Genomic DNA, 54,177 nt, shown 5'->3' with positions numbered 1-54,177 from the left:
TGTTTCTTGCCGGAGGTAGAGCACTGGATAGGCGATGGGCCCTACCGGGTTACTGACCTTAGCCAAACTCCGAATGCCGGTAAGTGAGAGCACGGCAGTGAGACTGTGGGGGATAAGCTCCATGGTCGAGAGGGAAACAGCCCAGAGCATCGACTAAGGCCCCTAAGCGTACGCTAAGTGGGAAAGGATGTGGAGTCGCAGAGACAACCAGGAGGTTGGCTTAGAAGCAGCCACCCTTGAAAGAGTGCGTAATAGCTCACTGGTCAAGTGATTCCGCGCCGACAATGTAGCGGGGCTCAAGCGTACCGCCGAAGTCGTGTCATTGCAGCAAAAGCCCCAACGGGTGCTGTGATGGGTAGGGGAGCGTCGTGTGCCGGGTGAAGCAGCCGCGGAAGCGAGTTGTGGACGGTTCACGAGTGAGAATGCAGGCATGAGTAGCGATACACACGTGAGAAACGTGTGCGCCGATTGACTAAGGGTTCCTGGGTCAAGCTGATCTGCCCAGGGTAAGTCGGGACCTAAGGCGAGGCCGACAGGCGTAGTCGATGGACAACCGGTTGATATTCCGGTACCCGCTTTGAAACGCCCAATATCGAGCCCATTAATGCTAAGGCCGTGAAGCCGTTCCGGACCCTTCGGGGAAAGGAAAGTGGTGGAGCCGTCGACCCAAGGTGGTAGTAGGTAAGCGATGGGGTGACGCAGGAAGGTAGTCCAGCCCGGGCGGTGGTTGTCCCGGGGTAAGGGTGTAGGGCGTCACGTAGGCAAATCCGCGTGACACATAGCCTGAGACCTGATGCCGAGCCGATTGTGGTGAAGTGGATGATCCTATGCTGTCGAGAAAAGCCTCTAGCGAGTTTCATGGCGGCCCGTACCCTAAACCGACTCAGGTGGTCAGGTAGAGAATACCGAGGCGTTCGGGTGAACTATGGTTAAGGAACTCGGCAAAATGCCCCCGTAACTTCGGGAGAAGGGGGGCCACGCCTGGTGATGAGTCTTGCACTCTGAGCTGGGGGTGGCCGCAGAGACCAGCGAGAAGCGACTGTTTACTAAAAACACAGGTCCGTGCGAAGCCGTAAGGCGATGTATACGGACTGACGCCTGCCCGGTGCTGGAACGTTAAGGGGACCGGTTAGCTTGGTTTCGACCAGGCGAAGCTGAGAACTTAAGCGCCAGTAAACGGCGGTGGTAACTATAACCATCCTAAGGTAGCGAAATTCCTTGTCGGGTAAGTTCCGACCTGCACGAATGGCGTAACGACTTCTCGACTGTCTCAACCATAGGCCCGGTGAAATTGCACTACGAGTAAAGATGCTCGTTTCGCGCAGCAGGACGGAAAGACCCCGGGACCTTTACTACAGTTTGATATTGGTGTTCGGTTCGGCTTGTGTAGGATAGGTGGGAGACCGTGAAGCAGCCACGCCAGTGGTTGTGGAGTCGCCGTTGAAATACCACTCTGGTCGTGCTGGATGTCTAACCTCGGTCCGTGATCCGGATCAGGGACAGTGTCTGATGGGTAGTTTAACTGGGGCGGTTGCCTCCCAAAGGGTAACGGAGGCGCCCAAAGGTTCCCTCAGCCTGGTTGGCAATCAGGTGTTGAGTGTAAGTGCACAAGGGAGCTTGACTGTGAGACCGACGGGTCGAGCAGGGACGAAAGTCGGGACTAGTGATCCGGCGGTGGCTTGTGGAAGCGCCGTCGCTCAACGGATAAAAGGTACCCCGGGGATAACAGGCTGATCTTCCCCAAGAGTCCATATCGACGGGATGGTTTGGCACCTCGATGTCGGCTCGTCGCATCCTGGGGCTGGAGTCGGTCCCAAGGGTTGGGCTGTTCGCCCATTAAAGCGGTACGCGAGCTGGGTTTAGAACGTCGTGAGACAGTTCGGTCCCTATCCGCTGTGCGCGTAGGAATATTGAGAAGGGCTGTCCCTAGTACGAGAGGACCGGGACGGACGAACCTCTGGTGTGCCAGTTGTCCTGCCAAGGGCATGGCTGGTTGGCTACGTTCGGGAGGGATAACCGCTGAAAGCATCTAAGCGGGAAGCCTGCTTCGAGATGAGTATTCCCACCTCCTTGAGAGGGTAAGGCTCCCAGTAGACGACTGGGTTGATAGGCCGGATGTGGAAGCCCCGTGAGGGGTGGAGCTGACCGGTACTAATAGGCCGAGGGCTTGTCCTCAGTTGCTCGCGTCCACTGTGTTAGTTCTGAAGCAACGAACAGTTGCTGGTTTCTAGAGCTAGAACACAACTACAGAGTGTGCTTGTTCGCTCGAAACCGATAGGGTTTCGGTGGTCATAGCGTTAGGGAAACGCCCGGTTACATTCCGAACCCGGAAGCTAAGCCTTTCAGCGCCGATGGTACTGCAGGGGGGACCCTGTGGGAGAGTAGGACGCCGCCGAACAATTCTTCAGGACCCCTGGTCCCAGCGTTCACGCTGGGACCAGGGGTCCTTTTGTTTTTGCTTGACTTTCCGATGCGCGGCTGAGTGCCGGCTGCGCGAGAATGACTGCAGTACCCGAAGACAGGAGTCACACCGATGTCCACCAACTCTCCCGACGACCGTCCGGAGCGCGAGCCGCGTCGCAGGGACGGTGCCGGTGGCGACCGGGGCGGCTTCCGCGGGCCGCGCCGTGACGACAACCGTGGCGGTGGTGGCTTCCGTCGCGACGACCGCGGTGGTGACAACCGTGGCGGTGGTGGCTTCCGTCGCGACGACCGCGGTGGTGACAACCGTGGCGGTGGCGGCTTCCGTCGCGACGACCGCGGTGGTGACAACCGTGGCGGTGGCGGCTTCCGCCGTGACGACCGCGGTGGCGACAGCCGTGGCGGTGACAACCGCGGTGGTGGGTTCCGTCGCGATGACCGCGGTGGCGACAACCGTGGCGGTGGGTTCCGTCGTGATGAGCGGCGTGATGAGCGTCCGTCGTCGTTCCGTCGGGACGACCGTCCCTCCTACGGGCAGCGCGACGACCGCCGTGACGACAATCGTGGCGGCGGCTTCCGCCGCGATGACCGTGGCGGTGACAACCGCGGTGGCGGCTTCCGCCGTGACGACCGCGGTGGCGACAACCGTGGCGGTGGGTTCCGTCGTGATGAGCGGCGTGATGAGCGTCCGTCGTCGTTCCGTCGGGACGACCGTCCTTCCTACGGGCAGCGTGACGACCGTGGCGGCTTCCGTCGCGACGACCGTCCCTCGTACCCCTCGCGTGACGACAGCCGTGGTGGCAGTGGGTTCCGTCGTGACGATCGGCGTGACGAGCGTCCGTCGTCGTTCCGTCGGGACGACCGTCCCTCCTACGGGCAGCGCGACGACCGCCGTGACGACAATCGTGGCGGCGGGTTCCGTCGCGATGACCGTGGCGGTGACAACCGTGGTGGTGGCTTCCGTCGCGATGACCGCGGTGGCGACAACCGTGGCGGTGGCTTCCGTCGTGACGAGCGGCGTGATGAGCGTCCGTCGTCGTTCCGTCGGGACGACCGTCCCTCCTACGGGCAGCGCGACGACCGCCGTGACGACAATCGTGGCGGCGGGTTCCGTCGCGATGACCGTGGCGGTGACAACCGTGGTGGTGGCTTCCGTCGCGATGACCGCGGTGGCGACAACCGTGGCGGTGGCTTCCGTCGTGACGATCGGCGTGATGAGCGTCCGTCGTCGTTCCGTCGGGACGACCGTCCTTCCTACGGGCAGCGCGACGACCGTGGCGGCTTCCGTCGCGACGACCGGCGTGACGAGCGGCGCGATGAGCGTCCCTCGTCGTTCCGTCGGGACGACAGCCGTGGTGGCGGTGGGTTCCGTCGTGACGACCGCGGTGGCGACAGCCGTGGCGGGTTCCGTGGCCGTGACGACCGGGGCGGCGACCGCGGTGGGTTCCGTGGCCGTGACGACCGGGGCGGCGACCGCGGTGGGTACCGTGGCCGTGACGACCGGGGCGGCTTCGGGCGTCGTGACGACCGGGACCGGGGCGACCGTGCGCCGATCAAGCGTCTGCCGATCCCGCCGGAGGTCACCGGTGAGGAGATCGACCCGGACGTGCGCCAGGAGCTCATGAGCCTTCCCAAGGGGCTCGCCGAGGACGTCTCGCGCAACCTCGTCATGGTCGCCCAGCTGATCGACGAGGACCCGGAGAAGGCCTACGGCTACTCCCGGGTCGCCCTGCGGCTCGCGTCCCGTGTCGCGGCCGTCCGCGAGGCCGCCGGCTTCGCCGCGTACGCGACGCAGAAGTACTCCGAGGCCCTTGCCGAGTTCCGCGCGGCTCGCCGGATGAGCGGCGGCGTCGAGCTGTGGCCCGTCATGGCCGACTGCGAGCGCGGCCTCGGCCGGCCCGAGCGGGCCCTCGCCATGGCCGGTGAGCCCGAGGTGCAGAAGCTGGACAAGGCCGGGCAGGTCGAGATGCGGCTCGTCGCCGCCGGCGCCCGCCGGGACCTGGGGCAGCTCGACGCGGCCATCGTGACGCTGCAGAGCCCCGAGCTCGCCTCCAGCGCCGTGCACCCGTGGACCGCGCGCCTGCGGTACGCGTACGCCGACGCGCTGCTCGCCGCCGGCCGTGAGCGCGAGGCGCGCGAGTGGTTCGCCAAGGCCCTGGAGGCCGACAAGGACGGCGCCACGGACGCCTCCGACCGGCTCGCCGAGATGGACGGAGTCGAGTTCGTCGACGCCTTCGACGAGTCCGAGGACGAGTCCGACGAGGAGTCGGACGAGTCGGGCGTCGTCGATGTCGAGCTCGACGTCGACGAGGATGACGAGGATGACGAGGACGAGGACCGGGACGGCGACAAGGGCTGATCCGGGCCTGTAGCGCCTGTAGTGAGAAGGGCGGCACCCGTCGGGTGCCGCCCTTCTTCGTTTCCGTCCGTGAGTTCAGTCCAGCGCCAGGCTCCTCAGGACCAGGCCTGTCGCCGGCTTCGGGCCGAACGAGGTCGACTTGCGGGGCATCGTGACGCCCTGGCGGGCGAGGTCGCGGACGACCTCCTCCCGTACCGGGTGCATGAGGACCGCCGTACCGCCGCGGCGTTCCGCCTGGGCGACCGCCGCCTCCGTGTCGTGGATGTAGGCGATGTCCTCGGGGGCGTCCGGGATGTGCCAGAGGTGTTCCAGGAGGGTGGAGTGCAGGACCGTGGCGTCCAGGGTCCGCCAGGCCTGGGGGCGGTCCGTGCGGATCGTGCGGTCGAGGAGGGCGGGGTCCGGGTGGTCCAGGAGGTGGAAGGTGCCGTCACCCGCGAGGAGGAAGGCGTTGCCTTCGGCCGCGGCGTCCGCGAGGGCCTCCAGGGCCACGGGCAGCGGCCGGTCGATCCTGCGGACCCGGAAGGCGTCGCCGAGGGCCGTGAGGGCGTCGGCGACCGGCAGGCGGTTGAGGAGACGGTGGATGGCGCGGACCCGCAGGGGGTAGCGGGCGGTGTCGATGAGGAGGACCAGGCCGTAGTTCCAGGGGCCGGGCGCCGCGTGCTCCTCGCGGAGGCGCAGGTAGGTCGCCCAGCGGTGGTGGCCGTCGGCGATGAGGGCCTGGTGCCGGGCCAGTTCGCCGGCGATCGTGGCGAGTTCAGCGGGGTCCGTGACCGACCAGAGGCGGTGCTGGAAGCCGTCCTCCGTGGTGGTGGAGAGGAGGGGCTCGCGCCGGACCGTGCGCTCGATGACCGCGTCGGCGCCGCCCTCCTCCTCTCCGACGTAGGTGAGGAGCAGGGGCTCCAGGTTGGCGGCCGTGGTCCGCATCAGGGCGGCGCGGTCCTCGACGACGTGCGGCATGACGTCCTCGTGGGGGAGGACGATGCCCTCGGCCGGGGCGGATAGCTCCAGGGCGCCGATGATGCCGCGCTGGAGGATGCCGTCGCCCTCCTGCTCGTACACGTAGAGCGCGGGCTCCGGGTCCGGGGCGAGGACGCCGTCCGCGAGCCAGCGGTCGAGGGTGACGGCGGCCTTGCGGTGGCGGGTGCCGGCGGTGATCGCCTGGGGCAGGATCAGCCGGACGATGTTGTGCGGGTCCGCGGACTCCAGATGGAGCAGTCCGTCAGGTCGTACGACGACGTCGTAGGGAGGGGACGTCACGGCGGCGAGGCTGCCGACCCGCTCGGGGACGTAACGGAGTCCGCGGAACGGGGTCAGGCGCAGGCCTGTGGCGTCGTCGCGGACGTCATCGGCCGCGTGACCTGAGGTGTTCATCTCGTCATCGTATGTGGCCTGTGGGCATGAGCGATGATCGGGGGAGCGGGGGAATTCCACCCAGTGAGCTGAGGAGTGTGCGGTGACGGTGCGGAACGGCCAGAGGAAGTACCCCGGGGGCAGCGCGGTCGCGTTGAGCGAGGCCTACGACACGGCGCTCCTGGACCTGGACGGTGTCGTGTACTTCGCGGGCGGGGCGGCGATCCCGTACGCGGTGGAAGCGCTGGGTGCGGCGCGGGCCGGCGGGATGCACCTGGCGTACGTCACCAACAACGCGCTGCGGACGCCCGGTGAGGTGGCGGAGCACCTGACGGAGCTCGGTCTGTCGGCGGAGGCCGGGGACGTGGTCACCTCGGCGCAGGCGGTGGCCCGGCTGATCGCCGACGACGTGCCGGCCGGGTCCCGGGTCCTCGTCGTCGGCGGCGAGGGGCTGCGGGTGGCGCTGCGCGAGCGGGGTCTCGTGCCGGTGGACTCGGCGGACGACGACCCGGCGGCGGTCGTGCAGGGGTACGGCGGGCCGGGGATGCCGTGGGCGCGGTTCGCGGAGGCCGCCTACGCGGTCGGGCGCGGGGTGCCCTGGTACGCCTCGAACACGGACCTGACGATTCCCGGGACGCGGGGGATCGGACCGGGGAACGGGGCGGCGGTGGAGGTCGTGCGGATCGCCACCGGGCACCGGGTGGAGCCGAAGGTCGCGGGGAAGCCGCTGCCGCCGATGCACCGGGAGACGGTGCTGCGGACGGGGGCGGAGCGGCCGCTGGTGGTCGGGGACCGGCTCGACACGGACATCGAGGGCGCGTTCAACGGCGGGGTCGACTCGCTGCTCGTGCTGACCGGGGTGACGGACGTGGCGCAGCTGCTCGCGGCCGTGCCCGAGCACCGGCCCACGTATGTGGCGGCCGATCTGCGGGGGCTGCTCACGGGTCAGCCGGAGGTCGCCGCGGACGGGGACGGGGGCTTCGTGTGCGGGGGATGGCGGGCCTCCGTGAGCGGCGGTGAGCTCGTCCTCGACGGGACGCCGGGTGAAGGGGCGGACGTGATGGACGCGGTACGGGCGCTGTGCGGGGCCTCGTGGTCCGCGGCGGACGCGGCGCCGGGCGCCGGTGTGCCCGGTGCGGGGAAGGTGCTGGCGCTGCTCGGGGTGTGAGACGTCGGCGCCCGGGCAGGGAGTGAAGTTGGGTAGGCTAACCTAACTTCGCGTGGGTCGTGGTCGTCACCGCCGGGCACGACCACGGACGAGAACCGGGAGTGCGGGTATGGACGGTCGGCAGCGGCAGCGCCTGAGTGCGGAATCGGTCACCCTGGCGTACGAGCAGCGGGTCATCGCCCGCGAGCTGTCCGTCGCGATCCCCGACAACTCGTTCACCGTCATCGTCGGGCCCAACGCCTGCGGCAAGTCCACCCTCCTGCGCGCCCTCTCCCGGATGCTGAAGCCCAGCGAGGGCCGCGTCCTGCTCGACGGGCAGTCGATCCACACGATGCCCGCCAAGAAGGTCGCCAAGACCCTCGGGCTGCTGCCGCAGACCTCCGTGGCCCCCGACGGCATCACCGTCGCCGACCTCGTCGCGCGCGGCCGCTACCCGCACCAGGGGCTGCTGCGCCAGTGGTCCTCGGAGGACGAGCGGATCGTCCGGGAGTCGATGGAGTCGACCGGTGTCGCCGAGCTCGCCGAGCGGTACGTGGACGAGCTCTCGGGCGGTCAGCGCCAGCGCGTCTGGATCGCCATGGCGCTCGCCCAGCAGACCCCGCTGCTGCTGCTCGACGAGCCCACCACGTACCTCGACATCCAGCACCAGATCGACGTCCTCGACCTGTGCGCCGAGCTGCACGAGACGCAGGGGCGGACGCTCGTCGCCGTCCTCCACGACCTCAATCACGCGGCCCGGTACGCCACCCACCTCATCGCCGTCCGAGACGGCGAGGTCGTCGCCGAGGGCCCGCCGTCCGAGGTCGTGACCGCCGAGCTGGTCGAGCGGGTCTTCGGGCTGCGCTGCCAGGTCATCGACGACCCGGAGACGGGGACGCCGCTGGTCGTGCCGGCCGGGCGGAAGGCGCGCGGCCGGGCGACCGTGCCGGCGCAGGCCGAGGAGCCGGCTGCTCAGGAACCCGCGCTGCAGAAGTGACCCATGGCGGGGGAGTGCCTGGCGTGGACGTGGCCCGTGGCGGGGGAGTGCCTGGCGTGGAGGTGGCCCCTGGCGGGGGAGCGCCCGGCGTGGAGGTGACCTGAGGCGGGAGAGCGGCCGGCGCGGACGTGGTCCGAGGGTGCCCCGGTCACAGGAGTGATCGCAGCCGCAGCAGGTCGCGGAAGCCGGCCTCCAGTCTGACCCGGCCGGAGGCCCAGGCCTTCGCGAAGTTCAGCCCGCCGTCCACCATCGCCACCAGGTCGTCACCGGTCATCGCGAGCCGGATCTGCGCCTTGGTCCGCGGCGGGCCCTCCACCGTCCCGTCGACCAGGATCCGGCCGTCCGCGAGGCGGCCCGTGAACGTCGTGTCGAGGTCGGTGATGTGGCAGCTCAGGCTGCGGTCGAGCGCGGCCGCACCGCGCAGGCCGTCGTCCGCCCGCGCGAGATTGTCCGAAAGTCTGTCCAGTGCGCCGCGGCACTCCGTGATCGTCGCCATCGTCGTCGACGGTACCCCAGGGCTTCGAGGTAGCGTCGGGGCATGAGTGATGAGATGCCGGAGCCCGTCGAGAAGACGGACGAGGCGTACGAGCCCGCCGGGCCCGCGCCGCTCGGTGTCGCCCTGGAGCCCACCGGCCATCCCGCCGTCGACGCCCACCTGGCGCGTCTCGCCGAGGTGGACCACCTCCCGGCGGACGGACACCTGGAGGTGTACGAGGATGTACACCGTGGACTGCGCGCCGAGCTGACCTCGCTCGACACGCACCCCGCCCCCCGTCCGTACGACAACAGGAGCTGAACCGAACGTGGCAGGACCGGCACGCCGCCGTCTCGACGCCGAGCTGGTACGGCGCAAGCTCGCGCGCTCGCGCGAGCACGCCAGCCAGCTGATCGCCGCGGGCCGGGTGACCGTCGGCAAGACCGTCGCCACCAAGCCCGCCACCCAGGTCGAGACCGCCGCGGCCATCGTCGTCGCCCAGGACGACTCCGACCCCGACTACGTCTCGCGCGGCGGCCACAAGCTCGCCGGGGCCTTCGCCGCCTTCGTGCCGCAGGGGCTGCAGGTCGAGGGCCGGCGCGCCCTGGACGCCGGAGCCTCCACCGGTGGCTTCACCGACGTCCTGCTGCGCGCGGGCGCCGCCCACGTCGTCGCCGTCGACGTCGGCTACGGACAGCTCGCCTGGTCGCTGCAGAGCGACGAGCGCGTCACCGTGAAGGACCGCACGAACGTACGCGAGTTGACGATCGACGCGATCGACGGGATCCCGGTCGACCTCGTCGTCGGCGACCTGTCCTTCATCCCGCTCGGGCTCGTCCTGCCCGCCCTCGCGGCCTGCACGGCGCCCGGCGCCGACCTCGTCCTCATGGTCAAGCCGCAGTTCGAGGTGGGCAAGGAGCGGCTCGGCACCGGCGGAGTCGTACGTTCCGCCGAACTCCGCGCGGACGCCGTGAAGAACGTGGCCCGGCAGGCCGGAGAGCTCGGCCTCGGCGTCCTCGGCGTCACCGCCAGCCCGCTGCCCGGCCCCTCGGGCAACGTCGAGTACTTTCTGTGGCTGCGGGCAGGCGCGCCCGCGCTGGATCCGGCGGACGTCGACCGCGCCGTGGCGGAGGGACCTCGTTGAACTCAACTGCAGCAGCACCATCGGGAACAACACGCACCGTCTTCCTGCTCGCGCACACCGGCCGTCCGGCCGCCGTGCGCAGCGCCGAACTGGTCGTCCTGGGGCTGCTGCGGAGCGGCATCGGCGTCCGCGTCCTGGAGGCCGAAGCCGCGGACCTGCCGCTGCCGCCGTCCGTCGAGAAGGTGCCGGAGGCCTGCTCCGACGCGCTCGACGGCTGTGAACTCCTCGTCGTCCTCGGTGGCGACGGCACCCTGCTGCGCGGCGCCGAGTTCTCCCGCGCCTCCGGCGTGCCCATGCTCGGCGTCAACCTGGGGCGCGTCGGCTTCCTCGCGGAGGCCGAGCGCGACGACCTCGACAAGGTCGTCGACCGGGTCGTCACCAAGGCGTACGAGGTCGAGGAGCGGATGACCCTCGACGTCGTCGTGTACGAGAACGGCGACGTCCTGCACCGCGACTGGGCGCTCAACGAGGCCGCCGTGCAGAAGGTCTCCCCGGAACGGATGCTGGAGGTCGTCCTCGCGATCGACGGGCGCCCGGTGACCGGCTTCGGCTGCGACGGGGTGATCTGCGCGACCCCCACCGGGTCCACCGCGTACGCCTTCTCGGCGGGCGGGCCCGTCGTCTGGCCCGAGGTCGAGGCGCTCCTCATGGTCCCGATCGGGGCCCACGCCCTCTTCGCCAAGCCCCTCGTCACCACCCCCCAGTCGGTGCTCGCCGTCGAGGTCGAGCCGCACACCCCGCACGGGGTGCTGTGGTGCGACGGGCGGCGGACCGTGGAACTCCCGGCGGGCGCGCGCGTCGAGGTCCGGCGCGGCGCCGTGCCCGTGCGGCTCGCCCGGCTGCACCACGCCTCCTTCACCGACCGGCTCGTCGCCAAGTTCGCCCTGCCCGTGTCGGGGTGGCGCGGCGCACCGCGCTGATCCCCCGGCCCGCTCCGTAACGAGTGGTGCTCCCGGGGGTTACGCACGGGGGCGATGTCGCATCCGACCCGGGAAACCTCGTATGGTCTGGGGCGTGCTGGAGGAGATGCGGATACGGTCGCTCGGGGTCATCGACGACGCGGTGGTCGAGCTGTCGCCCGGATTCACCGCGGTGACCGGTGAGACCGGTGCGGGCAAGACGATGGTCGTGACCAGCCTGGGGCTGCTGCTCGGCGGACGTGCCGACCCCGCCCTGGTGCGGATCGGCGCGGCCTCGGCCGTCGTCGAGGGGCGGATCAGCGTGCCCCCGGGCTCGTCCGTCGCCGTACGCGCCGAGGAGGCCGGTGCCGAGCTCGACGAGGGCGTGCTCCTCGTCAGCCGTACGGTCTCCGCCGAGGGACGCTCGCGCGCCCACCTCGGCGGGCGCTCCGTGCCCGTCGGGCTGCTCGCCGAACTCGCCGACGACCTCGTCGCCGTCCACGGCCAGACCGACCAGCAGGGCCTCCTCAAGCCCGCCCGGCAGCGCGGCGCGCTCGACCGGTACGCGGGCGAGGCCGTCTCCGTGCCGCTCGCCGCCTACGGCGAGGCGTACCGGCGGCTGCGGGCCGTCACCGCCGAGCTGGACGAGATCACCACGCGGGCGCGTGAGCGGGCCCAGGAGGCCGATCTGCTGCGCTTCGGGCTCGGCGAGATCGAGGCCGTCGAACCGCGCCCGGGCGAGGACGTCGAACTCGCCGCCGAGGCCGAGCGGCTCGGCCACGCCGAGGCCCTCGCCTCCGCCGCCGCGCTCGCGCACGCCGCGCTCGCGGGCAACCCCGAGGACCCCGAGGCCGTCGACGCGACCACCCTGGTCGCGGGCGCGGGCCGGGCCCTGGAGGCCGTACGGTCGCACGATCCGGCGCTCGCCGGGCTCGCCGACCGGATGGGCGAGATCTCCATCCTCCTTTCGGACGTGGCGCAGGAACTGGCCGGATACGCCGACGACCTCGACGCCGACCCGCTGCGGCTCGCCGCCGTCGAGGAGCGGCGTGCCCTGCTCACCCAGCTCACCCGGAAGTACGGCGAGGACATCGACGCCGTCCTCGCCTGGGCCGAGGAGAGCGCCGGGCGGCTCGGCGAGCTCGAGGGCGACGACGATCGCATCGAGGAACTCACCGCCGAACGGGACCGGCTGCGCGACGAGCTGTCGGTGCTCGCCCAGGCGCTCACCGACGCGCGCACGGAGACCGCCGCCCGGTTCGCCGACGCGGTCACCGCCGAACTCGCCTCGCTCGCCATGCCGCACGCGCGCGTGTCCTTCGCCATCTCCCAGACCGAGGACGAGGAGGGCGTCGAGGTCGGCGGCCGGCGCGTCGCCTACGGGCCGTCCGGCGCCGACGAGGTCGAGCTGCTGCTCGCCCCGCACCCCGGCGCCCCGCCCCGGCCCATCGCCAAGGGCGCGTCCGGCGGCGAGCTGTCCCGCGTGATGCTCGCCGTGGAGGTCGTCTTCGCCGGGGTCGACCCCGTGCCGACGTACCTCTTCGACGAGGTCGACGCGGGCGTCGGCGGCAAGGCGGCCGTCGAGATCGGCCGCCGGCTCGCCAAGCTCGCCAAGTCCGCGCAGGTCGTCGTCGTCACCCACCTCCCGCAGGTCGCGGCCTTCGCCGACCGGCAGCTGCTCGTCGAGAAGACCAACGACGGCTCCGTCACCCGCTCCGGCGTCACCGTCCTGGAGGGCGAGGAGCGCGTCCGGGAGCTGTCCCGGATGCTCGCCGGCCAGGAGGACTCCGAGACCGCCAGGGCCCACGCGGAGGAGCTGCTGGCCACGGCCCGGGCGGACGCGTGACCCGGGCCCCGGGGCGGATCGGTACGTTCGCCGTCGCCTTCGGTGCGACCCGGCTCGCGTACGGGCGGCTCCGGCGGCGGCCGCCGGGGAACCCCGGCAGTTGGGAGCGGACCAACCACGCGGGCCGTCGGGTCCTCCTCCAGGCCGGTCAGGCCGCTGCGTTCGGTTCGGCCGTCGCCGCCCTGCCCGCCGCACCGCCCGCCGCTCTGGCCGTCGCCGCGGCGGCCGCGTGCGGGCGGTACGACGACCTGCGCGGTGACCACCGGCGCGGGTTCCGGGCGCATCTGGGGGCGCTCCGTGGTGGCGAGGTGACCAGTGGGGCCGTGAAGCTCTTCGGGATCGGTGCCGCCTCGCTCGCCGCCGGGGCCCTCCTCAAGGAGAAGCCCCTCGACAAGGTCCTCGCCGGTGTCGTCATCGCCGGCACCGCGCACCTCGTGAACCTCGTGGACGTACGGCCGGGGCGCGCGGGCCTCCTCGTGCTCGGGCTCGGCGCGCCGGGGCTGCTGCGGGGGGCGCTCGCGGGCGCGCCGATGGGAGCGGCGGCGGCCGTCCTCGGCGACGACCTCGGAGAGGTCGCCATGCTCGGCGACGCCGGCGCGCACGCGCTCGGTGCCGCCGTCGGCAGCGCCATCGCCGCCTCCAACGGGCGGCTCGGGCTCGCGGCGCACGCGGCCGGGCTGGTGGCCGCCGCGGTGTGGGGGGAGCGGGCGGCTTCCGCCTGAGGGGCCGACTTCTCGTGCGCTCACCCGTGTGGGTGAACCCGTGGTGTGGGTCGCCGTGCCGTACGCCTTCCGCGCAGGGGAACGACGCCATTTCGGTGCCGGAACGTGCGTACGGTCGGGGGCACGGACTGGCATCCTTGGGCGCGTGACACAGCTCCGTACGGTCCAAGTGCTGGGCGGCGGCGGCGCGGGCAGCAGCGCGCACGTCCGATCACTTGCCTCGGGGCTGGTGGCGAGGGGCGTGCGGGTGACCGTGTGCGCCCCGGCCGAACTCGACCGCGCATACGACTACCTGGGCGCAGGCGCACACTTCGTGCCCCTGCCGCGCCTCGGCGACCCCGCGACCGTCACCGCGCTCCGCAACGCCTGCATCGGCGCCGACGTGGTCCACGCGCACGGCCTCCAGGCCTCCGTGCGGGCCGCGCTCGCGCTGGCCGGGGGCACGCGGACCCCGCTCGTGACCACCTGGCACAGCCGGAACCACGTCGACGGGGCGCGGGGCGGAGTGCTGCGGCTCCTGGAGCGGAAGACCGCGCGGGCCGCGACCGTCGTCCTCGGCACCTCCTCCGAACTCGTCGACCGGGCCCGGCGGCGCGGGGCCCGGGACGCCCGCCTCGCCCCCGTCACCGTGCCCCCCGCGCGCGGGCCCGTCTGCCTCCACGACGGCAAGGCCCGCGCCGAACTCGGCGCCGTCGACCGGCCGCTGCTCATGGCCGTCGGGGCGCTCGAACGCGGGCGGGGGTACCGGACGCTGCTCGACGCGGCGCGGTTGTGGCGGGGGCTCGATCCGGAACCGCTGCTCGTCATCGCCGGGGAAGGACGCGAACGGGCCTTCCTGCAACGGCGGATCGTCGAGGAACGGCTCTCCGTGCGGCTCATCGGGCGGCGGGACGACGTCGCCGAGCTGCTCGCGGCCGCGGATGTCGCCGTGCTGCCGTCGCGGTGGGAGGCCCGCTCCCTGCTCGCGCAGGAGGCGCTGCGGCTCGGGGTGCCGCTCGTCGCGACGGCCGTCGGCGGCGTACCGGAACTCGTCGGGGACGCGGCGGAGTTGGTGCCGTACGGGGACGCGGAGGCCCTGGCGGGGGCGGTGCGGGGACTCCTTGAGGACGCGGACCGGAGGATGGACCTGGCGGCGGCGGGGCGGGTGCAGGCGGGGTCGTGGCCCACGGAGGACGAGACGGTGGCGCACGTGCTGTCGGTGTACGACGAGCTGTCGGGACGGTAGCCGTCGCCTGGGCCTGCGCCGCGCGCCCGTGTGGACCCGCGCCCGTGTGGGCCTGCGCCCCGCCCGTTGTGGGCAGTCGTTCCGCTGGGGCGGAACGGGTGGGCACAACGGACCCGCGCCCTGCCGGCGCCCGAGGCTCCCGCGCCTGGACCCGCACCGGAAGCGCGCCGCGGCGGTGGTGCGGGTCCAGGCGCGGAACGCGGAGGCGCCGCTGAAGGGCGCCGTCCCGTGTGCCCACCCGTCCCGCCCCAGCGGGACGATTGCCCACACGGCGGGCAGCGGGGCACCGCCCGGCCGGGCGCGGGCACCACGCGGGCGCGGGACGAAGGCCCAGCCGGGCGCGGGCCCCGCACGAGGCGGGACGCGGGGCCACACGGCGGGCAGCGGGGCGCCGCACGGTCGGGTGTGGGTCCCCGGGCGGGGCCTACGGTGTGTGGCGGCGGGCTCTCAGGGCCAGGGAGAGGGCCAGGACCGTTTGGGGGTCGTCCAGGTCCGTGCCCAGGAGTTCGGAGATGCGGGCCAGGCGGTTGTAGAGGGTCTGGCGGTTGAGGTGGAGTTCGCGGGCGGTCTCCGCCTTGCGGCCCGCGTGCGCGAGGTAGGTCTCGAGGGTGGGGAGGAGCGGGGGGCGGGACGTGCCGTCGTGGTCCCGCAGCGGGCCGATCGCGCGGTCGACGAAGGCGGCGAGGTCCGGGTGGTCCCGGAGCCGCCACAGGAGCAGGTCGATGTCCAGGCGGCGGGCGTCGTACCAGGGGAGGTCCGAGAGGCCCTGCGCCGCCGTCGCCGTCTCAGCCGCGTGCCGCAGGCCCGCCGAGGCCGCCGCCCAGCCGCCCGCGACGCCGACCACGACCACTGGTGGGTGCACCCCCGCGCGTTCCAGGCCTGCCCGTTCCACGCCGGCCCGAAGTGCTGCCGCCACCCGGTCCGCGACCGCTGTGCGTTCCGATTCCGAGCGCAGGCCCAACAACAACGGCACCCGGCCTTCTACCGGGCGGACGCCCAGGAGCGCAGGGACGCCCACCGCGGACAGTTCCTCCAGGACCGCTCGCGCCAGGAGCGCCCAGTTGCCCGAGGGGGACAGTTCTGATGCCAGGCGCATCACCACCGGGAGCAGCGGGCCGTCGCCCGGCTTGAAGCCCAGGACCCTCGCCTGTGCCGGGGCGTCCTCCGCCGAGATCCGGCCCTCCGCCAGGTCCGTCAGGAAGTCGCCCCGGCCGCGTGCGGCCAGCTCCTCCTCCTGGCGGGCCTGCATGAGGACGACGGCCAGGAGTCCGGCCGCCCGCTCGGCCGCCATGCGGTGCACGGGGGAGAGGGGGCCCGAGACCGCCAGGAGGACCAGGCGGGCCCGCACCGAACCCGTACCGGGGCCGCCGCCCGGCACGTCGACCAGGACCGTGCCGGTGGGCGGGCCGGACTCGCGGGCCGCCCGCTGGCCGCGCAGCCCGTCCCACACCTGGAGCGGGTCGGCGGGCGCGGACTCGGTGCCCGCCGCGTAGAGCAGCTGTCCGTCGGCGGTCTCCAGGAAGACCGGGTTGGCGGCGAAGTCGGAGAGGATGCGGAGCACCTGGGGGACCCCGCCGCCGCCGAGCAGCGCCTCCGTGCACTGCCGGTGGACCTCCTCGGCCTGCCGCTGGAGCGCGTAGTGGCCGTTGACGATCTCGGTGTGGATCTCCTCCGTGACGGCGACGAAGGGGACCTCGCGGTGGAGCTGGACGAGCGGCAGGCCGGCCGCCCGCGCGGTCTCCACTATCGTCGCCGGGAGGCGGGCGAAGCGCGGGCCCAGTTCGACGACGAGCGCCGCGATGCCCCGGTCGGCGAGCCGCCGCACGAAGGCCCGCTGTTCGGCCGGGAGGGTGCCCAGGCCGAGGCCCGTGGTGAGGAGTAGTTCGCCGCCCTTGAGCAGCGAGGCGATGTTCGGCACCTCGCCCGCGTGCACCCAGCGCACCGTGCGGTGCAGCCGGTCCGCGCCGGCCACGACCTCCGGGAGCCCGCCGCGCAGTCCGGGGAGTTCGAGCGCCCGCTGCACGGTGATCCCGCCCTGATTGTCCATGGGGCCGGACGCTACCCGCGTCCGTGTTTCGGCGACATCACCGCACGGTCACGGGACCGGACAGTTCGTACACCAGGGCGACAACTCGTCGCCCTGTGGCGGGAATTGTGCGACCGGATGTCGATTGTGGCCTACGTCACTCGCGAGGATCCTCTCGGCCCATGGCAGAGAACCCCACCCCAGAGGTCCACCGGCTCAAGGCGAACTCGGTCGGACTCGTCGGCGTCGTCTTCATGGCCGTCGCCACCGCCGCCCCGATCACGGCGATGACCGGAAACCTCCCCATCGCCGTGGGCTTCGGCAACGGCACCGGCGCGCCCGCCGGATATCTCTTCGCGACGCTCGTCCTGACCGTCTTCTCGGTCGGCTACGTCGCCATGGCCAAGCGGATCACGGCCGCCGGCGCCTTCTACGGCTACATCTCGCACGGCCTGGGCCGGATCGCAGGCATGGCCTCCGGCATGCTCGCCGTCCTCGCGTACATCGTCTTCGAGGCCTCGATCGTCGGCGTCTTCGCCTACTTCGCCAAGACGACCGTCGCCGACCAGCTCGGCGTGGACGTGCCGTGGATCCTGTACGCGGCCGTCATGCTGGCCGTCACCGCCGTCCTGTCGTACTTCGACATCAACCTGACCGCCAAGGCCCTCGGGGTGATGCTGGTCGCGGAGATCGCCGTCCTCTTCGCGGTCGCCACCGCCGTCCTCATCGCCGGCGGCGGTCCCGACGGCATCCCGGTCGAGCCGATCAACCCGAAGAACGCCTTCACCGGCACCTCCGCCGGGCTCGGCCTCTTCTTCGCCTTCTGGTCGTGGGTCGGCTTCGAGTCGACCGCGATGTACGGCGAGGAGTCCCGCGACCCCAAGCGGGTCATCCCGCGCGCCACCCTGATCTCCGTCATCGGCGTCGGCCTCTTCTACATCTACGTCTCGTGGATGACGATCGCCGGGAACGGGCTCGCCGGTTCCGTGAAGCTGTCCTCGTCCGCGAGCCCCCTCGACCTGTTCTTCGCGCCCGCCCAGACCTTCATCGGCGCCTGGGCCGTCGACGCCTTCCAGTGGCTGCTGCTCACCGGCTCCTTCGCCTGCGGCATGGCCTTCCACCAGTGCGCCTCGCGCTATCTGTACGCCATCGGCCGGGAGGGCTTCCTGCACCCGGCGCTCGGCCGGACGCACGCGAAGCACGGCTCGCCGTACATCGCCTCGTACGTGCAGAGCGTGATCGCCGTCGGCCTCGTCGCCGCCTTCTGGCTCACCGGCCAGGACCCGTACATCCACCTCTACACGCTGCTCGCGATCCTCGGCACGATGGCGATCCTCATCGTCCAGACGCTGTGTTCGTTCGCCGTCATCGGCTACTTCCGCAAGAACCACCCCGAGGACCGGCACTGGTTCAAGACCCTCACGGCCCCGCTCCTCGGCGGCATCGGCATGATCGCCGTCGTCGTGCTGCTGGTCATGAACATGGAGACCGCGGCAGGGCTCGCCGCCGACTCCCTCTTCTTCAAGGCGATCCCCTGGATCGTCGGCGCCGTCTTCTTCGGCGGCCTCGGCCTCGGCTTCTACCTCAAGGCCAAGCGACCCGAGCGCTACGAGATCATCGGCCGGATCGTCCTGGAGGACGCCGCCGAGCGCGCCGACGACACCCGCACGGAACCCGCCCCCGTACCCCAGAGCTGACCCCACCCACCTCCAGGAGCGCCCCATGGCACGCACCAACCCGATGCACCTCCTGAAGAACCTCGCCGCCGAGCACGCCGACGCCCGACGGCTGGGCATCCCCGTCGACGAGCTGCGCGGCATGAGGGCCGACGCCCTCGGACGCCGGTCCCTGCTCAAGTACGCCACCGCCGCCGGCATCGCCGTCGGTGTCGGCTCGGCCGTGCCCGCCGCGGCCGCCACCCCCACTCCGCCGGTCAGGAGCACCGCCCGGATCGCCGTCGTCGGCGCCGGGATCTCCGGCCTCACCGCCGCCCTCACCCTCCAGGACGCCGGACTGAGCCCGGTGCTCTACGAGGCGAACCCGTCCAGGGTCGGCGGCCGCATGTACACCCAGCGGGACCACTGGGCGTACGGCCAGACCTCCGAGATCGGCGGCGAGCTGATCGACACCAGCCACAAGAAGATCCTGGAGCTCTGTCGCCGCTTCGGCCTGGCCACCGAGGACTTCCTCGGCGGCGGACCCAACGGCGCCGAGGAGGTCCTCTGGTTCAACGGCGCCTACTACCCGCGCGCCCAGGCCGACGAGGACTTCAACGCCGTCTACCAGGCCCTCCACCGCGACCTGCTCGACGCGGGCGAGGTGAAGTGGAACCAGACCACCCCCACCGGCACCGCCCTCGACAACATGTCGCTGTACGAGTGGATCGAGAGCCGGGTCCCCGGCGGGCACTCCTCACGGCTCGGCAAGTTCATCGACGTCGCCTACAACGTCGAGTACGGCGCCGACACCACCGAACAGTCCTCGCTCGCCCTCGTCCTGCTCATGGGCTACCAGACCAATCCCGGCAACTTCAACATCTGGGGCCTGTCCAACGAGCGCTACCACGTCGTCGGCGGCAACGACTGGCTCCCCAACGCCATCGCCGGGGCGCTCGCCCCCGGCACCCTGAAGGCGGGCTGGTCGCTGAACGCCGTACGGGCCAACAGCGACGGCACCCAGACGCTCACCTTCACCGAGGCCGGCGCCACCCGGACCGTCACCGCCGACCACACGATCCTGTGCGTCCCGCTGCCGATCCTCCAGCAACTCGACACCTCCCAGGCCGGGTTCGACCCGCTCATGCGCAACCTGCTGCGGGACGCCCGCATGGGCTACTGCACCAAGCTCAACATGCAGTTCGGCACCCGGCCCTGGCGCGGCACCGGCGCCTGGCCCGGGGTCTCCGCCGGCGACTGCTTCACCGACACCGAGGTCCAGCAGACCTGGGACACCACCAAGGTCCAGGGCGGCACCGGCGGCATCCTCCTCCAGTACGGCGGCGGCAGCCTGGCCCGGAACCTCAACCCCGCCGGGCCGTTCTCCACCGAGTCCGACCCGTACGTACGGAACCTGGTCACCCGCTACCTGGCCGGCATCGACGCCTTCTTCCCCGGCACCTCCCGGGCGTACACCGGCCGCGCCCAGCTCTCCGCCTGGCACAAGAACCCGTACTCCCTGGGCGCGTACTCCTGCTGGCCCGTCGGCTACCTCCACCGGTACGCCGGGTACGAGGGCACCGCCCAGGGCAACGTCCACATCGGCGGCGAGCACTGCTCGTACGACTTCCAGGGCTTCATGGAAGGCGGGGCCACCGAGGGCGAGCGCGCCGCCCAGGAGGTGATCGCCGCGCTGAGGTGAGCCGGTCGAGGTGAGCCGGTCGAGCTGAGTCGGTTCAGCCGGCCGGGACGATGTTCTGGTTGTACCGGAACACGTTGTCGGGGTCGTACTGGGCCTTCACGGCGGCGAGCCGGCGGTAGTTCCTCTCCCCGAAGGAGGAGACGATCCGCTGCTCGCCCTCGGCGCCGACGAAGTTCAGGTACGTCGCGTCGAGCGCCCACGGCCGCACGTCGGCCCGCACGTCGTGCACCCACTGCCTCGCCTGCTCGTCGTACGCGGGGTCCTCCCAGGTCGCGAACGGGTGCACCGCCCACGGCGCGGTGCGCCACGGCTGCGGGTACTGGGAGGGCCCCGCGGCCACGGCCCCGCCCATCAGGAACAGCACGTGCTGGGTGGCGGTCCCCGCCGGGATCCCCGTGCCCCGGTCGCAGAAGACGTCCACGGCCTCGTCGGAGAACTCCCGCAGGTACTCGGCCGACCAGTAGTTCCGCAGCCCCGGCGGGTCGTCCATCATCGACTGCAGGTCCGCGTACGGGATGTCCGTGACGATCTCCACCACCGGCTTCAGCGCGAACAGCGGCGCCGCGAACTCACGCAGCTCACCGACCGGCCCGGCGTACGTGAACAGCGCCCCGCACAACAGCTTTCCGACCAGCTCCTCGGGTATGAACGGCTCCGGGGGCGCGGGCAGATAGATAGCGCCGCCACCCATCTCGTCCGGCGCGTTCAGACCGAGGTCGCGGAAGGTGCGCACCACCTCGGGCCCGTTGTCGGGCAGGAAGAACAACATCGCCATGCTCATCCGGGGCAGCGGGTGCAGACGCATCGTCAGCGAGGTCGCCACCCCGAAGTTGCCGCCGCCGCCGTGCAGCGCCCAGAACAGCTCCGGGTTCTCCTCCGCGTCCGTGTGGACGTGCTTGCCCTCGGCGGTGATCAGGTCCGCGGCCAGCAGATTGTCGCTGGCGAGACCGAACTTCCGCTCCAGCCAGCCCGATCCGCCGCCCAGCGTGAAGCCGCCGACGCCGGTGGTGGACACCCGCCCGCCGGTGGTCGCCACGTGGAACGGCTGGCAGGCGTGGTCCAGGTGGCTCATGAGGGCCCCGCCCTCGATCCGGACCGTCATGTCCTCCGGGTCCACGACGACGCCGTGCATCCGGCGGAGGTCGACGATCAGCGCGCCGTCGATCATGGAGGTCCCGGCGACGCTGTGGCCGCCGCCGCGCACCGCGATCGGCAGACCGGCCTCGCGGCCGAACAGGATCGCGTTGGACACGTCGGCCTGGGTGGCGCACTGGGCGATCACCGACGGACGCCGGTCGATCATGCCGTTGTGCAGGGCACGCGCCTCGTCGTAGTCCGGACCGCCGGGGATGATCACCTCACCGGCCAGGTCGTCGACGAGCCCGGCGAGGGCGCTTTCGGAGATGTGGGGAGCCATGGGAGCCCCCCTTTCGAGAGGGGCGACAGGACCCTTTCATCGTAGGTCCGGGCCCCCACGGGCGCCCCTCAGCCGCCGTACGCCCGGCTGCCGCCGTACGCCCCGCTAGCCGCCGTACGCCCCGCTCGCCGTCAGCCGCAGCGCCGTGTCGATCAGCGGGACGTGACTGAAGGCCTGCGGGAAGTTCCCCACCTGCCGCTGGAGCCTCGGGTCCCACTCCTCGGCGAGCAGCCCGAGGTCGTTGCGGAGCGCGAGCAGCCGCTCGAAGAGCGTGCGCGCCTCGTCGACCCGGCCGATCATCGCCAGGTCGTCCGCCAGCCAGAAGGAACAGGCGAGGAACGCGCCCTCGTCGCCCTCCAGGCCGTCGACGCCGGCCTCGTCCCCGGCCGTCGGGTAGCGCAGCACGAAACCGTCCTCCGTGGACAGCTCGCGCTGGATCGCCTCGATCGTGCCGATGACCCGCTTGTCGTCCGGCGGCAGGAAGCCCATCTGCGGGATCAGCAGCAGCGAGGCGTCCAGCTCCTGGGAGCCGTACGACTGCGTGAACGTGTTCCGCTCCTTGTCGTAGCCCTTCTCGCAGACGTCCCGGTGGATCTCGTCGCGCAGATCGCGCCAGCGCTCCAGCGGGCCGTCGGCGTCCCCGGACTCGATCAGCTTGATCGTGCGGTCCACGGCCACCCAGGCCATCACCTTGGAGTGCACGAAGTGGCGGCGCGGACCGCGGACCTCCCAGATGCCCTCGTCGGGCTGGTCCCAGTGCTTCTCCAGGTAGTTGATCAGCTTGATCTGGAGCAGGGAGGCATAGTCGTTGCGGGACAGGCCCGTCATGTGCCCGAGGTGGAGGGCCTCCGTGACCTCGCCGTACACGTCCAGCTGGAGCTGGCCCGCCGCGCCGTTGCCGACCCGGACCGGGCCCGAGTTCTCGTACCCCGGCAGCCAGTCCAGCTCCTGCTCGCCGAGCTCCCGCTCGCCGGCGATGCCGTACATGATCTGCAGGTTCTCCGGGTCGCCCGCGACCGCGCGGAGCAGCCACTCGCGCCAGGCGCGGGCCTCCTCCCGGTAGCCGGTGCGCAGCAGCGAGGAGAGGGTGATCGCCGCGTCCCGCAGCCAGGTGTAGCGGTAGTCCCAGTTCCGTACGCCGCCGATCTCCTCCGGCAGCGAGGTCGTCGGCGCGGCGACGATCCCGCCGGTCGGCGCGTACGTCAGCGCCTTCAGGGTGATCAGCGAGCGGATCACCGCCTCCCGGTAGGGGCCGTGGTACGTGCAGTGCTCGACCCACTCGCTCCAGAAGTCGGCGGTCGCCTCGAGGGCGCCCTCCGGGTCCGGCAGCGCCGGCGGCTCCTTGTGGGAGGGCTGCCAGGAGAGCGTGAACGTGATCCGCTCCCCGGGCGTGACCATGAACTCGGAGTACGTCGTCAGGTCCTTGCCGTGGGTCTCCGCGTCCGCGTCCAGCCACACCGAGTCGGGTCCGGCGACCGCGACCGTGCGCTCCCCGACCTTGTGCACCCAGGGCACGATCCGGCCGTAGCTGAACCGCATCCGCAGCGAGGAACGCATCCGCACCCGGCCCGAGATGCCCTCGACGATCCGGATCAGCTGCGGCGCGCCGTCGCGCGGCGGCATGAAGTCGGTCACCCGGACCGTGCCGCGCGGGGTGTCCCACTCGGACTCCAGGATCAGCGAGTCGCCCCGGTAGCGGCGCCGGTCGGCAGGGGCGGGCTCGGCGTCCGCCGGACCCGCCGGGCCCACCCGCCAGAATCCGTGCTCCTCGGTGCCGAGCAGCCCGGCGAAGACCGCGTGCGAGTCGAAGCGGGGGAGACACAGCCAGTCGACGCTGCCGTCCCGGCAGACCAGGGCGGCGGTCTGCATGTCTCCGATGAGTGCGTAATCCTCGATGCGCCCGGCCACGTGCTTCACTCCAGTCGAACGGCCACGTCCGCCCCTAGGGGCGCTTGCTACTGATGTGCGCGATGTCTGCGATGTCTGTGCGGTCTCAGCAAAGCCAGTGTGCGGGACGCGCAGACCTGCGCGACGGGGATGCCCGCCTTGCGCGGCGCGATGCCGGCCCGCGCGACGCGATGCCGGCCTGCTCGGCGGGGACGCCGGGCTGCCCGGCGGGCGATGCAGGTCCTGCCCGGCGGGCGATGTCCGAGCAGGATACGTGCCGCCCCGGCGACCGTAGTGATCACACGAGCGGCGCGCTGCTCCACACGGGTGAGCTGCGCCTTCCCCCGCCCCCGACGGCCACGTCGCCGTCCGTGAACACCCGACTGCCGCGTGTGGCCGGAAGCGGTCTCCCGATGTCGCTGATACCCTGGTACCCCGTGGACCGGTGGGAAACGGCGACAGCCGAGGACCCCGAAACCGCAGCGACGGCACCCCCCGATTCTTCCGGAGGGGACGCCGGTACGCACCTCCAGAACGCGACCACGGGAGCCCCCTCTTGGCGATGCCGCCCAACACCACGACGACCAAGCACATCTTCGTCACCGGGGGTGTCGCCTCCTCGCTCGGCAAGGGGCTCACCGCCTCCAGCCTGGGTGCGCTCCTCAAGGCCCGCGGCCTGCGGGTCACGATGCAGAAGCTCGACCCGTACCTGAACGTCGACCCGGGCACGATGAACCCCTTCCAGCACGGCGAGGTGTTCGTCACCAACGACGGCGCCGAGACCGACCTGGACATCGGCCACTACGAGCGCTTCCTCGACGTCGACCTCGACGGCTCGGCCAACGTCACCACCGGCCAGGTCTACTCGCAGGTCATCGCCAAGGAGCGGCGCGGCGAGTACCTCGGCGACACCGTGCAGGTCATCCCGCACATCACCAACGAGATCAAGGGCCGCATCCGCCGCATGGCGACGGACGACGTCGACGTCGTCATCACCGAGGTCGGCGGCACGGTCGGCGACATCGAGTCGCTGCCCTTCCTGGAGACCGTCCGTCAGGTCCGCCACGAGGTCGGCCGCGACAACGTCTTCGTCGTGCACATCTCGCTGCTGCCCTACATCGGCCCCTCCGGCGAGCTGAAGACCAAGCCGACCCAGCACTCCGTCGCCGCCCTGCGCAACATCGGCATCCAGCCCGACGCGATCGTGCTGCGCGCCGACCGCGAGGTCCCGACCGCCATCAAGCGCAAGATCTCGCTGATGTGCGACGTCGACGAGGCCGCGGTCGTCGCCGCCATCGACGCCCCGTCGATCTACGACATCCCGAAGGTCCTGCACACCGAGGGCCTGGACGCCTACGTCGTCCGCAAGCTCGACCTGCCCTTCCGCGACGTGGACTGGACCGTCTGGGAGGACCTCCTGGACCGCGTCCACAACCCGGAGCACGAGGTCACCGTCGCGCTCGTCGGCAAGTACATCGACCTGCCCGACGCCTACCTGTCGGTCACCGAGGCCATGCGCGCCGGCGGCTTCGCCAACAAGGCGCGGGTCAAGGTCAAGTGGGTCACCTCCGACGACTGCAAGACCCCGGCCGGCGCCGCCAAGCAGCTCGGCGACGTCGACGGCATCCTCATCCCCGGCGGCTTCGGCGACCGCGGCGTCTCCGGCAAGGTCGGCGCCATCCAGTACGCCCGCGAGAACAAGGTGCCGCTGCTCGGCATCTGCCTCGGCCTGCAGTGCATCGTGATCGAGGCCGCGCGGAACCTGGCCGACATCCCCGAGGCCAACTCCACCGAGTTCGACCCCGCCACCGCGCACCCCGTCGTCTCCACGATGGAGGAGCAGCTGGCGTACGTCGAGGGCGCCGGCGACCTGGGCGGAACGATGCGCCTGGGCCTCTACCCGGCGAAGCTCGCCGAGGGCTCGGTCGTCCGCGAGACCTACGCCGGCGAGCCGTACGTCGAGGAGCGCCACCGTCACCGCTACGAGGTGAACAACGCGTACCGTGCGGAGCTGGAGAAGAAGGCCGGTCTGGTCTTCTCCGGCACGTCCCCGGACAACAAGCTCGTCGAGTTCGTCGAGTACCCGAAGGACGTCCACCCCTACCTGGTCGCCACCCAGGCGCACCCGGAGCTCAAGTCCCGCCCGACCCGCCCCCACCCGCTCTTCGCCGGCCTGGTGAAGGCGGCCGTGGAGCGCAAGACGGGCAAGTAGTCCTCTGGCGTTAACGTTGCCGGGGTACGGGTTCCCTTCCGGGACCCGTGCCCCGGTTTTCGTATGAGAGGACTACTGCCGATGCAGGTGCAGGACACCCCGGAGGAGTGGCAGGTCGTCGCCACCACCACCCCCTTCACGGGCGCCAAGACGAGTGTCCGCACGGACGACGTGGTCATGCCCGACGGCTCGGTCCACCGCCGCGACTACCAGGTCCACCCCGGCTCCGTGGCCGTCCTCGCCCTGGACGAGCAGGACCGCGTGGTCGTCCTCCGGCAGTACCGGCACCCGGTACGGCAGAAGCTCTGGGAGATCCCGGCCGGACTCCTCGACGTCCCCGGCGAGAACCCGCTGCACGCCGCCCAGCGCGAGCTGTACGAGGAGGCGCACGTCAAGGCGGAGGACTGGCGGGTCCTGGCCGACGTCTACACGACGCCCGGCGGCTGCGACGAGGCCGTACGGATCTTCCTGGCGCGGGACCTCGCCGAGGCGGAGGGCGAGCGCTTCGAGGTCTCCGAGGAGGAGGCCGACATGGAGCTGGCGCGGGTGCCGGTGGGGGACCTCGTGCGCGGGGTCCTCGCGGGTGAGCTGCACAACAACTGCCTGGTGGTGGGGGTGCTGTCGCTGATGGCGGCGCGGGCGGGTGACGGCCTGGACGCCCTCCGCCCGGCCTCGTCCCCCTGGCCGGCCAGACCCTTCGAGGGGTAACCCCTCGCCCCACCCCGCACCCGCGGGGCCCGCACCGTCCTGAGCCTCCGCCCCGGCCCGTGCGGGGCCCGCACCTGCTGCCGTGTGGGGCCGCGCCCGGGCGGGCGTCGCCCACCCGCCGTGTGGGCAATCGTCCCGCCGGGGCGGGACGGGTGGGCACACGGGACGGCGCGCCTGGCCGCGCCTCCGCCCCCTGTGCCTGGACCCGCACCGCCAGCGCGCCGCACCGCACGTGCGGGTTCGGGCGCGGAAGCCTCTGGCGCCGGCAGGGCGCGGGTCCGTTGTGCCCACCCGTTCCGCCCCAGCGGAACGATTGCCCACAACGGGGCGGGTGCCGTCCGCGACGGGGTGGGTGCCGTCCGGGCGGGTGGGTACCGCCCCGAGGGAGCGGTGCCCGTGGCTACGGTGGGTAGTCGGGGACCCTCATCGCGTCGTGCAGGCGCGCGCTCTTCGTCGTGAGGCGGATCAGCCCGCGGGCCGGGCCCGCCGGCAGGGCGGAGATCAGGCGGGCGCCCTGGGCCAGGCCCCACACGCCGAGGCGCGACGTGGGGATCAGGGTCTTCGCCGCGCTCAGCGCAACCGCACGGCTGCCGCGTACGTACGTGGACATCGCACGCTCGTACGCGGGGAAGGCGAGCGTGTGGTCGCCCCCCGCCCGCGCCAGCTCTCCGGCGAGGACGTACGCGCCGACGACCGCCAGGCTCGTACTGCCTCCGACGGCCGGACCGGGGCAGTAGCCCGCGTCGCCGACGAGCGTCACCCTCCCCCGCGACCAGGTGTCCATGCGGAGCTGGGTGATCGAGTCGAAGTAGAACGCCGGGGTGCGGTCGAGCTCGTCCAGCCAGCGGTCCACCCGGTCGTGCATGCCGGCGAACGCTCCGCGCAGCAGCTCCTTCTGCCGGGGGACGTCGTGGTGGTGGCAGTCGAGTTCGCGTTCGCTCCGGAACAGGAACAGCACCCGCGCGTCGCCGACGTGCCGCGCGCCGTACATGCCGGCGGTGCGGCCGACGCCGACGTGGAGGAGGAGCTCCCCGTCGAGGTCGGAGTCGTTCGGCAGGGTCAGCACCGCGAGGTAGGCCCCGATGTAGGAGTTGGAGCGGGACTCCTCGTCGAAGGCGAGGCGGCGGACGTTGGAGTGCAGCCCGTCCGCGCCGACGACGAGGTCGAAGCGGCGCGGCGCGGCGTTCTCGAACCGCACCTCGCCGTCGGGCGAGATCGCGGTGATGGAGTCGCCGAAGACGTACTCGACGTCGTCGCGTGCGGCGTCGTAGTAGATCGAGCTCAGGTCGTCGCGCATGATCTCGACGTGCCGGTCGGAGGCGGCGCCGAAGATCTTGGAGAGGTCCGCCCGGACGGGACGCCGTGAGCCCTCCCGGTGGACGGTCATCCGGTTCGTGCCGGTGGCCCGCTCCTCGATGCGCGGGAGCACGCCCATCCTCTCCGAGATGTCGGTCGCGGGCCGGAACAGGTCGACCGCGTGGCCGCCGGTCCTGCGCAGGGCCGGCGCGCGCTCGACCACGGTGACGGAGAAGCCGTGCCGGGTGAGCCAGTGGGCCAGGACGGGACCGGCGACGCCGGCGCCGGAGACGAGGATCCGCATGGCACCCCTCCTGGTCATTCGTGCATCGCGGCGAAGGCCAGCAGGGGAGCGGCGGTCCGCGGCGGATCCTCGAGCAGGGGCGAGTGCCCGAGTCCGGGCAGCAGCTCGACCTGCGCGCCCGGAACGGCGCGGTATTCGGCGGCGGACGAGGACCGCCACCTGCGGTCGTCCTCGCCGAAGACCACCAGGAGCGGCTTGCCGAGGACCGAGAGGCGGGACGGCAGTGCCCGCTGCTCCAGGTAGGAGCGGGTGGCCAGCATCGTCGCGGTGAGCGTGTGGTGAGTCATCGCGCGTACGTCGTCCAGGAGCTCTTCCGGGATCCGGTAGCCCGCGCGGCTGAAGGCCGTGCTCGCGAACAGCCGGAGCTGCTCGTCCGTCGGCGGCCACTGTGAGGGGTCGATCGCGGCGGATTCCGGTGGTGCGATGAAGGCGCTCAGGCCGGGGCCGGTGTTGACGAGCGCGAGTGCGGTCACCAGGTCGGGCCGTTCTTCGGCGAGGGCGGTGACGACCGTGCCGCCGCTGGAGTGGCCGACGACCACGGCGCGCTCGACACCGAGCCGGTCCAGTGCCGCGCCCGCCCGGCGCGCCTGGTCCGGGATCGCATAGCTGCGGTCGGCCGGTTTCGCCGACCGGCCGTGCCCGAGGAGGTCGATCCGGATGACGCGGTGGGCTCCGGTCAGCAGCGGGACCATCGGGTTCCACGAGCGGGACGAGGAAGCGGACCCGTGGACGAGGAGGAGTGCGGGGGCGTCGCGGGGGCCGTCCTGGGACACGTGGAGGGCGCCGTCGTCCAGCGGCAGGAGGGAACCCTCGGGGGTCTCGGCGCCGCCGTTCACGTACGGATCGCCTTCGGGAGCAGTGGTCATGGGCCCACTGTCTCCGCCGGTACGGGCCCGGGTATTGGACGAATGTTCCCCTTGGCCGGCTCGTACCATGGCGGCATGCAGACCTTCGCGCGCGGTGCGGCGGTGTGGGGTGTCGCGTGCCCGCAGGGGCCGAGCCGGGTGGCCGGTGTCCGCATGGCCGGGTTCCGCGTCCGTGACCTGGAGGCGCTCCGGATCGTCCCGTACCCGGCCGTCACGCTTCTGCTGGAGTTCGGCGCCGGTTCGCCCGTCCTCGACGGTGCCGCGGGGCGCCTGCAGCGGGGGAGCTTCGTCGCCGGGTCCGGGCTCGGGTCCGGAGGCGCGGTGTGGGCGCGGGGAGAGAACGTCGAGTGCGTGCAGGTGCGTCTGTCCCCGGTGGTCGCGGGCGCGGTCCTGGGCGTCCCGCCCGCCGAACTGGACGGCGCCGTCGTGTCGTTGGAGGACGTGTGGGGCAGGGAGGCGTCACGGATCCGTGAGCGGCTCCATGACGAATCGTCGTGGCAGGCTCGCTTCGCGCTGACGGACGCGCTGCTCGCCCGCCGGTACGAGGCGGGGCCGCCGGTGGATCCGGAGGTGGCCTGGGTCTGGCGCCGGATGGTCGCCGGCCATGGCCTGGCCCGGGTCGACGGACTCGCGGCCGAGGTCGGGTGGAGCCGCAAGCGGTTGTGGTCCCGGTTCGGGTCGCAGCTCGGCCTGCCGCCCAAGCGCGCCATGAAGCTGGTCCGCTTCGACCGTGCCGCCCACCGCCTGGTCGCGGGTGACCGCGCGGCCCGCGTCGCGGCCGAGACCGGTTACGCCGACCAGTCCCATCTGCACCGGGAGGTCATGGCGTTCACCGGGGCGACCCCCACCGCCGTGGCCGACGAGCTGTTCCTCGCCGTGGACGACCTCGCGTGGCCCGGTCGCGGAACGACCTCCGTGCCCCACGCAGCCCTGCCGGTGTGACGATCCGCTGATCCGATCGGGGGATTCGTCCGCCGCGCTCCGCCAAGTCCGCCTCCCGCCCTGAACTACGCTCGGAATCGCCCGTGCGGAGCCCCCGCGGGATCGGCTCGTGCGCAGGTGGACGGGAGCGTGGCCCGTGACGGATCAGGCTGTGGCGGCGGCCGGCAGCCGGCGGTTCTTCGGTCGGCAGCGGGAGTTGAAGGCCCTGCGCGCCGACATCGAGCGGACCGGCCTCGACACCCTCACCGGCCGCAAGGCGCCCCGCGCCCGGGTCCTGCTCATCGCCGGCAAGCCCGGATCCGGACGGACCGCCCTCGCCGAGGAGCTGGCCGCCGGGCTCGCCGACCGTTACCCCGACGGAGTCTTCCGCGCCCGTCTCACCGAGCCCGGCGGCGACCCCGTCCCCACCGCGCGGGTCGCGCAGGAACTGCTCGCCGCGCTCGGCGTCGCCGAACCCCCCGGGGCCGGGGAGGACGAGTTGACCGAGCTCGTCAGGGGCGCGCTCGCCGACCGCCGGGCCGTTCTGCTCCTCGACGACGCCGTCGACGCCGAGCAGGCCGACCCCCTCATCCCCGACAACCCCGACGCCCTGGTCATCGGGGTCGCCCGCGGGCCCCTCACCGGCATCCCCGACGTACGGCCCTGCACCCTCGGCGGGCTCGACCCCAAGTCGGCCATCGAGCTCCTCACCGCCTTCACCGGCTCCGTCCGCATCACCGTCGACCCGCAGGCCGCCGAGACCCTCGTCGAGGAGTGCGGGGGGCTGCCCGCCGCGGTCGTCCTCGCCGGCGGCTGGCTGTCCGTCCAGCCGAAGGCCTCCGTCGCCGACCTCGCCAAGCGGCTGCGCGGGCTCAGCGGCGATCCCCTCACCCGGGCCTTCCTGCTCGCCCACGAGGCGCTGCCCGCCACCGCCGCCCGGATACTGCGATTCCTCGCCCTGGCCCCGCTGGGCCGGGCCGACGCCCACACCGCCTCCGCCCTGGCCGGCTGCTCGGTCTCGGCGGCCACGACGACCCTCGCCGACTTCGCCGCCCTGGGGCTCGTCTCGGGCGGCGAGGACGGACAGTACGAGGTGCGCGCGCATCTCGTCCCCCTCCTTCGCGCCCAGCTGGAGGAGCGCGACCGGCCCGCCGAGGTGCAGCTCGCCCGGGCCCGGATGCTGGAGCGGACCGTACGGCTCCTCCAGTCCTGCCGTGCGGTCACCGAACCCGAGGGCTCGTCCGCCCGCCGGAAGCTGGCCGGGCTGCCGCGTGCCCTGCGTTTCCCGAGCGCGGCCGCGGCCGCCGCCTGGCTGGACTCCCGGCAGGCCGTGCTCCTCGCCTCCGCCCGGCTCGCCGTGGCCGACGGAGAGCTCGACACCCTTGCGCGCCGGCTCGTCGCCTCGCTCGTCAGGGCGCTCGCCGCGCACCGGGGCGCCGAGGCCGCCGCCCCCGAGCTGTACGGCCTGCACCGGCTCGTCCTGGACGTGGCCGAACGGCGCGGGCTGCACCGCGAGCAGGCCGCCGCCCTGCTCAACCTGGCCGATCTCGACGCCAGGACCGGCAGGACGAAGGACGCTCTGCTGCGATATCGGTCGGCTTTGGATGCCGGACGCAGAGCAAATGACCCGTACGCCATCGGTCGCGCAATGGAATCCGTAGGTGGTTCCTATCAGGAGCTGGGGGACTGGCAGCGGGCCGGCGACTGGTACGGGCGGGCCCTCGCCCAGCGCCTCGCCCGGGACGAGCGCGCCGACCAGGCCCGGCTGTACGCCCGCCTCGGAGCCGTACAGACCTATGCGGGGCGGTACGGGGAGGCCCTGCGGAGCTGGCGGGCCGCCGCGGCCGGCTACCGGAGGCTCTCCGATCTCCCGGGCTACGCAAGGGCGTTGAGCGAGGCGGCCCGGGTCCAGGAGTACGCCGGACGGCCCGAGGAATCCCTGCGGACCTGCGAGGAAGCGGTGGAGTGGGCCCGCCGGGCCCAGGACACGCGGCTGCAGGCCGCGCTCCAGCTGCGTCTCGCCGACACCCTCGACCGGCTCGGCGACCCCGCGGCCGCCGGGCTGCACCGGTCCGCGGCGGAAAGACTCCTGGAAACGGAACCGTCAGCCTACGAAATCCGCAGTGGCTCCGTCGAAGATTAGTACTTTGAAAGGCTAGACAGCGGGAACTCCTTCATTAGACTGGGTGCGCCGCGTTCGAACGTGGTCTGCCCCGGTGCGCTGCAGTGCATCCGGGTATGTATCGCAGTGCCCCAGTTATCCCCCTGATTCAAGGACCGTGATCGACGATGAAGGTCGGCATCCCCCGCGAGGTCAAGAACAACGAGTTCCGTGTGGCCATCACCCCTGCCGGTGTCCACGAGCTCGTCCGCAACGGCCACCAGGTCTTCATCGAGCAGAACGCCGGTGTCGGCTCCTCGATCACGGACGAGGAGTACGTCGCCGCCGGCGCCGAGATCCTCGCCACCGCCGACGAGGTCTGGGCCACCGCCGACCTGCTGCTCAAGGTCAAGGAGCCCATCGCGGAGGAGTACCACCGCCTCCGCAAGGACCAGACCCTCTTCACCTACCTGCACCTCGCCGCCTCCAAGGAGTGCACGGACGCGCTCCTGGCGTCCGGCACCACCGCCATCGCGTACGAGACGGTCGAGACCGCGAACCGCGCGCTCCCGCTGCTCGCCCCGATGTCCGAGGTCGCGGGCCGCCTGGCCCCGCAGGTCGGCGCCTACCACCTGATGCGCTCGGTCGGCGGCCGCGGCGTCCTCCCCGGCGGCGTCCCCGGCACCCACGCCGGCGAGTGCGTCGTCATCGGCGGCGGCGTCTCCGGCTGGAACGCCGTGCAGATCGCCATCGGCCTGGGCTTCCACGTGACCCTGCTCGACCGCGACATCAACAAGCTCCGCGAGGCCGACAAGATCTTCGGCACGAAGGTCAAGACGATCGTCTCCAACGCCTTCGAGCTGGAGAAGGCCGTCGTCGAGGCCGACCTCGTCATCGGCGCCGTCCTCATCCCGGGCGCCAAGGCCCCGAAGCTGGTCACCAACGAGCTCGTCGCCAAGATGAAGCCCGGAAGTGTCCTTGTCGACATTGCGATCGACCAGGGCGGCTGCTTCGAGGACTCGCACCCGACCACCCACGCCGAGCCGACCTTCCAGGTCCACAACTCGATCTTCTACTGCGTGGCGAACATGCCGGGCGCCGTCCCGAACACCTCCACCTACGCCCTCACCAACGCCACGCTGCCCTACATCGTGTCGCTGGCGAACAACGGCTGGGTCGAGGCGCTGCGCCGCGACTCCGCCCTCGCCCTGGGCCTCAACACCCATGACGGCAAGGTGGTTTACAAGGAGGTCGCCGAGGCGCACGGCCTCGAGCACGTCGAGCTCGCCAGCCTCCTGGCCTGACCCCCGAAGGCCCGTTGACGCCGTCCCCGTCAACGCGTGCCGTCAATATCACGCACCCGGCCGGACCTTGTTCGACAAGGTCCGGCCGGCCGTGTCTCGGCGCCCGCCGAAACGTTCGGGCAACTCGCCTCGAACGTAACCCTTTAACCGTTTCGCACACCCCTGAAACGTGTGGATGCATGCCTGCGCACCCTTGACAGAGACGTGTTCGGTTGCCGACACATCGGGCCGGGTCCGGCGGATTGTGTTGCTGCGGAGCGGTGACACGCCATAGAGTCGCCAACCGTCGGCATGGTGCCACGCTGACCTATCGATAAATGTTCCTGGTCACATCCAAGGAGGTAAGACGACTTGTGAATGAGTCGACATTTACTCCCGGGAGCGGTGCGCCAGGTGCCCCGATCGGCTCCGTCGCGGTGCGGACCTTCGCGACGCACCAGCCCATGACGAGTGCCCACACGATGAAGACGATGGACGGCCTACACGTGAACGCCACGGCCGGCAACGAGATGGGCCGAGAGTCCACCCACTTCGCCGCCTACGACGAGGTGCCCGAGGGGCACTTCTACGACCCCGACGCCGAGTACGAGCCCGACCCGGAGTACGCGGCCACCCTCGCACCCGACGCTGCCCGCCAGCGCCGCGAGCGGATCGGCCCCACCGGACGGCCCCTGCCGTACTTCCCGATCCCGGGTCCCCTGACCGACCACGGACCCGCGAAGATCATCGCGATGTGCAACCAGAAGGGCGGCGTCGGCAAGACCACGTCGACCATCAACCTGGGCGCCGCACTCGCCGAGTACGGACGACGGGTGCTGCTCGTCGACTTCGACCCGCAGGGAGCCCTGTCGGTCGGCCTCGGCGTGAACCCGATGGAGCTCGACCTCACCGTCTACAACCTGCTCATGGAGCGGGGCATGTCGGCGGACGAGGTGCTCCTCAAGACCGCCGTGCCCAACATGGACCTGCTGCCGAGCAACATCGACCTCTCGGCCGCCGAAGTCCAGTTGGTCAGCGAGGTCGCGCGCGAGTCGACGCTCCAGCGCGCCCTGAAGCCGCTGATGAACGACTACGACTACATCGTGATCGACTGTCAGCCCTCGCTCGGCCTGCTGACCGTGAACGCCCTGACGGCCGCTCACAAGGTCATCGTGCCGCTGGAATGCGAGTTCTTCGCGCTGCGCGGTGTCGCGCTGCTCACCGAGACCATCGAGAAGGTCCAGGAGCGGCTCAACCCCGAGCTGGAGCTCGACGGCATCCTCGCCACGATGTACGACTCCCGGACCGTGCACAGCCGTGAGGTCCTCGCGCGCGTCGTCGAGGCCTTCGACGACCACGTGTACCACACGGTCATCGGGCGGACCGTGCGCTTCCCGGAGACCACGGTCGCCGGCGAGCCCATCACCACGTACGCCTCCAACTCCGTGGGCGCCGCCGCCTACCGTCAGCTCGCCAGGGAGGTGCTCGCCCGGTGTCACGCCGAGTGAGTCTGCCCGGAGCCGACGAACTCTTCCGTACGACCGGGGGGACGGCGCTCCAGGCGTCCGCACCCCGCCGCGCGGTCCCCGCACCGGCGGCCGAGAGCGACACGGCGGCGGCCGAGGGCTCCGCGGAGCACGCTCCGGCGGACTCCGAGGCCGCGGAGCCGCGCGCCCGCACGGCCGAGCCCGAGGGACCGGCCGCCAAGGCCGCGCCCGGCGCCTCGGTGCCCGCCCCCGCGGCGGCCCGGCGGCGCGGCGGCCGCACCGCGAACCGGCGGCCCAGCGGCCGCGAGCGCCACGACGAGAAGATCACGGTCTACGTCTCCGCCGAGGAGCTGATGGACCTGGAGCACGCCCGGCTCGTCCTGCGCGGTGAGCACGGTCTCGCCGTCGACCGGGGCCGGATCGTCCGGGAGGCCGTCGCGGTCGTCCTGGCGGACCTGGAGTCCCGCGGCGACGCGAGCATCCTCGTCCGCCGTCTGCGCGGCCGCTGACGGTAGCCTGCGGGCTGCCGTCCTCCTCGTTCCCCCTGGACCCCCATGCACCACACCCCCGACGAAACGTCCCGCCCACCGCGCCGCCGCCTCCTGGGCCGCGGCCCGGGCGAGCCGACGGGGACGGCGCCTCCAGAGGCCCCGCGGCCCCAGTCGGGGCCGGATCCCCTGTCCGGGGCGGATCACCCGTCCGAGACGGAGCACCCGGCGCCGGCCGGGACGTCCGGCCCGGAGGACGGCACGCCCCCGCGGCCGGCCGAGCCCGGTTCCGGGGCCTCCGAGGCCCTCGGAGGGGTGTCGGGGGAGTCTGCCCGGCCCCGTGAGGACACCGTCCCCGGCGGTGACGGGCCCGAGGGCCGTGACGGGCGGTTCACCGTGCGGCTCTCCAACTTCGAGGGGCCCTTCGACCTGCTCCTCCAGCTGATCACCAAGCACAAGCTCGACGTCACCGAGGTCGCCCTCTCCCAGGTCACCGACGAGTTCATGGCGCACCTGCGGGCCCTCGGGCCCGACGGGGACCTCGACCAGACCACCGAGTTCCTCGTCGTCGCCGCCACCCTGCTCGACCTCAAGGCCGCCCGGCTGCTCCCCGCCGCCGAGGTGGAGGACGAGGCCGACCTCGCCCTCCTGGAGGCCCGCGACCTGCTCTTCGCCCGGCTCCTCCAGTACCGCGCGTACAAGCAGATCGCCGCGATCTTCGAGGAGCGCTGGGAGACCGAGGGCCGCCGCCACCCCCGTACCGTCGGACTCGAACCGCACCACGCCGAGCTGCTCCCCGAGGTCGTCATCTCCATCGGCGCCGAGGGCTTCGCCAAGCTGGCCGTCAAGGCCATGCAGCCCAAGGCCGAGCCCCAGGTGTACGTCGACCACATCCACGCCCCGCTCGTCAGCGTCCGCGACCAGGCCGCCGTGGTCGTCGCGCTGCTCCGCGAGCGCGGGACGGCCGTCTTCCGGGAGCTGATCGAGGACGCCGACGACACCCTCACCGTCGTCGCCCGCTTCCTCGCCCTCCTGGAGCTCTACCGGGAGAAGGCCGTCGCCCTCGACCAGGAGACCGCCCTCGGGGACCTCGTGGTCTCCTGGACCGGCGGGGAGACCGACCCGTCCGCGGCCGTGACCGACGAATTCGACCAGGAGGCCACCGCATGAGCGACCTCAAGCCCGCCCTTGAAGCCGTCCTCATGGTCGTCGACGAGCCCGCCACCGAGGCCCACCTCGCCAAGGTCCTGGAGCGCACCCCGCGCGAGGTGGCCGACGCCCTGCACGAGCTGGCCGACGAGTACACCGCCCAGGGCCGCGGCTTCGAGCTGCGGCGGGTGGCCGGCGGCTGGCGCTACTACACCCGCGCCGCCTTCGCCCCCGCCGTCGAGGCCTTCGTCCTGGAGGGGCAGCAGGCGCGGCTCACCCAGGCGGCACTGGAGACCCTCGCGGTGGTCGCGTACCGCCAGCCCGTCAGCCGTTCCCGCGTCTCGGCGGTACGCGGAGTCAACTGCGACGGCGTGATGCGGACCCTCCTCCAGCGGGGTCTCGTGGAGGAGGCGGGCGCGGAACCCGAAACAGGTGCGATCCTGTACAGGACGACGAACTACTTCCTGGAGCGGATGGGCCTGCGCGGCCTGGACGAACTCCCCGAGCTCGCCCCCTTCCTCCCCGAGGCCGAGGCGGTCGAGCCGGACTCCCTGGAAGGCGTCCCGTCGTTCGACCCGGACGCAGACGTAGACGACAAGACGGAACTTTGATGCGAAGCAGCAGCGGCAGGAACAGCAGCGGAAACAACGGCGGGAGCCGTGGTGGCAACAGCGGCGGCCGCGGCGGCAGCGGCGGAGGCCGCGGCAACAGCGGCGGTGGCGGCGGACGCGGGAACTACCGCGGCGCCGGCAACGGCCGCGACGACCGTCAGGGCCAGGGCGGCGGACGCCCGGGCCAGGGCGGCGGGCGCCCCGGCCAGGGTGCCGGCGGGCGTCCGGGTCAGGGCGGCGGTCGGCCGACCGGCTCCAGCCCGCGCAAGGCGCGCCCGGAGGAGCGCACCTACGACGAGCGCTACAGCCCCGGCGGCTCCTCGGAGGCCCCCAAGCGCGGGCGTGGCGCGGCCGCGCGCGGCGGCGCCAAGGGCGGCCCGCGGCAGTCCCCGCAGCGCGGCGGCGGCCGTACGGCGCCCGCCCGCTCGCGCGAGTACGACGCCCGCGCGGAGGAGCGCAACCGGGAGCGGTACGCCGGCAAGCCCGAGATCAAGCTCCCGAAGACCTTCCCCGGCGCCGAGCAGGAGGGCGAGCGGCTGCAGAAGGTCCTCGCCCGCGCCGGCATGGGCTCGCGGCGCGCCTGCGAGGAGCTCATCGAGCAGGCCCGCGTCGAGGTCAACGGCGAGATCGTCCTCGAGCAGGGCATGCGCGTCGACCCGGAGAAGGACGAGATCAAGGTGGACGGCCTGACCGTCGCCACCCAGTCGTACCTCTTCTTCGCGCTGAACAAGCCCTCCGGTGTCGTCTCCACCATGGAGGACCCGGACGGCCGCCAGTGCCTCGGCGACTACGTCACCAACCGCGAGACCCGGCTGTTCCACGTCGGCCGGCTCGACACGGAGACCGAGGGCATCATCCTGCTCACCAACCACGGCGAGCTGGCCCACCGCCTCACGCACCCGAAGTACGGCGTGAAGAAGACCTACCTGGCCGCCATCACCGGCCCGCTGCCCCGCGAGGTCGGCCGGCGCCTGAAGGAAGGCATCCAGCTGGAGGACGGCTACGCGCGCGCCGACCACTTCCGCGTCGTCGAGCAGACCGGCAAGAACTACCTGGTCGAGGTCACCCTCCACGAGGGCCGCAAGCACATCGTGCGCCGGATGCTCGCCGAGGCGGGCTTCCCGGTCGAGAAGCTGGTCCGCACCGCCTTCGGCCCGATCGCCCTGGGCGACCAGAAGTCGGGCTGGCTGCGCCGCCTGACCAACACCGAGGTCGGCATGCTGATGAAGGAAGTCGGCATGTAAGGCCCCCTGCCGTACCGGTGCCATACCGGAGAAGCCCGTGACCGCCCGGCGGTCACGGGCTTCTCCGCGTCCGGGGCCCGGGGCCGGGGGGCGAGGGCCGGTGGGCCTTGTGGGGGACGACCGTGACGCTTTATAGTCAGGATGACTCTTAAAGAGATCGGAGGTGAGCCCCGCCGTGTACAGCCGGTGGACCTGGGCCCACGGGGGTGGACCAGGTCTCGACGTCCCGCCGGTGCGCCGCACGAAGCGCACCGAGGGGACGAGGCTGCTCGCGGCGGGGATCACGCCATGACGCGTTACGGCCACGGCCTCGTCCCCGGCGGGTTCCATCCGCCGCACGCCGGCCACCACCACCTCGTCCGCACCGCGCGCGACCGCTGCGAGCGCGTCACGGTGCTCGTCCGGGGCTCCTCCCTGGACGCCCTGTCCGTGGAGGACCGGGTCGCCTGGCTGCGGGAGATCCACCCGGACGTCCTCGTGTCCGGCGCCGTCGACGACGAGTACGCCGGCCCCGAGCGCGTCGACGCCGTCTTCGCCTCGGAGCCGTACGGGGACGAACTCGGCCGCCGCCTCGGCGCCGAGACCGTCCTCGTCGACTGCGAGCCGCCCCTCTCCGACACCGCCGTACGCGAGGACCCCGCCGCCTTCTGGGACTTCCTGGAGCCGCCGGTACGGGCCGCGCTCACCCGGCGCGTCGTCGTCCTCGGCGCCGGGTCCACCGGCACCACCACCATGGCCCGCGCCCTCGCCGACCACTACCGGCGGCGCGGTGGCGTCTGGGCCCGTACCCGCTGCGTACCGGAGTACGGGAGCGAGCCCGGCGCGTTCGAGCCCACCCTCCGCTCCTCCGACTTCCCCGTCATCGCCCAGCGCCGGGCCGAACGGGAGGAGGAGGCCGCCAGGGACGGCTCGCCCGTCCTCTTCTGCGACACCGACGCCTTCGCCGCCACCATCTGGCACGAGCGCCACTTCGGCACCACCAGCCCCGCCGCCGGCGAGATCGCCGCCCACGGCCGGCAGCACCTCTGGCTGCTCACCGACCACCGGGGCGTCCCCTGCGAGGGCGACGAGGAGCAGCTGCGGCCCTGGATGACCGCCCGCTTCCTCACCCAGCTCGCGCACACCGGCCGCCGCACGGCCGTCCTCACCGGCCCCCACGAGGAGCGGCTCGCGGCCGCCGTCGCCGCCGTCGACCACCTGCTCGCCGAGGGCCCGTACCTCGCCCACCCCCTGCCGGAGCGCCGATGACCGCCCACCAGGCCCCCGAGGGCTACGACCCGTACGCCTTCGAGCCGTTCGCCGTCACCGTCGACCTCGCCGTCCTCACGATCCGCGAGGAGCGCCTGCACGTCCTGCTCGTCGAGCGCGGCCAGGAGCCGTACGCCGGATCCTGGGCCCTGCCCGGCGGATTCGTCCTGCCCCGCGAGTCCGCCGAACGGGCCGCCCGGCGCGAACTCGCCGAGGAGACCGGCCTCTCCGAGGCCACCGTCGCCGGACTCCACCTCGAACAGCTCCGCACCTACACCGAACCGGACCGCGACCCGAGGATGCGGGTCGTCTCCGTCGCCTTCACCGCGCTCGTACCCGACCCGCCCGAGCCGCGCGGCGGCGGCGACGCGGCCCAGGCCCGGTGGATCCCGTACGGGACGCACGGCGCCCTCGCCTTCGACCACGACCGGATCCTCGCCGACGCCCACGAACGGGTCGGCGCCAAGCTGGAGTACACCTGCCTCGCGACCGCCTTCTGCCCGCCCGAGTTCACCCTCGGCGAGCTGCGGCAGGTCTACGAGACGGTCTGGGGCGTCGAACTCGACCGCCCCAACTTCCGGCGCAAGGTCCTCACCACGCCCGGCTTCGTCCAGGCCGTGGAAGGACCGCCGCGCCTCACCGGCGGACGGGGGAAACCGGCCGCTCTCTACCGGGCGGGCGGGGCCACCACCCTCCACCCGCCCCTCCTGCGACCGGAAGGACGCCCCGCATGAACCTCACACGACACGCGACCAAGCAGGCCGCGACCGGCTCCCTGATCGGGCTCGCGCTCGGGGACGCGCTGGGCTTCCCGACCGAGTTCAACGACGTGCCGTCGATCCTCGCCAAGGTCGGTCCCTGGCGTCAGATGGCGCTGCCGGTCAGGAACGGCACGGCGTACGTCACCGACGACACCCAGATGACCCTCGCCTTCGCCCGTGGCATCCGCACGGCCATGGACCGGGGCGTACTGGCCCCGCTGCGGCTCGCCAGGCCCGTACGCGACGAGTTCGTCGACTGGTACCACTCCCCGGAGAACAACCGCGCCCCCGGCAACACCTGCCTGCGCGCCTGCATGCTCCTCGACGGCGACCGGCCCTGGCAGGACGCCAGCCAGATCCACTCCAAGGGCTGTGGCGCCAACATGCGGGTCGCGCCCATCGGGCTGGTCCCCGGGCTCAGCGAGGAGCAGCGGGCCGGTGCCGCGCAGCTCCAGTCGGGCCTGACCCACGGTCACCCCACCGCGCTCGCCGCCTCCGACCTCACCGCCCGCGCCGTGTACCTGCTCGCGCAGGGCGTGGACCCGGCCGGGCTCGTCGGGCAGCTGCGCTCGTACGCGTACGAGAACCGCTCCCGCTACCACGAGCACTGGCTCGGCGACCTGTGGACCCGCTCCCAGGACCCCAGCGCACTCCACTTCGTCCAGCGGGGCTGGGACGAGTGCCTGGCCGTCCTGGAGCGCCTCGACGCCGTCCAGCGCACGGCCGACCCGGAGCTCGACCCCTGCGAGTACACCGGCGACGGCTGGATCGCCGAGGAGGCCCTCGCGACCGGCCTGCTCTGCTTCCTGCTCTTCCCCGACGAGCCCCTCACCGCCCTGCGCCGCGCGGCCTGCACGCGCGGCGACTCCGACTCGATCGCCGCCCTCGCGGGCGCCTTCGCCGGCGCCCACCTCGGCGCGGACGCCTGGCCGAAGGAGTGGGAGGAGCGCGTCGAGTACCGCAGCGACCTGCTGACCTTCGGCGCGCTCTGGGACGCGTGAGCCAGAGCTAGGCCAGGGCGGAGGCGCGGCGGGCGCGGGTCAGGAAGTCCTGGATCCGGGGTGTGTCCGGGGCGGCGGGGAGGGGGGTCGTGTCGTGGGCGCGGTCCGCCTCCTCCTGGAGGCGGTTCATCCAGGACTCCACCTCCGGCCAGGACACCTCGCCGCGCTTGACCGCGAGGAGGCGGTCGCGGTCCTCGCCCACGTCGATGCGGAGCTCGCCCGTGCGCAGCAGGTCGCGGCAGCTGGTGAGGAGCCGCAGCAGGTGCATGGCGTGCTTCCAGCGCGGATGCCCGTACTGGCGGACGTCCGCGTCCAGCTTGCGGCGCTGGCCGACCGCGTACCGGACGAAGGTCTGGTGGGCCCGGCGGGACAGGAAGGCGCCGCGCAGGGAGAGGAGCTCGCGGCCCCAGTCGTCGACGTGCTCGACCACGGGGGAGTGGAGGCATTCCAGGACGTTCGGGTTGTTGCGCAGGGCGAGCTCGCAGAAGCGTTCCAGCTCCCAGCTGAACTGGTCCTCGCCCGGGCCCTCCACGTGCGCCGGGGGCTTGTCGAAGTGCCAGAAGAGCGGCGTCGGGGCGAGATACACGCCCCGTACGTCCGTGTCGCTGTCCTCGGTCGCCAGACCGAAGGCGCGCGAGCCCATCACGCAGGAGTAGATCGTGTGCTCGCGCACCAGCTCTTCCGGAGTCATGCCCGGCAGATTACGCGAGAGTGATCGTTTCCCCCGAGACAATAATCTGCTCGGCCGGGAGGGGGCGAGGGGCCGGGCCGGCCGCCACCGACCCGTCGGCGATGCGGTACTTGGAGCCGTGGCAGGGACAGTCGATCGTGCCGTCCTCGACCTTGTTCACCGTGCAGCCCTGGTGGGTGCAGATCGCCGAGAACGCCTTGAACTCGCCCGCCGTCGGCTGCGTCACGACCACCTTCTCCTTCGCGAAGACCGTGCCGCCGCCGACCGGGATCTGGGAGGTCCTGGCCAGGGGAGCGCCACCGCTCGGAGCGGCCGTACTGGTCGGGGCCGGTTCGCTGGTGGCCGGTTCGCTGGTGGCCGGGGCGCTCGTGCTCGTACCGCCGCCGCCCCCGCCGTCCGAGCCGCAGGCCGTCGTCAGAGCCGCCGCGGCCAACAGGACGGTACGACGTGTCGTGGCGCGTGAAGTCATGCCGCCAGCTTCGCCGCGCACCACGCGCCGGGACCGCAACACGGCCGCCCACTACCCCGAGTGGCGGAACACCCCGGTTCGGGTGACATTGGGCGTGTTCCGTACCGGACGAAAGGCAGGACCATGGCGGGTGGCAACGATCTCGGCAGTCTCCTCGGGGGCCTCCTCGGCGGCGCAGGCGGGCAGGGCGGCGGCGGCAACATCCTCGGCGCCCTGCTCGGGGCCCTCGGGGGAGGAGGCAACGGCTCGAACCCGCTCGGCGGCCTTCTCGACATGCTCACCAAGGCCGGTCTCACCGACCAGGCCCAGTCCTGGGTCGGCACCGGCGAGAACCAGGCCGTCAGCGGCGCCCAGATCGCCGGGGCCCTCCCCGACGACACCCTCCAGAAGGTCGCGGCGGACGCCGGCGTCAGCCCGGAGCAGGCCGCCGACGAGATCGCGCAGTCGCTGCCGCAGGCCGTCGACAAGCTGACCCCGAACGGTTCGCTGCCCCAGGGCGCCTCCCTGGAGGAGATCATCCGCCGGCAGCAGCTCTGACCGCGTGTGGAGTCCGTGGCGCCCGCCCCGTCTCGGAGGGCGGGCGCCACGGCGCGCCGTCCCCGCCGCTGACTAGGCTGAACGGAGCACTGGCGCAGGCGAAGGAGTACGACGTGGCGGTACGAGCGGTCCGAGGAGCCGTCCAGCTGGAGCGGGACGAGGCCGGACACATGCGCGAGCAGGTCGAGGAGCTGCTCACCGCCGTCCTCGAACGCAACGGGCTCACCACCGAGGACCTCATCAGCATCTGGTTCACGGCCACGCCCGATCTGCACAGCGACTTCCCCGCCGCCGCGGCCCGGCACATCGGGATCGTCGACGTCCCCCTGATCTGCGCACAGGAACTCGACATCGAGGGTGCGATGCCGAGGGTCGTCCGGCTCCTCGCCCACGTCGAGACCGAACTGCCCAAGTCCCGGATCGCGCACGTCTACCTCGGTGCCGCGGCCGCCCTGCGCAAGGACATCGCCCAGTGAGAACAGCGCTCGTCATCGGTACCGGCCTGATCGGCACCTCCGCCGCCCTCGCCCTCGCGGGCCGGGGCGTCAGCGTCCACCTGCGCGACCACGACCCGGCGCGCGCCCGCACGGCCGCCGCGCTCGGCGCGGGCACCGACGAGGCCCCCGAAGGCCCCGTGGACCTCGTCGTCGTCGCCGTGCCCCCGGCGCACGTGGCCGCCACCCTCGCCGAGGCCATGAAGGCCGGCCTGGCCCGCGGCTACCTGGACGTGGCCAGCGTCAAGGGCGGCCCGAAGCGGGAGCTGGAGGCGCTGGGCCTCGACCTCACCGCGTACATCGGCAGCCACCCCATGTCCGGCAAGGAGCGGTCCGGCCCGCTCGCCGCCACCGCCGACCTCTTCGAGGGCCGGCCCTGGGTCCTCACCCCGACCCGGGACACCGACACCGAGGTCCTCAACCTCGCCCTGGAGCTCGTCGCCCTCTGCCGGGCCGTCCCCGTCGTCATGGACGCCGACGCCCACGACCGGGCCGTGGCCCTCGTCTCCCACACCCCGCAGCTGGTGTCCTCGATGGTCGCCGCGCGCCTGGAGGAGGCCGACGAGTCCGCCGTACGGCTCTGCGGGCAGGGCATCCGCGACGTCACCCGGATCGCGGCCTCCGACCCGCGCATGTGGGTCGAGATCCTCTCCGCCAACCCCGGGCCCGTCGCCGACGTCCTCTCCGGCGTCGCCGCCGACCTCGACGAGACCGTGCGCGCGCTGCGGGCCCTCCAGTCCGCCTCGGCGGACGAACGCCGCGACGGTGCGACGGGGGTCGAGGACGTGCTGCGGCGCGGGAACGCGGGGCGGGCCCGCGTTCCCGGCAAGCACGGTGCCGCGCCCAAGGCCTACGAGACCGTCGCCGTCCTCATCAGCGACCAGCCGGGCGAGCTCGCCCGCATCTTCGCCGACGCGGGGCGGGCGGGCGTCAACATCGAGGACGTCCGCATCGAGCACGCGACGGGGCAGCAGGCGGGTCTGGTCCAGCTGATGGTGGAGCCGTCGGCGGCGGGTCCGCTGGGCGCGGCGCTGCAGGAACGAGGCTGGTCCCTCCGCACGAGCTGAACCCCGCCACCCGTTGTAGGCCCGCGCCCCGTTGTGGGCGGCGCCCGCACGGGGCGGTGCCCACCCGCACGAACGGCGCCGCCGCCCCCGTTGTGGGCAATCGTTCCGCTGGGGCGGGACGGGTGGGCACAACGGACGGCGCCCTTAGCGGCGCCCGAGCTCCCCGCGCCTGAACCCGCACCCAGGTGACGACGCGGTCGTGGTGCGGGTCCAGGCGCGGGAGCCTAGGCCCGGCTGGGGGCGCCGTCCCGTGTGCCCACCCGTCCCGCCCTGCGGGACGATTGCCCACACGGCAGCGGGCGCGGGGCCACGCGGTGGTGGGTGCGGGTCCCACACGGGGGTGGGCGGCGCCCGGCCGGGTGTGGGCCCGCGATGGGCGGGGCCGAATGGGTGCCGGGGACTCGGTAACCTTGTGGGGGTCCCCCGCAAACCGCCGGGCCCTACCGCTCACCCCAGGAAGGTGTTCCCACCGTGGAATCCGTGATCGTCGCCATCGACGGGCCCTCCGGCACGGGCAAGTCCAGCACCTCGAAGGCGGTCGCCGCCAAGCTGGGGCTGAACTACCTCGACACCGGCGCCCAGTACCGGGCGATCACCTGGTGGATGATCAGCAACGGCGTCGACGTCACCGACGCCGAGGCCGTCGCGAACGCCGCGTCCAAGCCGGTCATCGTCTCCGGCACCGACCCGGCCCGGCCCACCATCACCGTCGACGGTGCCGACGCCTCCGGGCCGATCCGGACCGAAGAGGTCACCTCCAAGGTCAGCGCCGTCAGCGCCGTCCCCGAGGTGCGGAGCCTGATCACGGAGCTGCAGCGGTCCATCGCCCGCAGCGCCGAGACCGGCATCGTCGTCGAGGGCCGGGACATCGGCACCACCGTCCTGCCGGACGCCGACCTGAAGATCTTCCTCACGGCCTCGCCCGAGGCCCGTGCCGCCCGCCGCTCCGGCGAGCTCAAGGGCGTCGACGTGCACGCGACGAAGGAAGCCCTGATCAAGCGGGACGCGGCCGACTCCAGCCGCAAGACCTCCCCGCTCGCCAAGGCCGGCGACGCCGTCGAGGTCGACACCACCGAGCTCACCCTGGACCAGGTCATCGAGTGCGTCGTCACCCTCGTCGAGGAGAAGAGGGCGGCCGTCAAGTGACCCTGCCCTCCGCGAAGGGCGCCGCCGTCGGCCGTCGCATCGGCATCGGGCTGATGTACGGCTTCTGGAAACCGCGCGTCCTCGGCGCCTGGCGGGTGCCGGCCTCCGGCCCCGTCATCCTCGCCGTCAACCACGCGCACAACATCGACGGCCCCATGCTCATGGGCACCGCCCCGCGCCCCGTGCACTTCCTCATCAAGAAGGAGGCGTTCGTCGGCCCGCTCGGCAGCTTCCTGGAGGGCATCGGGCAGCTCAAGGTGGACCGGGAGAGCACCGACCGCACCGCGATAGGCAACGCGCTCGGCGTACTGGACCAGGGCGGCGTCCTCGGGATCTTCCCCGAGGGCACCCGCGGCGACGGCGACTTCGCCTCGCTGCGCGCGGGCCTGGCGTACTTCGCCGTCCGCAGCGGCGCGCCGATCGTCCCGGTCGCCGTCCTGGGAAGCACCGAGCGCCGCGGACGGTTGGTCAAGGCACTGCCTCCGCTGCGCGGCAGCGTCGACGTCGTCTTCGGCGACGCCTTCGAGGCGGGGGACGGCTCCGGCCGCCGCACCCGCAAGGCGCTCGACGAGGCCACCGTACGGATCCAGGGGAAGCTCACCGCCCACCTGGAAAACGCCAGGCGCCTCACCGGGCGCTGAGCGACACTCTCAGTAGTGGCTCCCACGGCTCCGGCCGTCCGGGACCACCGACCACGAATGATCAAGGAACGGACTTCATGAACGACCAGCACGACCACGGGGCACTTGGCGACGCCGAGTACGCGGAGTTCATGGAGCTCGCCGCGGAAGAGGGCTTCGACGTCGAGGACGTCGAGGGCGCGATCGAGGAGGCCGGCCACGGCCCGCTCCCCGTCCTCGCCGTCGTCGGCCGCCCGAACGTCGGCAAGTCGACCCTGGTGAACCGCATCATCGGCCGCCGCGAGGCCGTCGTCGAGGACAAGCCGGGCGTCACCCGCGACCGCGTCACCTACGAGGCCGAATGGGCCGGCCGCCGCTTCAAGGTCGTCGACACCGGCGGCTGGGAGCAGGACGTCCTCGGCATCGACGCCTCCGTCGCCGCCCAGGCCGAGTACGCCATCGAGGCCGCCGACGCCTGCCTCTTCGTCGTGGACTCCACCGTCGGCGCCACCGACACCGACGAGGCCGTCGTCAAGCTGCTCCGCCGCGCCGGGAAGCCCGTCGTCCTCGCCGCGAACAAGGTCGACGGCCAGTCCGGCGAGGCCGACGCGGCCATGCTCTGGTCCCTGGGCCTCGGCGAGCCGTTCCCCGTCTCCTCGCTGCACGGCCGCGGCACCGGCGACCTCCTCGACGAGGTCCTGAAGAAGCTGCCCGAGGCCCCCGAGCAGCGCTTCGGCAACGCGGTGGGCGGCCCCCGCCGCATCGCCCTCATCGGCCGCCCGAACGTCGGCAAGTCCTCCCTGCTCAACAAGGTCGCGGGCGAGGACCGGGTCGTCGTCAACGAGCTGGCCGGCACCACCCGCGACCCGGTCGACGAGCTCATCGAGCTCGGCGGCGTCACGTGGAAGTTCGTCGACACCGCCGGCATCCGCAAGAAGGTCCACCTCCAGGAGGGCGCCGACTACTACGCCTCCCTGCGGACCGCGGCCGCCGTCGAGAAGGCGGAGGTGGCCGTCATCCTCATCGACACCACCGACACCATCTCGGTCCAGGACCAGCGCATCATCACGATGGCGGTCGAGTCGGGCCGCGCCATCGTCATCGCCTACAACAAGTGGGACGAGCTCGACGAGGAGCGCCGCTACTACCTCGAGCGCGAGATCGAGACCGAGATGCAGCAGGTCTCCTGGGCGCCCCGGGTCAACGTGTCCGCCAAGACCGGCCGCCACATGGAGAAGCTGGTCCCGGCCATCGAGACCGCCCTCGCCGGCTGGGAGACCCGCGTCCCCACCGGCCGGCTCAACGCCTTCCTGGGCGAGATCGTCGCCGCCCACCCGCACCCGGTCCGCGGCGGCAAGCAGCCCCGCATCCTCTTCGGCACGCAGGCCGGCACCAAGCCGCCCCGCTTCGTGCTCTTCGCCTCCGGCTTCCTGGAGGCCGGCTACCGCCGCTTCATCGAGCGCCGGCTGCGCGAGGAGTTCGGCTTCGAGGGCACCCCGATCCACATCTCGGTCCGGGTGCGCGAGAAGCGCGGCCGCAAGAAGTAGAACGGTGTGACACACGGCGGAGGGCCGGGGCTCGATTCGAGTCCCGGCCCTCCGCCGTGCTTCCCGGATTCCTAGAGGCCTCTGCGAGGCCCCGGTGGCAGCGCCGCCCGGGGCTGTGGGTGCTGCTGCGCCGACCACGCCGACGGGTACGCCGCCGCGTGCCGGTGCCCCTGTCCGTACACGCCCGTGCTCAGGACCGTGCCGAAGGCCCGGAAGCCCAGCTCCTCCTCGCCGCTGCGGTCGCCCGGCAGCGTACGGAAGGACCTGCGGTACTCCGAGTACAGGGCGTCGTAGATCGGCGTGGGCGAAGGGCCCGCCGCGACGTCCTGCGCGGGGCGCATCGAGGGGATCTGGCTCGGACAGGGCTGGAGGAAGGGGTCGTATGGGTGCACGTAGGTGCCAACGACACCGCCGCCCGTCGGATGCGGGCGGCTCTCCGAAAGGGGAGCGCCCCGGGGACGCGGCACGGTCGGCACACCCGCTCCCGCCCCCGGGACGCGCGCCCACCCTATGCCGGGCCGGCGGTCCTCCATCAGGTGCCGGCCAGCGGCATCGCGGCGGCCACCAGACGGCCGTTCGCCGCGGCCTTCTCCAGGGCGTCGCGCAGCAGGTCCTCGCGGGGCTGCTGGCCGATCGAGCCCACCGGGGCGGCGAAGACCAGGACCGTGTGCGACTTGTTGGCCGCCGCCCGCCAGCCCTCGGTGACCTGGAGCGGCTGGTGCGCCTGCCACCAGGCGGTCTGACCGGCACCGCCGGGACCCGGCTGGAGCACGGAGTGCAGCTGGCCCATGGCGACCAGGACCGACCAGCCCGGCAGCATCCCCGGCTTCTCGCCCAGATCCATGACCGGCTGGAAGCCCTGCTCGGCCAGGAGCGGCAGGAACTCGTCGGTGAGGCCGTCCGAACCCGGACGGGCCACCGGGGCCGTCGGCTCCACGACGAGCGCCGGGTGCAGCTCGCCGTCGATCAGGACGAGACCGCTGGTGACCCCGAGCACCGCCTGCTCGGGGTGGGAGGCGGAGAGCGCGTCGGCGGCGTCGGAGGCCGTGATGGAGGCGACGGCGCCCTGGAGCTGCGCCTCCTCGACCCGGACGACCTGCGAGGGGATGCAGCTGGCGTGGGCGAACGCGAGGACCGCGGTCTCCTCGCCGACGAACAGCACCGTGCTGGTGCGCTCCTGCTCGGAGTCCCCGGGCGTGCGGCAGGAGGTGCAGTCGTAGCTGCCCGGGGCGTTGTCGCCGGCGAGCAGCCGGTCCGCTTCTTCGTCGCCGATCTCGGCGCGTACGTCCTCGCTGACGTCGAGCATGCGCGGCACGGGGGGCTCCCTGGACTCGGTACGGGGGGACGCCGGGCCGTTCCCGGGCGCCTCATGCCGAGTTCAACGGGTCAGCCTCGGCCGGGGTCACGCGTGGAAGCGAGGCAACTTGCCACCGGCCCGTGCGGCCGGGGCCGTCCGGAGTCGTCCGGGGCCGTCCCGGGGCGTGACTCCGACCGGGTGGGATGTGAACACTGTTCCGCGCGGCACGGGCCGGGGGCGCCGGGGGGCTGCCTAGCCTTCCCCGATGTCGAAGATCCGATGGTGTACGGCCGGTTCCCTCGTGGGTTCCCTCGTGGCGGCGTCCGCGGCCGCGCTCCTGACCCTGACCCCGACGCCCGCCCGGGCCGCTTCCCTGCCCTCGTACGCCTGCGCGCAGGACCAGTGGCCGTGGGGATGCGTCGCCGACTGCGAGAGCAGCGGAAACTGGCGCACCAACACCGGCAACGGCTTCTACGGCGGGCTCCAGTTCTGGCACCCCACCTGGGTCGAGCACGGCGGCCTGAAGTACGCCCGGCGCGCAGACCTGGCGACCCGGCCGCAGCAGATCACCGTCGCCGAGGAGGTGCTGCGCACCCAGGGATGGGGGGCCTGGCCCGTCTGCTCCAAGCGGTACGGCCTGTACGGGCGCGTCCACACCGTCCAGGCCGGCGACACGCTCGGCTCGATCGCCCGCCGCTTCGGCGTCAAGGGCGGCTGGCAGGCGCTGTACGCGGCGAACCGGAGCGTCATCGGGGCCGACCCGAACCGGATCGCCGTCGGCGCCATGCTGCGGATCGGTTAGGGGTCAGCGGTACTCGGCCGGCTCCCCGCTCGACGCGCGGGAGCCGCGCCGCAGTTCGTGCACGAGCGTGCCGGGCGGCAGCCCGTCCGGTACGCGCTGCTCGGCCAGGACCACGGCCGCCCCGCGTTCCACGGCCAGTGCCGCGAGCATCCGGTACGTACGGGCCGCGACCGGCGGGGCCATGCCGAGCGAGGGCTCGTCGACGAGCACCACGCGCGCGCGTGGCGCCAGGAGCGCGCGGGAGACCGCCAGCATCCGGCGCTCCCCGCCGGACAGGGTCCCGGCGGTCCGGGGCAGGAGGGGGACCAGTTCCGGGTACGGGGCGGTGGCCTCGGTCGCGTCGGCCCCGGGCGCGGCGAGCGCGAGGTTCTCGGCGACGGTGAGGCCCGCGTACACCGCCCGCAGATCCGGTACGAAGCACAGCCCGCGGCGCGCCCGCGCGTGCGCCGACAGTCGCGTCACGTCGGTCCCGCGCCACTCGACCCGGCCCGCCGACAGGCCCACCGTGCCGGCGAGGGCGCGCAGGGCGGTCGTCCGGCCCGCGCCGTTGCGGCCCAGGAGAACGGTCACCGTCCCGGCCGGCACGGGCAGGTCGAGGCCGTGCAGGGCCTCCAGGGGGCCGTAGCGGACCCGGGTGGCGCGCAGGGCGATCTCGACGCTCACGACAGGATCCGTCCTCCCTCCATGGTGTGCACCGTGTGCGCGATCCCGGCCACGAGGTCGGGGTCGTGCTCGACGACCAGGACGGTCAGGCCGTCCGCCGCGAGGGCCGCCAGGATCCTTGCGAGCGCGGCGGTCTCGGCGGCGTCGAGCCCTGCGGCCGGTTCGTCGAGCAGGAGCGTGTGCGGGCGCCCCGCCAGCGCGCGGGCCAGCTCCACCCGGCGCAGGGTCCCGGTGGGCAGGTCCGCCGCCGCCCGGTGCCGTACGGGCCCGGCGAGCCCGAGCAGCCGCAGGCTCCGCTCCACGGCGGCCGGGTCGCCCCGTCCGCCGCCCTGCTCCTCGCCGAGGCGGACGTTCTCCTCGACGGTGAGCGACGGGAAGACGGCGAGCTGCTGGAAGGTCCGGGCGATGCCGAGGCGTGTCCGGGCATGGGCGGGCCGGGAGGTGATGTCGGCGCCGTCGAGCGTGATCCGGCCCTGACCGCGGCGGGGGCGGAGGGTCCCGGCGAGACAGTCGAAGAGGGTGCTCTTGCCGGCGCCGTTGGGACCGACGAGGGCGGTGACGCGGGCGGGGGCGAGGCCGAGCGTGACGTGCGAGAGGGCGGTGACCCCGCCGGGGTAGGTGAGGGTGAGGTCGTGCGCGTACAGGCCCGTGCGGGGCGGTGCGGGTCCCGTGCCGGGTGCGGGTCCTGCCGTCGGCGGCCGGGCGCCGACGGCGGGCGGCGGGCCGTGGGGGTGCGTCCGGCCTTCGGCCGGACTGGGGTTCCCACCCGCGCCGCCCGTGCGGGTGGTCGAGAGGGGTGCGGGTCTTCCTGTGAGGGGTTTCGCGCCGTCGGCGGCCGGCGGGCCGTGGGCGTGCAGTCGGCCTTCGGCCGGACCGGCCTCGGCCGGTGGGGCGTGCGAGGGGACGCCCCCGGCTTCTGCGGTCGCCGCGCCTCGGGTGGCGGCGGCCCCCGCTTCGCCCCCGGTGGTCGTCGTGGTGGTTCGGCCGCTCGGCGGCAGGAGGTTCGTCAGTGGGGGGATCCGGCCCGTCAGGGTTGCCAGGAGGCCGATCAGGGCCGCTGCCGTGCCCGCCTGGGGGCCCGCGTCCAGGGTGGTCAGGAGGGCCGCGGCGGCCAGGGGGGTGAGGAGGCTGTCCGCGCCCAGGACCAGGACCGCCGCGAACCAGAGCAGGCCGCGGACCGGGTCGTACTGCTCCGGGTCGAAGGCGCGCAGGCCCATGCCGAGGAGCCCGCCGCCGAGGGCCGCCAGGGCCGCGCCCAGGACGAAGGCGAGGAGCTTGAGGCGCGGCACCGGGACGCCCGCCGCCTCGGCGCCCGGTTCGTGGTCCCGCAGGGCGGCGAGCGCGCGGCCCGTGCGGCCCCGGCGGAGGGCCGCCACCAGGGCGAGGCAGCCGGCCAGGACGACCAGCTCCAGGGCGTAGTAGGCGCGGTCGTCGGAGAAGCCCGCCGGACGGCCCAGGGCCACGCCCGCCGTCGCGTACGGCTGGGTGAGGACGAAGCGGCTCACCGCCACCCCCACGGCGAGGGTCGCCAGGGCGAGCGCCAGGCCGTGCCGCCGGATCGCCGGCCGGCCCGTCACCAGGCCCGTGGCCGCCACCATCGGCACCGCGAGGCCGAGGGCCGGGAGCGTGGGGACCCCGGCCGCCGCGAGCAGCGCCGTGAACAGGGCGCCCAGGCCCGCGTACGCCGCCTGGCCCAGCGCGATCTGGCCGCCCCGGCCCGCCACCACGACGAGGGACAGCAGGATCACGGCGAGCGCCGGGACCTGGACCGCCGTGTGCAGGTCGGAGCCCGCGAGGCCCAGGGGGAGGAGGAGCAGGACGCCTACGACCAGCCACAGGGCCGTGGGCACCCTCGTGGCGCGTGTCGGCGGCGGCAGGGCGTCCCGGCCCTTGCCGCCCACCCCCGGCAGGACCAGCGCCGCCACCAGGAGCGCCACCACGAACAGGTTCGCCCCGACGGCCTGCAGCAGCGGTCCCGCCCAGCCCTCCGGGTGCAGCCGGGTCAGCTGCGCCTGGGCCACCCCGATCGCGAGTGCCGCACCCACCGCGATCGGCAGCGACCTCATCCTCGCGATCACGGCGACCGCGATGACCTCCACCACGAGCAGCGGCATCCCGTACGGGTCGAGCCGTACGTACGGGGCGAGCAGCACGCCCGTGAGCCCGGCCGTGAACGAGCCGAACGCCCAGCCCGCCGCCGCGACCCGGTCCGCGTCGATCCCCGCCAGGACGGCGAGCGGGCGGTTGTCCACGACCGCCCTCAGCTCCCGGCCGAACCGTGTCCACCGGGTCACCGCCCCCACCAGGCAGGCGAGCGCGATCACCGCCGCGAGCTGTGCCCACGGATCGTCGCCGAGGAGCACCGGCGCGTCGTCCCGCGCCCCCGGGCCCCACAGCAGCACCGCCCCGCCCACCAGGAGGACGAAGACGCCGATCGTCGCCACCAGGGTCTGCGCCGGGTTCGAGCCGCGCAGCGCCAAGGGGCGGAAGACGCCCCGGTCGAGGGCCAGTCCGATGCCGGGGGCGATCAGCAGCAGCGTGACCAGGGCGCCCAGGGGCAGCGGCCAGCCCCAGCCGACCACCAGCTGGCGGAGCACGTACGCGCAGACCATGGCGACGGCCCCGTGCGCCAGGTTCAGCACGCCCGTCGCCCGGTAGGTGACGACCAGTCCGATGCCGGTGAGCGCGGCGGCACTGCCGACCGCGAGGCCGGCGAGGGTCAGTTCGTACGTCAGGGAGGCCACGGCTCACACACCGGGCAGGGCGCGAGCTCCGCGTCCCCCGCCTCCACGGCCTCCTCCTTGCCCGCCACCAGCGGACAGTCCGGGCGGTGCGCCAGGGTCCCGCCCGGGACCCGCAGGAGGGGGCCTTCCGAGGAGGGCGGGGGAGGCTCCTCCGCGTCGGCGGGGCGGCGCGGTTCCGGAGGGCGTACGGGAAGCAGCGCCGCCGCCCCGACCAGGACCGCGCCCGCCACGAGCAGCGCGGCTCCCGGCACCGTGCACGAGGCCAGATAGGGCAGCTGGCGCTCCGCGAAGCGCTCGCCGGAGATCCCGTACCAGCCGAGCGCACAGAGCACCGCGCCCCCGGCGGCCGCCGCGAGACCGCTCCACAGCAGGAACCGCGATGTCGGCACGCAGGCCTCCCTCGTCCCCTCCCCTTGTTGTCTCTTTCCTTGCACTATGCCCCGATCCGTCCCACCCTGGTAACACCAGCCGCTCCGGGCTGGCTCTGGACGCGCGGGACACCCGGTGGTGAGGCAGATGCTCGTCGAACGACGCGGTGGACGCTCCCGTCTCGCGGTCCTCGGGGCCGTCGCCGTCCTCGCCCTGGCGCCCGCCCTTGCGAGCTGCTCCGACGACAACGGCGGGAAGACCGGCGGCACGGCCTCCTCCTCCCCGCCGGTGACCGCCCCCACCGATCCGGTCGCCGCCAAGGCCCAGATCACCAAGAACTGGACGGCGTTCTTCGACCCGAAGACCCCCGTCGCCGAGAAGGTGAAGCTCCTGGAGAACGGGGAGCAGATGCGGCCGGTGCTCGGCGCCTTCGCCGGCGACAAGAACGCGGCCATGACCTCTGCGAAGGTCACCGGCATCGAGTTCACCTCGGCCACCGGCGCGAACGTCACCTACGACCTGCTGGTCGGCGGGTCCCCTGCCCTGCCCGGCTCCAAGGGCACCTCCATCCTCCAGAACGGCACCTGGAAGGTCTCCGTGAAGACCCTGTGCGGGCTGGTCGAGCTGAGCGGTGTCACCGTCCAGGGCTGCTGAGACGGTCACGGCGCTGCTCCTGGCCGTGCTGCTCGCCCTCCTCACGGGATGCGGCAGCCGGCTCCCGGAACGCGCCTTCGAAACGCGGCCCACCGTCAACCCCTCCGGCGGTGAGCCGCTCCGCG

The 54,177-nt window shown here is 72.6% G+C and carries 47 protein-coding genes, 2 rRNA genes and 1 pseudogene (2 of these 50 running past the window's edge); 36 read left to right on the top strand and 14 right to left on the bottom strand.

The window, feature by feature from the left end:
• The 4 genes and pseudogenes from SVTN_RS08605 to SVTN_RS45105 all read left to right on the top strand — a co-directional run.
• Window positions 1–2,175: ribosomal RNA gene (locus SVTN_RS08605) — 23S ribosomal RNA — on the top strand; it begins 944 nt to the left of the window's first position.
• 106 nt (window positions 2,176–2,281) lie between these two features.
• A 5S ribosomal RNA gene (gene rrf / locus SVTN_RS08600) occupies window positions 2,282–2,398 on the top strand.
• Between the two features lie 303 nt (window positions 2,399–2,701).
• Window positions 2,702–3,376, top strand: a pseudogene (locus SVTN_RS46115) (DEAD/DEAH box helicase); the annotation flags it as partial.
• Between the two features lie 606 nt (window positions 3,377–3,982).
• Window positions 3,983–4,780 carry a tetratricopeptide repeat protein gene (locus SVTN_RS45105; RefSeq protein ID WP_218922713.1) on the top strand — a complete coding sequence of 266 codons (798 nt, stop codon included), beginning with the start codon at window positions 3,983–3,985 and terminating at the stop codon, window positions 4,778–4,780.
• Window positions 4,781–4,855: 75 nt separating this feature from the next.
• On the opposite strand, the gene SVTN_RS08580 is transcribed toward SVTN_RS45105, so the two are convergent.
• Complete coding sequence (locus SVTN_RS08580; protein ID WP_041128532.1) at window positions 4,856–6,151, bottom strand: DUF1015 domain-containing protein; 1,296 nt, start codon at window positions 6,149–6,151, stop codon at window positions 4,856–4,858.
• An 82-nt stretch (window positions 6,152–6,233) separates the two neighbouring features.
• Here SVTN_RS08580 and SVTN_RS08575 point away from each other — a divergent pair, with 82 nt between their 5' ends.
• Together SVTN_RS08575 and SVTN_RS08570 are read left to right on the top strand one after the other, a co-directional pair.
• Entirely contained in the window at window positions 6,234–7,298 is a 1,065-nt protein-coding gene (locus SVTN_RS08575) for an HAD hydrolase-like protein (RefSeq protein ID WP_078908256.1), read from the top strand.
• Window positions 7,299–7,407: 109 nt separating this feature from the next.
• Window positions 7,408–8,274 (top strand): ABC transporter ATP-binding protein, encoded by an 867-nt coding sequence (locus tag SVTN_RS08570; RefSeq protein WP_041128531.1) that lies wholly within the window; start codon window positions 7,408–7,410, stop codon window positions 8,272–8,274.
• 148 nt (window positions 8,275–8,422) lie between these two features.
• On the opposite strand, the gene SVTN_RS08565 is transcribed toward SVTN_RS08570, so the two are convergent.
• The gene (locus SVTN_RS08565) at window positions 8,423–8,770 is read right to left on the bottom strand and encodes an SCP2 sterol-binding domain-containing protein (RefSeq protein WP_041128530.1); all 348 of its coding nucleotides are present in this window, start codon (window positions 8,768–8,770) and stop codon (window positions 8,423–8,425) included.
• Window positions 8,771–8,812: 42 nt separating this feature from the next.
• On the opposite strand from SVTN_RS08565, the gene SVTN_RS08560 reads away from it, so the two are divergent.
• From SVTN_RS08560 to SVTN_RS08535, 6 genes are all read left to right on the top strand, one after another.
• The gene (locus tag SVTN_RS08560; protein WP_041128529.1) at window positions 8,813–9,070 is read left to right on the top strand and encodes a hypothetical protein; all 258 of its coding nucleotides are present in this window, start codon (window positions 8,813–8,815) and stop codon (window positions 9,068–9,070) included.
• Window positions 9,071–9,077: 7 nt separating this feature from the next.
• Window positions 9,078–9,893 carry a TlyA family RNA methyltransferase gene (locus SVTN_RS08555; RefSeq protein WP_041128528.1) on the top strand — a complete coding sequence of 272 codons (816 nt, stop codon included), beginning with the start codon at window positions 9,078–9,080 and terminating at the stop codon, window positions 9,891–9,893.
• The gene (locus tag SVTN_RS08550) at window positions 9,890–10,813 is read left to right on the top strand and encodes an NAD kinase (RefSeq protein WP_052499026.1); all 924 of its coding nucleotides are present in this window, start codon (window positions 9,890–9,892) and stop codon (window positions 10,811–10,813) included. The genes SVTN_RS08555 and SVTN_RS08550 overlap by 4 nt, the downstream gene beginning before the upstream one ends.
• A gap of 82 nt (window positions 10,814–10,895) precedes the next feature.
• Window positions 10,896–12,638, top strand: coding sequence for a DNA repair protein RecN (gene recN, locus SVTN_RS08545; RefSeq protein ID WP_041128527.1), 1,743 nt, complete (start codon window positions 10,896–10,898; stop codon window positions 12,636–12,638).
• The gene (locus tag SVTN_RS08540) at window positions 12,635–13,360 is read left to right on the top strand and encodes a hypothetical protein (protein ID WP_041128526.1); all 726 of its coding nucleotides are present in this window, start codon (window positions 12,635–12,637) and stop codon (window positions 13,358–13,360) included. Before recN ends, SVTN_RS08540 begins: the two co-directional genes overlap by 4 nt.
• 145 nt (window positions 13,361–13,505) lie before the next feature.
• The gene (locus SVTN_RS08535) at window positions 13,506–14,585 is read left to right on the top strand and encodes a glycosyltransferase family 4 protein (RefSeq protein WP_078908255.1); all 1,080 of its coding nucleotides are present in this window, start codon (window positions 13,506–13,508) and stop codon (window positions 14,583–14,585) included.
• 424 nt (window positions 14,586–15,009) lie between these two features.
• Here the strand turns inward: SVTN_RS08535 and SVTN_RS08530 are convergent, their stop codons facing one another.
• A complete protein-coding gene (locus SVTN_RS08530; RefSeq protein ID WP_041128524.1) occupies window positions 15,010–16,632 on the bottom strand; it encodes a PucR family transcriptional regulator in 1,623 nt (540 codons plus the stop codon).
• Window positions 16,633–16,793: 161 nt separating this feature from the next.
• Between SVTN_RS08530 and SVTN_RS08525 the strand changes: the two genes are divergently transcribed.
• Together SVTN_RS08525 and SVTN_RS08520 are read left to right on the top strand one after the other, a co-directional pair.
• The gene (locus SVTN_RS08525) at window positions 16,794–18,308 is read left to right on the top strand and encodes an APC family permease (protein WP_041128523.1); all 1,515 of its coding nucleotides are present in this window, start codon (window positions 16,794–16,796) and stop codon (window positions 18,306–18,308) included.
• A 25-nt stretch (window positions 18,309–18,333) separates the two neighbouring features.
• The gene (locus tag SVTN_RS08520) at window positions 18,334–19,968 is read left to right on the top strand and encodes a flavin monoamine oxidase family protein (protein WP_041128522.1); all 1,635 of its coding nucleotides are present in this window, start codon (window positions 18,334–18,336) and stop codon (window positions 19,966–19,968) included.
• A 34-nt stretch (window positions 19,969–20,002) separates the two neighbouring features.
• Here SVTN_RS08520 and SVTN_RS08515 read toward each other — a convergent pair whose 3' ends face one another.
• Window positions 20,003–21,385 (bottom strand): FAD-binding oxidoreductase, encoded by a 1,383-nt coding sequence (locus SVTN_RS08515; RefSeq protein ID WP_041128521.1) that lies wholly within the window; start codon window positions 21,383–21,385, stop codon window positions 20,003–20,005.
• 105 nt (window positions 21,386–21,490) lie between these two features.
• Window positions 21,491–23,293 carry a glycoside hydrolase family 15 protein gene (locus tag SVTN_RS08510; RefSeq protein ID WP_041133703.1) on the bottom strand — a complete coding sequence of 601 codons (1,803 nt, stop codon included), beginning with the start codon at window positions 23,291–23,293 and terminating at the stop codon, window positions 21,491–21,493.
• A 541-nt stretch (window positions 23,294–23,834) separates the two neighbouring features.
• Here SVTN_RS08510 and SVTN_RS08505 point away from each other — a divergent pair.
• Both SVTN_RS08505 and SVTN_RS08500 read left to right on the top strand, forming a co-directional pair.
• Window positions 23,835–25,484 carry a CTP synthase gene (locus tag SVTN_RS08505; protein WP_041128520.1) on the top strand — a complete coding sequence of 550 codons (1,650 nt, stop codon included), beginning with the start codon at window positions 23,835–23,837 and terminating at the stop codon, window positions 25,482–25,484.
• An 81-nt stretch (window positions 25,485–25,565) separates the two neighbouring features.
• Window positions 25,566–26,192 carry an NUDIX domain-containing protein gene (locus SVTN_RS08500; RefSeq protein WP_041128519.1) on the top strand — a complete coding sequence of 209 codons (627 nt, stop codon included), beginning with the start codon at window positions 25,566–25,568 and terminating at the stop codon, window positions 26,190–26,192.
• Between the two features lie 400 nt (window positions 26,193–26,592).
• On the opposite strand, the gene SVTN_RS08495 is transcribed toward SVTN_RS08500, so the two are convergent.
• A complete protein-coding gene (locus SVTN_RS08495) occupies window positions 26,593–27,792 on the bottom strand; it encodes an FAD-dependent monooxygenase (RefSeq protein ID WP_041128518.1) in 1,200 nt (399 codons plus the stop codon).
• Between the two features lie 14 nt (window positions 27,793–27,806).
• Window positions 27,807–28,658 carry an alpha/beta fold hydrolase gene (locus SVTN_RS08490; RefSeq protein WP_052499025.1) on the bottom strand — a complete coding sequence of 284 codons (852 nt, stop codon included), beginning with the start codon at window positions 28,656–28,658 and terminating at the stop codon, window positions 27,807–27,809.
• 75 nt (window positions 28,659–28,733) lie between these two features.
• Here SVTN_RS08490 and SVTN_RS08485 point away from each other — a divergent pair, with 75 nt between their 5' ends.
• The 11 genes from SVTN_RS08485 to SVTN_RS08435 all read left to right on the top strand — a co-directional run bounded on the left by SVTN_RS08485 (window position 28,734) and on the right by SVTN_RS08435 (window position 40,952).
• Window positions 28,734–29,600 (top strand): helix-turn-helix domain-containing protein, encoded by an 867-nt coding sequence (locus SVTN_RS08485; protein ID WP_041128517.1) that lies wholly within the window; start codon window positions 28,734–28,736, stop codon window positions 29,598–29,600.
• A 136-nt stretch (window positions 29,601–29,736) separates the two neighbouring features.
• Entirely contained in the window at window positions 29,737–31,722 is a 1,986-nt protein-coding gene (locus SVTN_RS08480; protein WP_041128516.1) for an AAA family ATPase, read from the top strand.
• 146 nt (window positions 31,723–31,868) lie between these two features.
• Window positions 31,869–32,984: an alanine dehydrogenase gene (gene ald / locus SVTN_RS08475; RefSeq protein WP_041128515.1), complete on the top strand. Its 1,116-nt coding sequence runs from the start codon at window positions 31,869–31,871 to the stop codon at window positions 32,982–32,984.
• 461 nt (window positions 32,985–33,445) lie between these two features.
• A complete protein-coding gene (locus SVTN_RS08470; RefSeq protein WP_030212665.1) occupies window positions 33,446–34,471 on the top strand; it encodes a ParA family protein in 1,026 nt (341 codons plus the stop codon).
• Window positions 34,456–34,959, top strand: a complete 504-nt coding sequence (locus SVTN_RS08465) for a hypothetical protein (protein ID WP_245727478.1) — start codon at window positions 34,456–34,458, stop codon at window positions 34,957–34,959. Before SVTN_RS08470 ends, SVTN_RS08465 begins: the two co-directional genes overlap by 16 nt.
• A 45-nt stretch (window positions 34,960–35,004) precedes the next feature.
• Entirely contained in the window at window positions 35,005–36,108 is a 1,104-nt protein-coding gene (locus tag SVTN_RS08460; protein WP_078908254.1) for a segregation and condensation protein A, read from the top strand.
• Window positions 36,105–36,698 carry an SMC-Scp complex subunit ScpB gene (scpB, locus tag SVTN_RS08455; protein ID WP_041128513.1) on the top strand — a complete coding sequence of 198 codons (594 nt, stop codon included), beginning with the start codon at window positions 36,105–36,107 and terminating at the stop codon, window positions 36,696–36,698. The genes SVTN_RS08460 and scpB overlap by 4 nt, the downstream gene beginning before the upstream one ends.
• Window positions 36,698–37,942: a pseudouridine synthase gene (locus SVTN_RS08450; RefSeq protein ID WP_041128512.1), complete on the top strand. Its 1,245-nt coding sequence runs from the start codon at window positions 36,698–36,700 to the stop codon at window positions 37,940–37,942. Before scpB ends, SVTN_RS08450 begins: the two co-directional genes overlap by 1 nt.
• Before the next feature lie 288 nt (window positions 37,943–38,230).
• Entirely contained in the window at window positions 38,231–39,190 is a 960-nt protein-coding gene (locus SVTN_RS08445; protein ID WP_041128511.1) for an AAA family ATPase, read from the top strand.
• Window positions 39,187–39,924: an NUDIX hydrolase gene (locus tag SVTN_RS08440; RefSeq protein WP_041128510.1), complete on the top strand. Its 738-nt coding sequence runs from the start codon at window positions 39,187–39,189 to the stop codon at window positions 39,922–39,924. Before SVTN_RS08445 ends, SVTN_RS08440 begins: the two co-directional genes overlap by 4 nt.
• A complete protein-coding gene (locus SVTN_RS08435; protein WP_041128509.1) occupies window positions 39,921–40,952 on the top strand; it encodes an ADP-ribosylglycohydrolase family protein in 1,032 nt (343 codons plus the stop codon). The genes SVTN_RS08440 and SVTN_RS08435 overlap by 4 nt, the downstream gene beginning before the upstream one ends.
• A gap of 7 nt (window positions 40,953–40,959) precedes the next feature.
• Here SVTN_RS08435 and SVTN_RS08430 read toward each other — a convergent pair whose 3' ends face one another.
• Together SVTN_RS08430 and SVTN_RS08425 are read right to left on the bottom strand one after the other, a co-directional pair.
• On the bottom strand, window positions 40,960–41,643 hold the full coding sequence (locus SVTN_RS08430) for a nucleotidyltransferase domain-containing protein (protein WP_041128508.1): 684 nt from the start codon (window positions 41,641–41,643) through the stop codon (window positions 40,960–40,962).
• 10 nt (window positions 41,644–41,653) lie between these two features.
• Complete coding sequence (locus tag SVTN_RS08425; RefSeq protein ID WP_041128507.1) at window positions 41,654–42,112, bottom strand: Rieske (2Fe-2S) protein; 459 nt, start codon at window positions 42,110–42,112, stop codon at window positions 41,654–41,656.
• 60 nt (window positions 42,113–42,172) lie between these two features.
• On the opposite strand from SVTN_RS08425, the gene SVTN_RS08420 reads away from it, so the two are divergent.
• The 6 genes from SVTN_RS08420 (at window position 42,173) to der (ending at window position 47,523) form a co-directional block, all read left to right on the top strand.
• Window positions 42,173–42,649: a YidB family protein gene (locus SVTN_RS08420; RefSeq protein WP_425428952.1), complete on the top strand. Its 477-nt coding sequence runs from the start codon at window positions 42,173–42,175 to the stop codon at window positions 42,647–42,649.
• A 113-nt stretch (window positions 42,650–42,762) separates the two neighbouring features.
• Entirely contained in the window at window positions 42,763–43,125 is a 363-nt protein-coding gene (gene aroH / locus SVTN_RS08415) for a chorismate mutase (RefSeq protein WP_041128505.1), read from the top strand.
• On the top strand, window positions 43,122–44,210 hold the full coding sequence (locus SVTN_RS08410; protein ID WP_041128504.1) for a prephenate dehydrogenase: 1,089 nt from the start codon (window positions 43,122–43,124) through the stop codon (window positions 44,208–44,210). Before aroH ends, SVTN_RS08410 begins: the two co-directional genes overlap by 4 nt.
• A 471-nt stretch (window positions 44,211–44,681) precedes the next feature.
• Window positions 44,682–45,356, top strand: a complete 675-nt coding sequence (gene cmk / locus SVTN_RS08405) for a (d)CMP kinase (RefSeq protein WP_078908253.1) — start codon at window positions 44,682–44,684, stop codon at window positions 45,354–45,356.
• Window positions 45,353–45,997: a lysophospholipid acyltransferase family protein gene (locus SVTN_RS08400; RefSeq protein WP_041128503.1), complete on the top strand. Its 645-nt coding sequence runs from the start codon at window positions 45,353–45,355 to the stop codon at window positions 45,995–45,997. Before cmk ends, SVTN_RS08400 begins: the two co-directional genes overlap by 4 nt.
• A gap of 77 nt (window positions 45,998–46,074) precedes the next feature.
• Entirely contained in the window at window positions 46,075–47,523 is a 1,449-nt protein-coding gene (der, locus tag SVTN_RS08395) for a ribosome biogenesis GTPase Der (protein WP_041128502.1), read from the top strand.
• A gap of 71 nt (window positions 47,524–47,594) precedes the next feature.
• Here the strand turns inward: der and SVTN_RS46570 are convergent, their stop codons facing one another.
• Window positions 47,595–47,864 carry a hypothetical protein gene (locus SVTN_RS46570; RefSeq protein ID WP_159026431.1) on the bottom strand — a complete coding sequence of 90 codons (270 nt, stop codon included), beginning with the start codon at window positions 47,862–47,864 and terminating at the stop codon, window positions 47,595–47,597.
• Window positions 47,865–48,055: 191 nt separating this feature from the next.
• Complete coding sequence (locus SVTN_RS08385) at window positions 48,056–48,838, bottom strand: hypothetical protein (RefSeq protein ID WP_041128501.1); 783 nt, start codon at window positions 48,836–48,838, stop codon at window positions 48,056–48,058.
• Between the two features lie 247 nt (window positions 48,839–49,085).
• Here SVTN_RS08385 and SVTN_RS08380 point away from each other — a divergent pair, with 247 nt between their 5' ends.
• Window positions 49,086–49,622 (top strand): LysM peptidoglycan-binding domain-containing protein, encoded by a 537-nt coding sequence (locus SVTN_RS08380; RefSeq protein WP_041128500.1) that lies wholly within the window; start codon window positions 49,086–49,088, stop codon window positions 49,620–49,622.
• 3 nt (window positions 49,623–49,625) lie between these two features.
• Here SVTN_RS08380 and SVTN_RS08375 read toward each other — a convergent pair whose 3' ends face one another.
• From SVTN_RS08375 to SVTN_RS08365, 3 genes are read right to left on the bottom strand one after another with little or no spacing between them, the layout of a single operon-like run.
• Window positions 49,626–50,285 (bottom strand): ATP-binding cassette domain-containing protein, encoded by a 660-nt coding sequence (locus SVTN_RS08375; RefSeq protein WP_041128499.1) that lies wholly within the window; start codon window positions 50,283–50,285, stop codon window positions 49,626–49,628.
• Window positions 50,282–53,029: an ABC transporter permease subunit gene (locus SVTN_RS08370; protein ID WP_041128498.1), complete on the bottom strand. Its 2,748-nt coding sequence runs from the start codon at window positions 53,027–53,029 to the stop codon at window positions 50,282–50,284. The genes SVTN_RS08375 and SVTN_RS08370 overlap by 4 nt, the downstream gene beginning before the upstream one ends.
• Window positions 53,017–53,418: a hypothetical protein gene (locus tag SVTN_RS08365; protein ID WP_041128497.1), complete on the bottom strand. Its 402-nt coding sequence runs from the start codon at window positions 53,416–53,418 to the stop codon at window positions 53,017–53,019. Before SVTN_RS08365 ends, SVTN_RS08370 begins: the two co-directional genes overlap by 13 nt.
• Before the next feature lie 127 nt (window positions 53,419–53,545).
• On the opposite strand from SVTN_RS08365, the gene SVTN_RS08360 reads away from it, so the two are divergent.
• On the top strand, window positions 53,546–54,052 hold the full coding sequence (locus SVTN_RS08360; protein ID WP_052499023.1) for an MTB12 C-terminal domain-containing protein: 507 nt from the start codon (window positions 53,546–53,548) through the stop codon (window positions 54,050–54,052).
• On the top strand, window positions 54,030–54,177 hold the 5' portion of the coding sequence (locus SVTN_RS08355) for an ABC transporter substrate-binding protein (protein ID WP_041128495.1). The gene runs 1,145 nt beyond the window's last position; the window shows 148 of its 1,293 coding nt (coding positions 1–148); its start codon is at window positions 54,030–54,032; its stop codon lies off the right edge, out of view. Before SVTN_RS08360 ends, SVTN_RS08355 begins: the two co-directional genes overlap by 23 nt.

The sequence above is a fragment of the Streptomyces vietnamensis genome, from assembly GCF_000830005.1.
Classification (GTDB): Bacteria; Actinomycetota; Actinomycetes; order Streptomycetales; family Streptomycetaceae; genus Streptomyces; species Streptomyces vietnamensis.
Note: the sequence above shows the minus strand (reverse complement) of the source record. Positions and strands in the feature narration are given on the sequence as shown.

Bases quoted from the DNA above. Each gene is read 5' to 3' on its own strand.
- SVTN_RS08570 (WP_041128531.1), top strand. From the start codon at position 7,408: ATGGACGGTCGGCAGCGGCAGCGCCTGAGTGCGGAATCGGTCACCCTG.
- SVTN_RS08450 (WP_041128512.1), top strand. From the start codon at position 36,698: ATGCGAAGCAGCAGCGGCAGGAACAGCAGCGGAAACAACGGCGGGAGC.
- SVTN_RS08360 (WP_052499023.1), top strand. From the start codon at position 53,546: ATGCTCGTCGAACGACGCGGTGGACGCTCCCGTCTCGCGGTCCTCGGG.
- SVTN_RS08505 (WP_041128520.1), top strand. From the start codon at position 23,835: ATGCCGCCCAACACCACGACGACCAAGCACATCTTCGTCACCGGGGGT.
- SVTN_RS08560 (WP_041128529.1), top strand. From the start codon at position 8,813: ATGAGTGATGAGATGCCGGAGCCCGTCGAGAAGACGGACGAGGCGTAC.
- SVTN_RS08520 (WP_041128522.1), top strand. From the start codon at position 18,334: ATGGCACGCACCAACCCGATGCACCTCCTGAAGAACCTCGCCGCCGAG.
- SVTN_RS08470 (WP_030212665.1), top strand. From the start codon at position 33,446: ATGAAGACGATGGACGGCCTACACGTGAACGCCACGGCCGGCAACGAG.
- SVTN_RS08380 (WP_041128500.1), top strand. From the start codon at position 49,086: ATGTCGAAGATCCGATGGTGTACGGCCGGTTCCCTCGTGGGTTCCCTC.
- SVTN_RS08515 (WP_041128521.1), bottom strand. From the start codon at position 21,385: ATGGCTCCCCACATCTCCGAAAGCGCCCTCGCCGGGCTCGTCGACGAC.
- SVTN_RS08430 (WP_041128508.1), bottom strand. From the start codon at position 41,643: ATGACTCCGGAAGAGCTGGTGCGCGAGCACACGATCTACTCCTGCGTG.
- SVTN_RS08500 (WP_041128519.1), top strand. From the start codon at position 25,566: ATGCAGGTGCAGGACACCCCGGAGGAGTGGCAGGTCGTCGCCACCACC.
- SVTN_RS08495 (WP_041128518.1), bottom strand. From the start codon at position 27,792: ATGCGGATCCTCGTCTCCGGCGCCGGCGTCGCCGGTCCCGTCCTGGCC.
- ald (WP_041128515.1), top strand. From the start codon at position 31,869: ATGAAGGTCGGCATCCCCCGCGAGGTCAAGAACAACGAGTTCCGTGTG.
- SVTN_RS08425 (WP_041128507.1), bottom strand. From the start codon at position 42,112: ATGACTTCACGCGCCACGACACGTCGTACCGTCCTGTTGGCCGCGGCG.
- SVTN_RS08490 (WP_052499025.1), bottom strand. From the start codon at position 28,658: ATGACCACTGCTCCCGAAGGCGATCCGTACGTGAACGGCGGCGCCGAG.
- SVTN_RS08530 (WP_041128524.1), bottom strand. From the start codon at position 16,632: ATGGACAATCAGGGCGGGATCACCGTGCAGCGGGCGCTCGAACTCCCC.
- SVTN_RS08440 (WP_041128510.1), top strand. From the start codon at position 39,187: ATGACCGCCCACCAGGCCCCCGAGGGCTACGACCCGTACGCCTTCGAG.
- SVTN_RS08460 (WP_078908254.1), top strand. From the start codon at position 35,005: ATGCACCACACCCCCGACGAAACGTCCCGCCCACCGCGCCGCCGCCTC.
- SVTN_RS08445 (WP_041128511.1), top strand. From the start codon at position 38,231: ATGACGCGTTACGGCCACGGCCTCGTCCCCGGCGGGTTCCATCCGCCG.
- SVTN_RS08435 (WP_041128509.1), top strand. From the start codon at position 39,921: ATGAACCTCACACGACACGCGACCAAGCAGGCCGCGACCGGCTCCCTG.
- der (WP_041128502.1), top strand. From the start codon at position 46,075: ATGAACGACCAGCACGACCACGGGGCACTTGGCGACGCCGAGTACGCG.
- scpB (WP_041128513.1), top strand. From the start codon at position 36,105: ATGAGCGACCTCAAGCCCGCCCTTGAAGCCGTCCTCATGGTCGTCGAC.
- SVTN_RS08485 (WP_041128517.1), top strand. From the start codon at position 28,734: ATGCAGACCTTCGCGCGCGGTGCGGCGGTGTGGGGTGTCGCGTGCCCG.
- SVTN_RS46570 (WP_159026431.1), bottom strand. From the start codon at position 47,864: ATGCGCCCCGCGCAGGACGTCGCGGCGGGCCCTTCGCCCACGCCGATC.
- recN (WP_041128527.1), top strand. From the start codon at position 10,896: ATGGTCTGGGGCGTGCTGGAGGAGATGCGGATACGGTCGCTCGGGGTC.
- SVTN_RS08525 (WP_041128523.1), top strand. From the start codon at position 16,794: ATGGCAGAGAACCCCACCCCAGAGGTCCACCGGCTCAAGGCGAACTCG.
- SVTN_RS08580 (WP_041128532.1), bottom strand. From the start codon at position 6,151: ATGAACACCTCAGGTCACGCGGCCGATGACGTCCGCGACGACGCCACA.
- SVTN_RS08565 (WP_041128530.1), bottom strand. From the start codon at position 8,770: ATGGCGACGATCACGGAGTGCCGCGGCGCACTGGACAGACTTTCGGAC.